49 protein-coding genes, 2 tRNA genes, 3 rRNA genes, 4 pseudogenes and 1 riboswitch (1 of these 59 only partly in view) are annotated in these 56,313 nt (G+C 60.6%); of the genes and pseudogenes, 27 read left to right on the forward strand and 31 right to left on the reverse strand.

The window, feature by feature from the left end:
* The 3 genes and pseudogenes from ACQ4MM_RS07010 to ACQ4MM_RS07020 all read right to left on the reverse strand — a co-directional run.
* On the reverse strand, positions 1-595 hold a 595-nt coding region (locus ACQ4MM_RS07010; protein ID WP_431476718.1), incomplete at its 3' end, for a LytR/AlgR family response regulator transcription factor.
* Positions 592-966, reverse strand: a complete 375-nt coding sequence (locus ACQ4MM_RS07015; RefSeq protein ID WP_431476719.1) for a sensor histidine kinase — start codon at positions 964-966, stop codon at positions 592-594. The genes ACQ4MM_RS07010 and ACQ4MM_RS07015, both read right to left, overlap by 4 nt.
* Positions 929-1,286: pseudogene (locus ACQ4MM_RS07020) on the reverse strand (histidine kinase). Before ACQ4MM_RS07020 ends, ACQ4MM_RS07015 begins: the two are co-directional and overlap by 38 nt.
* Here ACQ4MM_RS07020 and ACQ4MM_RS07025 point away from each other — a divergent pair.
* On the forward strand, positions 1,258-1,449 hold the full coding sequence (locus ACQ4MM_RS07025; protein ID WP_431476781.1) for a hypothetical protein: 192 nt from the start codon (positions 1,258-1,260) through the stop codon (positions 1,447-1,449). The pseudogene ACQ4MM_RS07020 and the gene ACQ4MM_RS07025 sit on opposite strands and share 29 nt — an antisense overlap.
* A 41-nt stretch (positions 1,450-1,490) precedes the next feature.
* Here the strand turns inward: ACQ4MM_RS07025 and ACQ4MM_RS07030 are convergent, their stop codons facing one another.
* From ACQ4MM_RS07030 to prpR, 7 genes are all read right to left on the reverse strand, one after another.
* Positions 1,491-1,898 (reverse strand): hypothetical protein, encoded by a 408-nt coding sequence (locus tag ACQ4MM_RS07030; RefSeq protein WP_431476720.1) that lies wholly within the window; start codon positions 1,896-1,898, stop codon positions 1,491-1,493.
* Positions 1,870-2,022, reverse strand: a complete 153-nt coding sequence (locus ACQ4MM_RS07035) for a hypothetical protein (protein WP_431476721.1) — start codon at positions 2,020-2,022, stop codon at positions 1,870-1,872. The genes ACQ4MM_RS07030 and ACQ4MM_RS07035 overlap by 29 nt, the downstream gene beginning before the upstream one ends.
* Positions 1,961-2,683, reverse strand: a complete 723-nt coding sequence (locus tag ACQ4MM_RS07040) for a histidine kinase (RefSeq protein WP_431476722.1) — start codon at positions 2,681-2,683, stop codon at positions 1,961-1,963. Before ACQ4MM_RS07040 ends, ACQ4MM_RS07035 begins: the two co-directional genes overlap by 62 nt.
* A gap of 13 nt (positions 2,684-2,696) precedes the next feature.
* Entirely contained in the window at positions 2,697-3,728 is a 1,032-nt protein-coding gene (locus ACQ4MM_RS07045) for a sensor histidine kinase (protein ID WP_431476723.1), read from the reverse strand.
* Between the two features lie 79 nt (positions 3,729-3,807).
* On the reverse strand, positions 3,808-4,266 hold the full coding sequence (locus ACQ4MM_RS07050) for a DUF6328 family protein (RefSeq protein ID WP_431476724.1): 459 nt from the start codon (positions 4,264-4,266) through the stop codon (positions 3,808-3,810).
* Complete coding sequence (locus ACQ4MM_RS07055) at positions 4,236-6,215, reverse strand: acyltransferase family protein (protein WP_431476725.1); 1,980 nt, start codon at positions 6,213-6,215, stop codon at positions 4,236-4,238. Before ACQ4MM_RS07055 ends, ACQ4MM_RS07050 begins: the two co-directional genes overlap by 31 nt.
* Positions 6,216-6,298: 83 nt before the next feature.
* Positions 6,299-7,936, reverse strand: coding sequence for a propionate catabolism operon regulatory protein PrpR (gene prpR, locus ACQ4MM_RS07060; RefSeq protein WP_431476726.1), 1,638 nt, complete (start codon positions 7,934-7,936; stop codon positions 6,299-6,301).
* Between the two features lie 147 nt (positions 7,937-8,083).
* On the opposite strand from prpR, the gene prpB reads away from it, so the two are divergent.
* The 4 genes from prpB to prpF are packed head-to-tail and all read left to right on the forward strand — an operon-like array spanning position 8,084 to position 13,932.
* Entirely contained in the window at positions 8,084-8,971 is an 888-nt protein-coding gene (prpB, locus tag ACQ4MM_RS07065) for a methylisocitrate lyase (RefSeq protein ID WP_431476727.1), read from the forward strand.
* A gap of 25 nt (positions 8,972-8,996) precedes the next feature.
* On the forward strand, positions 8,997-10,148 hold the full coding sequence (gene prpC, locus ACQ4MM_RS07070) for a bifunctional 2-methylcitrate synthase/citrate synthase (protein ID WP_431476728.1): 1,152 nt from the start codon (positions 8,997-8,999) through the stop codon (positions 10,146-10,148).
* Positions 10,149-10,150: 2 nt separating this feature from the next.
* Positions 10,151-12,748 carry a Fe/S-dependent 2-methylisocitrate dehydratase AcnD gene (gene acnD / locus ACQ4MM_RS07075; RefSeq protein WP_431476729.1) on the forward strand — a complete coding sequence of 866 codons (2,598 nt, stop codon included), beginning with the start codon at positions 10,151-10,153 and terminating at the stop codon, positions 12,746-12,748.
* Entirely contained in the window at positions 12,748-13,932 is a 1,185-nt protein-coding gene (gene prpF / locus ACQ4MM_RS07080; protein WP_431476778.1) for a 2-methylaconitate cis-trans isomerase PrpF, read from the forward strand. Before acnD ends, prpF begins: the two co-directional genes overlap by 1 nt.
* A gap of 450 nt (positions 13,933-14,382) precedes the next feature.
* Here prpF and ACQ4MM_RS07085 read toward each other — a convergent pair whose 3' ends face one another.
* The 7 genes from ACQ4MM_RS07085 to tssI (ACQ4MM_RS07115) are packed head-to-tail and all read right to left on the reverse strand — an operon-like array spanning position 14,383 to position 19,570.
* Positions 14,383-14,817, reverse strand: a complete 435-nt coding sequence (locus ACQ4MM_RS07085) for a hypothetical protein (protein WP_431476730.1) — start codon at positions 14,815-14,817, stop codon at positions 14,383-14,385.
* Positions 14,814-16,064: a PAAR domain-containing protein gene (locus tag ACQ4MM_RS07090; protein ID WP_431476731.1), complete on the reverse strand. Its 1,251-nt coding sequence runs from the start codon at positions 16,062-16,064 to the stop codon at positions 14,814-14,816. The genes ACQ4MM_RS07085 and ACQ4MM_RS07090 overlap by 4 nt, the downstream gene beginning before the upstream one ends.
* 2 nt (positions 16,065-16,066) lie before the next feature.
* Positions 16,067-16,612, reverse strand: coding sequence for a hypothetical protein (locus ACQ4MM_RS07095; RefSeq protein ID WP_431476732.1), 546 nt, complete (start codon positions 16,610-16,612; stop codon positions 16,067-16,069).
* 22 nt (positions 16,613-16,634) lie between these two features.
* Positions 16,635-16,898, reverse strand: a complete 264-nt coding sequence (locus ACQ4MM_RS07100; RefSeq protein ID WP_431476733.1) for a DcrB-related protein — start codon at positions 16,896-16,898, stop codon at positions 16,635-16,637.
* Positions 16,899-16,910: 12 nt separating this feature from the next.
* Positions 16,911-17,303: a DUF2345 domain-containing protein gene (locus ACQ4MM_RS07105; RefSeq protein WP_431476779.1), complete on the reverse strand. Its 393-nt coding sequence runs from the start codon at positions 17,301-17,303 to the stop codon at positions 16,911-16,913.
* The gene (tssI, locus tag ACQ4MM_RS07110) at positions 17,206-18,201 is read right to left on the reverse strand and encodes a type VI secretion system tip protein TssI/VgrG (protein ID WP_431476734.1); all 996 of its coding nucleotides are present in this window, start codon (positions 18,199-18,201) and stop codon (positions 17,206-17,208) included. The genes ACQ4MM_RS07105 and tssI (ACQ4MM_RS07110) overlap by 98 nt, the downstream gene beginning before the upstream one ends.
* A complete protein-coding gene (gene tssI, locus ACQ4MM_RS07115; RefSeq protein WP_431476735.1) occupies positions 18,170-19,570 on the reverse strand; it encodes a type VI secretion system tip protein TssI/VgrG in 1,401 nt (466 codons plus the stop codon). The genes tssI (ACQ4MM_RS07110) and tssI (ACQ4MM_RS07115) overlap by 32 nt, the downstream gene beginning before the upstream one ends.
* A 247-nt stretch (positions 19,571-19,817) precedes the next feature.
* Between tssI (ACQ4MM_RS07115) and ACQ4MM_RS07120 the strand changes: the two genes are divergently transcribed.
* The gene (locus ACQ4MM_RS07120) at positions 19,818-23,114 is read left to right on the forward strand and encodes a sensor domain-containing protein (protein WP_431476736.1); all 3,297 of its coding nucleotides are present in this window, start codon (positions 19,818-19,820) and stop codon (positions 23,112-23,114) included.
* Here the strand turns inward: ACQ4MM_RS07120 and xth are convergent.
* Positions 23,111-23,875, reverse strand: a complete 765-nt coding sequence (gene xth, locus ACQ4MM_RS07125; RefSeq protein ID WP_431476737.1) for an exodeoxyribonuclease III — start codon at positions 23,873-23,875, stop codon at positions 23,111-23,113. The two genes, ACQ4MM_RS07120 and xth, sit on opposite strands and share 4 nt — an antisense overlap.
* A gap of 364 nt (positions 23,876-24,239) precedes the next feature.
* Between xth and ACQ4MM_RS07130 the strand changes: the two genes are divergently transcribed.
* Entirely contained in the window at positions 24,240-24,587 is a 348-nt protein-coding gene (locus ACQ4MM_RS07130) for a hypothetical protein (protein WP_431476738.1), read from the forward strand.
* Between the two features lie 10 nt (positions 24,588-24,597).
* Positions 24,598-25,056 (forward strand): hypothetical protein, encoded by a 459-nt coding sequence (locus ACQ4MM_RS07135; protein ID WP_431476739.1) that lies wholly within the window; start codon positions 24,598-24,600, stop codon positions 25,054-25,056.
* Positions 25,057-25,102: 46 nt separating this feature from the next.
* Here ACQ4MM_RS07135 and ACQ4MM_RS07140 read toward each other — a convergent pair whose 3' ends face one another.
* Positions 25,103-26,599 (reverse strand): leucyl aminopeptidase, encoded by a 1,497-nt coding sequence (locus tag ACQ4MM_RS07140; RefSeq protein WP_431476740.1) that lies wholly within the window; start codon positions 26,597-26,599, stop codon positions 25,103-25,105.
* Positions 26,600-26,641: 42 nt separating this feature from the next.
* On the opposite strand from ACQ4MM_RS07140, the gene lptF reads away from it, so the two are divergent.
* From lptF to ACQ4MM_RS07155, 3 genes are read left to right on the forward strand one after another with little or no spacing between them, the layout of a single operon-like run.
* The gene (gene lptF, locus ACQ4MM_RS07145; protein ID WP_431476741.1) at positions 26,642-27,757 is read left to right on the forward strand and encodes an LPS export ABC transporter permease LptF; all 1,116 of its coding nucleotides are present in this window, start codon (positions 26,642-26,644) and stop codon (positions 27,755-27,757) included.
* Positions 27,754-28,923, forward strand: a complete 1,170-nt coding sequence (lptG, locus tag ACQ4MM_RS07150) for an LPS export ABC transporter permease LptG (RefSeq protein WP_431476742.1) — start codon at positions 27,754-27,756, stop codon at positions 28,921-28,923. Before lptF ends, lptG begins: the two co-directional genes overlap by 4 nt.
* A 1-nt stretch (position 28,924) precedes the next feature.
* Positions 28,925-29,314 carry a sirohydrochlorin chelatase gene (locus tag ACQ4MM_RS07155; RefSeq protein ID WP_431476743.1) on the forward strand — a complete coding sequence of 130 codons (390 nt, stop codon included), beginning with the start codon at positions 28,925-28,927 and terminating at the stop codon, positions 29,312-29,314.
* Here the strand turns inward: ACQ4MM_RS07155 and ACQ4MM_RS07160 are convergent.
* From ACQ4MM_RS07160 to ACQ4MM_RS07190, 7 genes are read right to left on the reverse strand one after another with little or no spacing between them, the layout of a single operon-like run.
* Positions 29,284-30,030 carry a hypothetical protein gene (locus ACQ4MM_RS07160; RefSeq protein WP_431476744.1) on the reverse strand — a complete coding sequence of 249 codons (747 nt, stop codon included), beginning with the start codon at positions 30,028-30,030 and terminating at the stop codon, positions 29,284-29,286. The genes ACQ4MM_RS07155 and ACQ4MM_RS07160 overlap by 31 nt on opposite strands.
* A gap of 31 nt (positions 30,031-30,061) precedes the next feature.
* Entirely contained in the window at positions 30,062-30,778 is a 717-nt protein-coding gene (gene cobA, locus ACQ4MM_RS07165; RefSeq protein ID WP_431476745.1) for a uroporphyrinogen-III C-methyltransferase, read from the reverse strand.
* A 23-nt stretch (positions 30,779-30,801) separates the two neighbouring features.
* On the reverse strand, positions 30,802-32,109 hold the full coding sequence (locus tag ACQ4MM_RS07170; protein ID WP_431476746.1) for a sulfate adenylyltransferase subunit 1: 1,308 nt from the start codon (positions 32,107-32,109) through the stop codon (positions 30,802-30,804).
* Positions 32,109-33,032, reverse strand: a complete 924-nt coding sequence (cysD, locus tag ACQ4MM_RS07175; protein WP_431476747.1) for a sulfate adenylyltransferase subunit CysD — start codon at positions 33,030-33,032, stop codon at positions 32,109-32,111. Before cysD ends, ACQ4MM_RS07170 begins: the two co-directional genes overlap by 1 nt.
* Positions 33,033-33,746 carry a phosphoadenylyl-sulfate reductase gene (locus tag ACQ4MM_RS07180; protein ID WP_431476748.1) on the reverse strand — a complete coding sequence of 238 codons (714 nt, stop codon included), beginning with the start codon at positions 33,744-33,746 and terminating at the stop codon, positions 33,033-33,035.
* A 2-nt stretch (positions 33,747-33,748) separates the two neighbouring features.
* Positions 33,749-34,306, reverse strand: coding sequence for a DUF934 domain-containing protein (locus ACQ4MM_RS07185; protein ID WP_431476749.1), 558 nt, complete (start codon positions 34,304-34,306; stop codon positions 33,749-33,751).
* The gene (locus tag ACQ4MM_RS07190) at positions 34,299-35,990 is read right to left on the reverse strand and encodes a nitrite/sulfite reductase (protein WP_431476750.1); all 1,692 of its coding nucleotides are present in this window, start codon (positions 35,988-35,990) and stop codon (positions 34,299-34,301) included. Before ACQ4MM_RS07190 ends, ACQ4MM_RS07185 begins: the two co-directional genes overlap by 8 nt.
* A 148-nt stretch (positions 35,991-36,138) precedes the next feature.
* On the opposite strand from ACQ4MM_RS07190, the gene ACQ4MM_RS07195 reads away from it, so the two are divergent.
* The 3 genes from ACQ4MM_RS07195 (at position 36,139) to ACQ4MM_RS07205 (ending at position 38,701) form a co-directional block, all read left to right on the forward strand.
* Positions 36,139-37,080, forward strand: a complete 942-nt coding sequence (locus ACQ4MM_RS07195) for a CysB family HTH-type transcriptional regulator (protein ID WP_431476751.1) — start codon at positions 36,139-36,141, stop codon at positions 37,078-37,080.
* Positions 37,077-37,529, forward strand: a complete 453-nt coding sequence (locus tag ACQ4MM_RS07200; protein WP_431476752.1) for a hypothetical protein — start codon at positions 37,077-37,079, stop codon at positions 37,527-37,529. Before ACQ4MM_RS07195 ends, ACQ4MM_RS07200 begins: the two co-directional genes overlap by 4 nt.
* A gap of 89 nt (positions 37,530-37,618) precedes the next feature.
* Positions 37,619-38,701: a porin gene (locus tag ACQ4MM_RS07205; protein WP_431476753.1), complete on the forward strand. Its 1,083-nt coding sequence runs from the start codon at positions 37,619-37,621 to the stop codon at positions 38,699-38,701.
* Between the two features lie 77 nt (positions 38,702-38,778).
* On the opposite strand, the gene ACQ4MM_RS07210 is transcribed toward ACQ4MM_RS07205, so the two are convergent.
* The 3 genes from ACQ4MM_RS07210 to ACQ4MM_RS07220 form a co-directional block, all read right to left on the reverse strand.
* Positions 38,779-39,450 (reverse strand): sensor histidine kinase, encoded by a 672-nt coding sequence (locus ACQ4MM_RS07210; RefSeq protein WP_431476754.1) that lies wholly within the window; start codon positions 39,448-39,450, stop codon positions 38,779-38,781.
* A gap of 71 nt (positions 39,451-39,521) precedes the next feature.
* Complete coding sequence (locus tag ACQ4MM_RS07215; protein WP_431476755.1) at positions 39,522-40,289, reverse strand: LytR/AlgR family response regulator transcription factor; 768 nt, start codon at positions 40,287-40,289, stop codon at positions 39,522-39,524.
* 64 nt (positions 40,290-40,353) lie between these two features.
* Entirely contained in the window at positions 40,354-41,727 is a 1,374-nt protein-coding gene (locus tag ACQ4MM_RS07220; RefSeq protein ID WP_431476756.1) for a sensor histidine kinase, read from the reverse strand.
* Between the two features lie 451 nt (positions 41,728-42,178).
* Between ACQ4MM_RS07220 and ACQ4MM_RS07225 the strand changes: the two genes are divergently transcribed.
* The 6 genes from ACQ4MM_RS07225 (at position 42,179) to ACQ4MM_RS07250 (ending at position 48,503) form a co-directional block, all read left to right on the forward strand.
* Positions 42,179-43,709: ribosomal RNA gene (locus ACQ4MM_RS07225) — 16S ribosomal RNA — on the forward strand.
* A gap of 65 nt (positions 43,710-43,774) precedes the next feature.
* Positions 43,775-43,851, forward strand: a tRNA-Ile gene (locus ACQ4MM_RS07230).
* 19 nt (positions 43,852-43,870) lie between these two features.
* Positions 43,871-43,946 (forward strand) — tRNA-Ala (locus ACQ4MM_RS07235).
* A 178-nt stretch (positions 43,947-44,124) separates the two neighbouring features.
* A 23S ribosomal RNA gene (locus ACQ4MM_RS07240) occupies positions 44,125-46,996 on the forward strand.
* A 104-nt stretch (positions 46,997-47,100) separates the two neighbouring features.
* Positions 47,101-47,213 (forward strand): 5S ribosomal RNA (gene rrf / locus ACQ4MM_RS07245).
* Together the 16S, 23S and 5S rRNA genes with 2 tRNA genes alongside form the textbook arrangement of a ribosomal RNA operon.
* Before the next feature lie 207 nt (positions 47,214-47,420).
* On the forward strand, positions 47,421-48,503 hold the full coding sequence (locus ACQ4MM_RS07250) for a tetratricopeptide repeat protein (RefSeq protein WP_431476757.1): 1,083 nt from the start codon (positions 47,421-47,423) through the stop codon (positions 48,501-48,503).
* A 43-nt stretch (positions 48,504-48,546) separates the two neighbouring features.
* Here ACQ4MM_RS07250 and ACQ4MM_RS07255 read toward each other — a convergent pair whose 3' ends face one another.
* Positions 48,547-49,128, reverse strand: coding sequence for a C39 family peptidase (locus ACQ4MM_RS07255; protein ID WP_431476758.1), 582 nt, complete (start codon positions 49,126-49,128; stop codon positions 48,547-48,549).
* A gap of 13 nt (positions 49,129-49,141) precedes the next feature.
* Positions 49,142-49,786 carry a hypothetical protein gene (locus ACQ4MM_RS07260; protein ID WP_431476759.1) on the reverse strand — a complete coding sequence of 215 codons (645 nt, stop codon included), beginning with the start codon at positions 49,784-49,786 and terminating at the stop codon, positions 49,142-49,144.
* A 153-nt stretch (positions 49,787-49,939) separates the two neighbouring features.
* Positions 49,940-50,034: riboswitch (glycine riboswitch) on the reverse strand.
* Between the two features lie 170 nt (positions 50,035-50,204).
* Here ACQ4MM_RS07260 and ACQ4MM_RS07265 point away from each other — a divergent pair.
* From ACQ4MM_RS07265 to ACQ4MM_RS07295, 7 genes and pseudogenes are all read left to right on the forward strand, one after another.
* Complete coding sequence (locus ACQ4MM_RS07265) at positions 50,205-51,428, forward strand: ABC transporter substrate-binding protein (protein WP_431476760.1); 1,224 nt, start codon at positions 50,205-50,207, stop codon at positions 51,426-51,428.
* A 15-nt stretch (positions 51,429-51,443) separates the two neighbouring features.
* Positions 51,444-52,262, forward strand: a complete 819-nt coding sequence (locus ACQ4MM_RS07270) for a carbohydrate ABC transporter permease (RefSeq protein ID WP_431476780.1) — start codon at positions 51,444-51,446, stop codon at positions 52,260-52,262.
* Positions 52,226-53,124: pseudogene (locus ACQ4MM_RS07275) on the forward strand (carbohydrate ABC transporter permease). The gene ACQ4MM_RS07270 and the pseudogene ACQ4MM_RS07275 overlap by 37 nt, the downstream one beginning before the upstream one ends.
* A pseudogene (locus ACQ4MM_RS07280) lies at positions 53,112-54,234 on the forward strand (ABC transporter ATP-binding protein). Before ACQ4MM_RS07275 ends, ACQ4MM_RS07280 begins: the two co-directional pseudogenes overlap by 13 nt.
* A gap of 16 nt (positions 54,235-54,250) precedes the next feature.
* Positions 54,251-55,283: pseudogene (locus ACQ4MM_RS07285) on the forward strand (LacI family DNA-binding transcriptional regulator).
* Positions 55,284-55,363: 80 nt separating this feature from the next.
* A complete protein-coding gene (locus ACQ4MM_RS07290; RefSeq protein ID WP_431476761.1) occupies positions 55,364-55,804 on the forward strand; it encodes a family 1 glycosylhydrolase in 441 nt (146 codons plus the stop codon).
* Positions 55,719-56,313: the 5' portion of a family 1 glycosylhydrolase gene (locus tag ACQ4MM_RS07295; protein WP_431476762.1), read on the forward strand. It continues 419 nt past the right edge of the window; 595 of the gene's 1,014 nt are visible here — the first part of the coding sequence; its start codon is at positions 55,719-55,721; the stop codon falls past the right edge of the window. Before ACQ4MM_RS07290 ends, ACQ4MM_RS07295 begins: the two co-directional genes overlap by 86 nt.

Below are 56,313 nucleotides of genomic sequence, written 5' to 3' on the forward strand. Positions count from 1 at the left end.
TGCGAGCGAGCCGCCGGCTGTTTGTACGATGCGGTCGACGTCGGCCAGGTTGACCAGATGGCGGCTGCTGGCGCGGAAGAATTGCTGCGGATCGAGCAATTTCCTCCAGCAGCGACAGTGGGCGGGCAATCAAAGGCGAACCGCCGTCGAAATAGATTCGCGTGTGCCGGCCATCCGCTTCGAACAGGCGGATATCGGTCAGGCGCACGAACCAGCAGCGTTCACCATCGCGGATGAACAGCCTGCGCGGCTTCTTGCCCATGCCGGTACGGACAGCGGCACGTTCCAGGGCGGCAGCGAGGCGTTGCGGATGGATCGGCTTGAGCAGGTAGTCGGCCTGGCAAGGGCCATGGCCTGTGGTGAGAATGACTTCCGGCACGTCGTCCAGCGCATCGAGCAGGTCGAAGCCGCTGCCGTCCGGCATTTGCACATTGAGCAGGATCAGGTCCGGCGCCAAAGCGGCGGCTTTCGCAATGCCGTCGGCAACGCCGGCCGCTTCCCCGACGATTTCCAGGTGCAGGTGGCCGGCCAGCAGGCGGCGCAGTTCCTTGCGGGCCAGCCGTTCATCGTCGACGACCAGCACGCGCATCATCATGACAAGGGGAAGGTCAGGCTAGCGCGCACCCAGCCATCGCGTTCGACCAGGTCCAGGCTGGCGCTACCGCCCTTGGCATGCAGCAGTCTTTTGCGGGCGTTGGCCAGGCCGACCCGCGTTGAATTGCCAAGCTTGGCCAGTGCGCCGCGGTTGGCTACCTCAATCAAGGCACGGCCATTGGCATGGCTGGCGCTGATGCGGATCTCCGTTCCGACACTGCTTTGCTCGACACCGTATTTGACCGCGTTCTCGACCAGCGTCTGCACCGCCATCGGCGGGATTGCGACGCTATCCATGCCGCCGGCGATGTCAATCGCTACGCACAGGCGTTCCTCAAAGCGTATCTTTTCTATGGCGAGGTAGGACTGCACCGGCCTCCATCTCCTCTTTCAGCGGCACGGTGTCGGCGTAGCTGGAAGCCAGCGTGTAGCGCATCAGTGTCGCCAACTGGTCGATCATTTGCGCGGCCGATTGCTGGTTCTCGAAAAATCAGCGCGCGCACACTGTTCAGGCTATTGAAGAAGAAATGGGGATTGACCTGCGCTTGCAGGGCTTTCAATTCGGCTTCCTTGGCCAGCACATCCAGGCGCAACGCTTCCGCTTCGAAGCGGTTGGCGCGGCGCAAGGCCGTGGCAGCCATATACGATACTTGCCATGCAAGCATGATGCCGGACCAGAACAGGAACAGCATCGGCAACCAGCTGCCGCCGTCGGCGGCGCCGACCAGCGTGCGCGCGATGACCGTGACACTCGCCAGTTTGCAATGGGCCGAGAATGAAAATGGCCACGGCGAGCTGGCGCCAGTCCGCCCGGCGCGAGTTCCAGTCGCGCAGCTTCATGTAGCGGTGCCATAAGTCCGTCAGCAGCATTCCGCTGACTCCGTCCAGGATGCAGGTCAGGACTGCGCCTGGTTTTTCCAGGAACGGTCCGTTGACCAGCAGGACGAAGGCGGTGACAGCACCCCAGCCGAGTCCTTGCAGCATCCAGTACCAGTTGATCCTGGGCCCAGCAGCGGTTTTTGCGATGGTTCCATGTTTGTGTATGTCAGGCGGTGAGCGGAAAGCGCAAGGTTGCCCTGTATCCAGCCATCATCTTCGCTGAGGTCCAGGCTGGACTGCTCGCCTTTGGCGAGTTGCAGCCGTTTGCGCGCATTGCCCATGCCAACACGGGTCGAGCCGGTATTGGCGAGCAGCGTGCCCTGGTTCGTGACTTGGATCACCGCATGCTGGCCAGACTGGCGCGCAATGATGCGGATCTCGCTGCCATCGGTACTACTAGCGCTCGACGCCGTACTTGACCGCATTTTCAACCAGGGTCTGCAAAGTCATCGGCGGGATCGTGACGTGCGCCATGCCGGCGTCGATTTCAAAGTGTGCGCGCAGGCGTTCCTCGAAGCGCAGCTTCTCGATGTCCAGGTAGGCGCGCACGGCATCCCAGTTCCTGCTGCAGCGGCACGCAATCGCTAAAGGTCGACATGAGCGTGTAGCGCATCAGGGTCGCAAGCTGGTCGACCATGTGGGCGGCATTGTCGATGTTTTCGTACATCAGGGCACGGACGCTGTTCAGGCTATTGAAGAAAAAGTGTGGGTTGACCTGGGATTGCAGGGCGCGCAGTTCTGCGTCCTTTGCCAGCACTTCCAGCCGCAGCGCTTCCGCTTCGAGCCGCGAGGCGCGACGCAGGGCGACAGCCGCCATGTAGCAGATGGTCCAGCCCAGCATGACCGCACACCAGAAGGCCAGGTCCATTGGAATGCGTTCCGAACGGCCTGCTGCGGCCATCTCCGGTGAGTAGATGTAGGTGGCCAGCTCAGAGATAGCTGTCTGCAACGGCGCCAAGACCAGCGCAGCCACCACTGGCAGGCGCCAGTCGTTGCCATGGCGGTTCCAGCGCCACGACTTGAAGAGACGGTGCCACGCGTTGGTCAACATCCAGCCGCAGCCAAACACCAGGATGAATGCGGTCAGCAATTTGGCGTCCGTATAGCGGCCATTGCCAAGGATGAGCAGCAGGAACAGTGTTCCCCAGCCTACGGTTTGCAGTGTAGCGAACCAGCCAAGGCGGGAGATCAGGGAGCGTTGACGGTCCATGTCGTCGTTTCCTTTATGCTGCGATAGGGAAGCGCAGGGTGGCTCGCACCCAGCCATCGTTTTCAGCCAGGTCCAGGGTGGCATGTTCGCCTTTGGACAGCACCAGGCGCTTGCGGGCATTGCTGACCCCAACGCCGGTCGAATGACGGTTTGGCTGGAGGCTGCCCCGGTTGGCGACCTCGATGATGGCGGCGCCTCCGGCGCGCTGCGCACGAATCTTGATTGCGCTGCCGCTGGAGGATTGTTCAACGCCATATTTCACCGCGTTCTCCACCAGCGTTTGCAGCGCCATCGGCGGTACTGTGATGGTTTCCATGTCCGCTTCCACGTCGATGCCGAACTGCAGCCGTTCTTCGAAGCGGATTTTTTCGATCGCCAGGTAGGCTCTGACTGCGCCCAGTTCTTCTTGCAGGGGAACGCAATCGTTGTAGCTGGAGACCAGGGTGTAGCGCATTAGGGTGGCCAACTGATCGATCATATTGGCTGCGGAGCCGATATCCTGGTAGAGCAGTGCGCGTACGCTGTTCAGGCTATTGAAGAAGAAGTGCGGGTTGACCTGGGCCTGAAGTGCGCGCAATTCCGCATCCTTGGCCAGGACTTCGAGGCGCAAGGTTTCTGACTCCAGCAGTAGCGCTTCCGCCTCCAGGCGTTGGTTGCGGCGAAGGGACAAGGCTGCCATGTAGCAGACATTCCAGGCCAGCATGACGCCAATCCAGAACGACAGCAGCATCATGAACCACACGGGGCTGCCGACGTACCAGTTTGCACCGGAAACGTGATAATCGATGGCGGTGTTACTGACAGTTTGCAGCAGGCCCATGGCGGCTGCAGAAAGGCCTGCGGCTTGCCAGCTAAGCTGCTTGCCGCGCTTAAGCCGGAAGTTGCAGAGGTGCCGCCACAGCGCGGTCAAGGCCAGGCCGCCCAGCCCGCACCAGGCGGCAAGCGGAAAGTAAGTGACGTGCAGCTTATTGACGACGGCTACGAACAGGGCGACACCGCTCCACCCGAGCGCCTGCAGCAGCCAATAATAATGTTCTCTTTTCATGGGTTGGGAGCATACCGTATCCAGTCCGCCGCAGTTGCAGCGACATGACGAGTGGTCGAAATGGATGACGGGCGGTTGCTCAGCGACGGTGCCGGCGCGCATGCAGGGGAAAGACGAACCAGGTGCAGATCAACAGCAGGAAGGCGGCCAGGCCCCCGGCGGCGCTGCCCACATCGCTGCCGGTCACCATGTAGAGCACCACCGCAATGTCCAGCGCCAAGCCGGCGGCGAGTGGCGCCAGGGCGTAGCAGATGGCGCGCGAGGAGATCTTGATCGCGTGCATGGAAACCTGGCCCGGTTCCGCCAGGCGGTGGTAGGCGGCAGGCAGCATGACCAGCGCAATGGCTACCACCACCAGTGCCAGGGCGGCGGCGTGACAGTCCTGGGCGTAGACCGGCAGCTTTTCGAAGCGCTCGTTGAAGACGGCAATGGCCTGGAAACCGAACAGGGTCTGGATACCAGGCAATATCATGCGCGCCTCTTCAATGATGCGCCCCATCTGTTCTTTCAGTGACTCTCTTTCGGTGTGCTGGTCCATGCCGCCGATTCTAGTGGGCAGCCGGTTTCGCAGGCGCGCGGCTGCCCCGCCACGACGCTGTGTGCCACCAGTCCCGCACCGTAGGTGGACATGTGGTCGTCGTCGAAATACAGGGCCTTGGCGTCCTTGACGGCGTAGCAGCGCGCGGCATCGCAGAACAGCGATTCGGGCCGCAGGATGCGCACGCCGGCAGGCAGTTCACCCAAGCGCTGCTCGACATAGGCGCTTCGGCGATGCCACCAGTCCATGCTGACGCCGTCCACGGTGCGCGGGTCGTCGGCCTGGCGTATCAGCTTATCCACCTGGCGCGGCAGTTCAGGCGCTTGCAGTACCACGGTCACGTGTTTGCCTGCGCTGATAAAGCGGTTCAATATCGTCTTGTAGGAAGCCCAGATGGCGGCCCGTTTGGTATCGGTGAATTCACCCGGCAGGCGCGGGTAAATGCCTTCGTGGTCGCCGAACAGGGCGCTATGAATGCGGTAGCTGACCACCACTTCCTTGATGTGCGGGTCCGCGGCGATGAAGTCGACTGCTTCGCGCGTCCAGTCGCTGCAACCGGGATTGACATCGGCACGCTGGTAGGAGGGTGTGCAACCACTGAAAGTGAATTGGCGCACGCCCTGCCGGCTGCCCTTTAACTCCACTCCCAGCGCGTACGCCAGTTCGATCGCATGGCTGTCGCCGAACACCGCCCATTCGCCATCGGGGCCATTGAAGGCGCAGGCGTCTTGCGGCTTGCGATAATCGAGGCCTTTGGTATGGCAGGCCGTACGCTTGGGGCTTGCCGTGACAGTACGCAGGACTTCCTGCTGTTGCGGCGTGGTCTTCACGCTTCGCATGCCGTCGGTCTTGTGGCCGACGACGCCGATGCCCAAGAACAGCAGCGAGCCGGCAATGGCGAAGCCGAACACCTGGGGACGCCCGAACTTGCTGCGGTTGCGGAAAGGCTTCTCGACAAATTGCCAGCTAAGGTAGGCCAGCACCATGGTCAGCACGACCAGACTCGCCATCAACGCTGGACTCGGGCCTTCCATGCTGCGGTGGCGTGCGAACGCCAGGATAGGCTGGTGCCACAGGTAGGCGCTGTAGCTGACAAGGCCCACGCCGACCATCGCCCGGCTGCCCAGTATCTTGCCGGCTATGGTCGCCGGCGCGGCGAACAGGATGATCATCGCCGCACCGACCGTAGGCAGCAGTGCATAAACGCTGGGGAACGGCGTGTATTTGCTGAAGGCGAAAATACTGATGCCGATCATGCCCAGGCCAGCCAGGCTCGCGAGTTCGCGCACGCGCGGCGAATGCTGGCCTGCGCCGGGGCGGGACATGTAGTAGGCGCACAATGAACCGATGGCCAATTCCCAGCCGCGCGTGGGCAAAAGGAAAAAGGTCGCGGTTGGGTCCTTGGCGACGCCCCATTGCGCCGCGCCGAGGCTGGCGAGCGCCGACCCCACCAGTACCGCCAGCAACAGCCGCTGGTCGCGGCGCCAGAACAGCATCAGGAACAAGGGGAACAGCAGGTAGAACTGCTCTTCGACCGCCAGGCTCCAGGTGTGGAGCAGCGGCTTGAATTCGGCGGAGGAATCGAAATAATCGCTCTGCTGCCAGAACAGGATATTGGACGCGAAGCTTATCACCGCCACCAGGCTTTGCGAGAAGCTTTTCAGGTCGTCGGGAACCAGCCAGAACCAGGCGAACGGCAGGCAGGCAAGCAGCAGCAGGAATAGCGCGGGCAGGATGCGGCGCGCCCGTCTTTCGTAGAAATTGAGGATGGAGAACTGGCCAGCTTCCAGCTCGTGGATCAGGATAGTCGTGATCAGGTAGCCGCTGATGACGAAGAAGATATCGACGCCAACGAAGCCGCCCCCAAAGAACTGGAACCCTGCGTGAAACAGGATTACCGGCAGGACGGCAACCGCCCGTAGACCATCGATTTCCCTGCGATATTCCATGTAATGCCCCTGAACTCAACGCAAGAAGATACTACGGGATTGTCATTGATGCAATATGGTGTGGCGTTGATGCCTCGGGCGCTTCAGAATTCCTGCTCTTCCCGCAGGCGGCGCCAGAGGGTGGTGCGGCTGATGCCAAGGTAGTCGGCGGCGGCGTCGCGGCGGCCGCCGAAGCGGGCCAGCACTTCGGTGGCGCTCTCCGGCGCGCCGGGACGCCAGTTGGACGCTGGCGCCCCGGCCAGTTGCGGCACCGGGTGCGCAAGCGGGTGCAGTTCGGGCGCGACGCCTGCGACCAAGCTGGGCGTCAGGGCTTGCAGCGGTTCGGCAGCCAGGAACAGGGCGACTCGTTCGGTCAGGTTGCGCAGCTCGCGCACGTTGCCGGGCCAATCGTAGCGCAGCAGCAGGGGCGCACAGGCAGCGAGTTCGGCCGGCAGGTTAGGGTGGGCACGCGCACCCAGGCTGGCCAGCGCCGTGCGCAGCGACCACTCGGCCAGCGGCAGGATGTCGGTCGGGCGTTCGCGCAGCGATGGCAGCGGCAGGCGCAGCACCGCCAGGCGGTAAAACAGGTCGGCGCGGAAGCGGCCTTCGCGCACACGCGCTTCAAGGTCGCAGTGGGTGGCGCTGATGATGCGCACATTGACCGGAATCGGGCGCGTGCCGCCGACCCGTACCACCTCGCGTTCCTCCAGCACGCGCAGCAGGCGGGTTTGCAGTGCAAGCGGCATTTCGCCGATTTCATCGAGGAATAGCGTACCGCGGTTGGCCGCTTCGAACAGGCCGGCGTGGCCGCCGCGCCGGGCGCCGGTGAAGGCACCTTCTTCATGGCCGAACAATTCCGATTCCAGCAGCGACTCGGCGATGGCGCCGCAATTGACCGCGACAAATGGCCGGTTGGCGCCCCCTAGCGTGCGCGGCGACTCGCGGTGGATGGCCTGCGCCACCAGCTCCTTGCCGCACCCGGTTTCACCCTGGATCAGCACCGTGGCGGGCGATTTCGCGTACAGCACGACGGCCTGGCGCACGCGCTCCATCGCCTCGGACTCGCCGCGCAGGTCGGCCAGCCCGTGTTTGGCGCGCAGCGTATCGGCCACCACGTGGCGCCGGTTGCGGTTGGTTTCGAGCTGCGCCAGGCGCGCCAGTTCCAGCGCGTCGTCAAAGGCCTGGCGGATTGATGCGGCGGAGTAGACGAAGACGCCGGTCAGGCCGGCTTCTTCGGCCAGGTCGGTAATCAGGCCGGCGCCGACGATGGCCTTGATGCCCGATGCCTTCAGGTCATTGATCTGCGCGCGCGCATCTTCTTCGGTGGCGTAGGTGCGCTGTTCGATCGGCACACCGAACGTGGCGGCGAATTCCGCCAGCGCCGGCATGTCGTCCTGGTAGGTGATCACGCCGATGCGGTCGGAGACCTTGCGGGCGCGGGCCAGGGCCTGCATGAAATCGAAGCCGCTGGCCTTGGCGATCACCACCGGTATCGACAGGCGGCCTTTCAGGTAAGCCGCGTTGGAGCCGGCAGCTATCACCGCATCGCAACGCTCGGTCGCCAGCCGTTCGCGGATATGGCGCGCCGCCTCGTCGAAACCGAGATTGACCGGTTCGATATCGGCCAGTGCGTCATATTCCAGCGTAATGTCGCGGAACAGTTCCGACAGGCGCGAGACGGAAACCGTCCAGATCACAGGCTTGTCGGCGGGGTCGAAGGGCAGGGGAGTGGAATGTCGCATGTTTCACCTGAAACGTTTCACGTGTTTCAATTTGAAACATTATACTCTGGCGATGGGGTTGCAAGTGCTTGATTTTGCAGGGCAGCGGCCGCTGGCACGCCACTTGCAGAATGGACGGCAAACTTCTCAATAACGTTCAAGGACATCATGAGCCAATTTTCCGCAGGTGCCGCCTTCCGCAAAGCCGTGCAAGAAGAATCCCCGCTGCAGGTGGTGGGTGCGATCAACGCCAACCATGCCCTGCTGGCCAAGCGCGCCGGCTTCAAGGCGATCTACCTGTCGGGCGGCGGTGTGGCAGCCGGCTCACTGGGCTTGCCGGACCTGGGCATCTCCAACCTGGATGACGTACTGACCGACGTGCGCCGCATCACCGACGTGTGCGACCTGCCGCTGCTGGTGGACGTGGATACCGGCTTCGGCTCCTCCGCCTTCAACGTGGCGCGCACCGTGAAGTCGATGATCAAGTTCGGCGCAGCTGCCATGCACATCGAAGACCAGGTGGGCGCCAAGCGTTGCGGCCACCGTCCGGGCAAGGAAATCGTCTCCAAGGGCGAGATGGTCGACCGTATCAAGGCAGCCGTTGACGCCCGTACCGACGAGAACTTCGTGATCATGGCCCGCACCGATGCGCTGGCAGTGGAAGGCCTGGAGGCGGCAATCGAGCGCGCGGTGGCTTGCGTGGAAGCCGGCGCCGACATGATTTTCCCGGAAGCGATGATCTCGCTGGAGATGTACAAGCAGTTCGCGGCCGCCGTGAAAGTGCCTGTTCTGGCCAACATCACCGAGTTCGGTTCGACCCCGCTGTTCACCGTGGAAGAGCTGAAGTCGGCCGACGTGGGCCTGGTGCTTTACCCGCTGTCGGCCTTCCGCGCCATGAACAAGGCTGCCGAGAATGTGTACACGGCGATCCGCCGCGATGGCACCCAGCAGAATGTGGTCGACAGCATGCAGACCCGCGCCGAACTGTACGAGCGCATCAACTATCACGACTTCGAGCAGAAGCTGGACGCACTGTTCGCAGCCGCAAAAAAATAATTCGACGATCCGAGGAGAGACCAAAATGACCGAGCAAGCCCCAGCCTTCAAGCCTAAGAAATCCGTTGCCCTGTCCGGCGTTGCAGCCGGCAATACCGCCCTGTGCTCCGTCGGCAAGACCGGCAACGACCTGCACTACCGCGGCTACGACATCCTGGACGTCGCCACCACCTGCGAATTTGAGGAAATCGCCTACCTGCTGGTGCATGGCAAGCTGCCGAACGTCGCTGAACTGAAAGGCTACAAGAAGAAGCTGAAGTCCCTGCGCGGCCTGCCGCAAGGCGTGAAATCCGCACTGGAGGCGCTGCCGGCCTCCGCCCACCCGATGGACGTGATGCGCACCGGAGTATCCGTGCTGGGCTGCTGCCTGCCAGAAAAGGATGACCACAACATTGCCGGCGCGCGCGACATCGCCGACCGCCTGATGGCTTCCTTCGGCTCCATGCTGCTGTACTGGTACCACTTCAGCACCAACGGCAAGCGCATCGACGTGGAAACCGACGACGAAACCATCGGCGGCCATTTCCTGCACCTGCTGCACGGCGAGAAACCGTCCGAAGCGTGGGTACGCGCGATGCATACCTCGCTGATCCTGTACGCTGAGCACGAGTTCAACGCTTCCACCTTCACCAGCCGCGTGATCTCCGGCACCGGTTCCGACATCCACTCCGCCATCACCGGCGCGATCGGCGCACTGCGCGGTCCCAAGCACGGCGGCGCCAACGAAGTCGCGCTGGACATCCAGCAGCGCTACGAAAACGCCGACGAAGCGGAAGCCGACATCCGCAACCGCGTCGCCAACAAGGAAGTGGTGATCGGCTTCGGCCACCCGGTGTACACCATCTCCGACCCGCGCAACGTGGTGATCAAGGAAGTGGCGCGTTCCCTGTCGCAGGAAGCCGGCTCGATGAAGATGTTCGAGATCGCCGAACGCCTGGAATCGGTGATGTGGGAAATCAAGAAGATGTTCCCGAACCTGGACTGGTTCTCCGCAGTTTCGTACCACATGATGGGCGTGCCGACCGCCATGTTCACCCCGTTGTTCGTGATCTCCCGTACTTCGGGCTGGGCGGCCCACGTGATCGAACAGCGCATCGACAACAAGATCATTCGTCCAAGCGCCAACTACGTCGGCCCTGAAGACCTGGCCTTCGTACCACTGAAGGACCGTAAGTAATCATGAACAGCCAATACCGCAAACAACTCCCAGGCACCAAGCTGGATTACTTCGACGCGCGCGAGGCCGTCGATGCGATCAAGCCGGGCGCCTACGCCACGCTGCCGTACACCTCGCGTGTGCTGGCGGAAAACCTGGTGCGCCGCTGCGATCCAGCCACGCTGACGGCGTCGCTGTCGCAGCTGATCGAGCGCAAACGCGACCTGGACTTCCCATGGTTCCCGGCGCGCGTGGTGTGCCATGACATCCTCGGCCAGACCGCACTGGTCGACCTGGCCGGCCTGCGCGACGCGATCGCGGAGCAGGGCGGCGATCCGGCCCTGGTCAATCCCGTGGTGCCGACCCAGCTGGTGGTCGACCACTCGCTGGCCGTTGAATGCGGCGGCTTCGACCCGGACGCATTCAACAAGAACCGCGCCATCGAAGACCGCCGTAACGAAGACCGCTTCGACTTCATCAACTGGACCAAGAAGTCGTTCCAGAACGTTGACGTGATCCCGCCGGGCAACGGCATCCTGCACCAGATCAACCTGGAGCGCATGTCGCCGGTGATTCAAGTGAGCGATGGCGTGGCCTACCCGGACACCCTGGTCGGCACCGACTCCCACACCCCGATGGTGGATGCGCTGGGCGTGATCGCTATCGGCGTGGGCGGCCTGGAAGCGGAAACCGTGATGCTGGGCCGCGCGTCCTGGATGCGCCTGCCGGACATCATCGGCGTCGAGCTGACCGGCAAGCCGCAGCCAGGCATCACCGCCACCGACACCGTGCTGGCGTTGACCGAATTCCTGCGCAAGGAAAAAGTGGTGTCGGCCTACCTGGAGTTCTACGGCGAGGGTTCGACCGCGCTGACCCTGGGCGACCGCGCCACCATCTCCAATATGGCGCCGGAATTCGGCGCCACTGCAGCGATGTTCTCGATCGACGCGCAGACCATCAAGTACCTGAAGCTGACCGGCCGCGACGACGACCTGGTCGAACTGGTGGAAGCCTACGCCAAGCACACCGGCTTATGGTCGGACGACCTGGCCACGGCGGAATACGAGCGCGTGCTGAAGTTCGACCTGTCGACCGTGGTGCGTAATATCGCGGGTCCATCCAACCCGCACAAGCGTGTACCGACCAGCGAACTGGCTGCGCGCGGCATCTCCGGCGTGGTCGAAAACGAACCAGGCAAGATGCCGGACGGCGCCGTGATCATCGCCGCCATCACCAGCTGCACCAACACCAATAACCCGCGCAATATGATTGCCGCAGGCCTGCTGGCGCGCAACGCGAACCGGGCCGGTCTGCTGCGCAAACCATGGGTCAAGTCGTCCCTGGCTCCAGGCTCCAAGGCGGTTACGCTGTACCTGCAAGAAGCGGGCCTGATGCCAGAGCTGGAAAAGCTGGGCTTCGGTGTCGTGGCTTACGCCTGCACCTCCTGCAACGGCATGTCCGGTGCGCTGGATCCGGTGATCCAGAAGGAAGTGGTTGAGCGCGACCTGTACGCCACTGCCGTCCTGTCGGGTAACCGCAACTTCGACGGCCGTATCCATCCATACGCAAAGCAAGCCTTCCTGGCATCTCCGCCGCTGGTGGTCGCCTACGCCATCGCCGGCACCATCCGTTTCGACATCGAGAAGGACGTGCTGGGCCACGATGCCGCCGGCAAGCCGATCACCTTGAAGGACCTGTGGCCGACCGACGAAGAGATCGACGCCATCGTCGAATCCAGCGTCAAGCCGGATCACTTCCGCAAGGTCTATATCCCGATGTTTGCGCGCAGCGAAGAAGCTGCCGAACGCGCCGAGCCGCTGTACGACTGGCGTCCGCAATCGACCTACATCCGCCGTCCGCCGTACTGGGAGGGTGCGCTGGCAGGCGAGCGTACCCTGAGCGGCATGCGCGCGCTGGCCGTGCTGGGCGATAACATCACCACCGACCACCTGTCGCCATCGAACGCGATCATGATGGATTCCGCTGCAGGCGAATACCTGCACAAAATGGGTTTACCGGAAGAGGACTTCAACTCTTACGCCACCCACCGCGGCGACCACCTGACCGCGCAACGCGCCACCTTTGCCAATCCAACGTTGAAAAACGAAATGGTGCGTAGTGCCGACGGCAGCATCAAGGCCGGCTCGTTGGCCCGCGTGGAGCCGGAAGGCAAAGTGACCCGCATGTGGGAAGCTATCGAGACCTATATGGACCGCAAGCAGCCGCTGATCGTGATCGCCGGCGCCGACTACGGCCAGGGTTCTTCGCGTGACTGGGCGGCGAAAGGCGTGCGCCTGGCTGGTGTTGAGGCCATCGTGGCCGAAGGCTTCGAGCGCATCCACCGCACCAACCTGGTGGGCATGGGCGTGCTGCCACTGGAGTTCAAGCCCGGCGTGAACCGCCTGACCCTGGGCATCGACGGCACGGAGACCTTCGACGTCATCGGCGAACGCGCACCGCGCGCCACGCTGACCCTGGTGATCAATCGCAGGAACGGCGAACGCGTGGAAGTGCCGGTCACCTGCCGTCTCGACTCGTCGGAAGACGTATCGATCTATGAAGCCGGCGGCGTGTTGCAGCGCTTTGCCCAGGACTTCCTTGAATCGGCAAAGGCGGCATGATGGCACACGCACCGCAAATCAAAGTAGCCGCCACCTATATGCGTGGCGGCACCAGCAAGGGCGTGTTCTTCCGTCTGCAGGACTTGCCGGAAGCAGCCCAGGTGCCGGGCAAGGCGCGCGACGCCTTGCTGTTGCGCGTGATCGGCAGCCCCGACCCGTATGGCAAGCAGATTGACGGCATGGGTGGCGCAACGTCGAGCACCAGCAAGACGGTGATCCTGTCCGCCTCCACCCGCTCGGACCACGATGTGGACTACCTGTTCGGCCAGGTCAGCATCGACAAGGCCTTCGTTGACTGGAGCGGCAACTGCGGCAACCTGTCGGCTGCCGTGGGCGCGTTCGCCATTAGCGGCGGCCTGGTCGCCCCGGCCCGCGTGCCGCGCGATGGCATGGCTGTGGTGCGCATCTGGCAGGTCAATATCGGCAAGACCATCATCGCCCACATCCCGATGACCAACGGAGAAGTGCAGGAAACCGGCGACTTCGAGCTCGATGGCGTGACCTTCCCGGCCGCAGAAGTGCAGCTTGAATTCATGGACCCAGCGGCGGAAGAAGAGGGCGCGGGCGGTTCGATGTTCCCAACCGGGAACCTGGTGGACGACCTGGAAGTGCCAGGCGTCGGCACGCTGAAGGCCACCATGATCAATGCCGGCATTCCGACCATCTTCATCAACGCGGATGCCGTCGGCTACACCGGCACCGAGCTGCAGGAAGCGATCAACGGCGACGCAGCCGCGCTGGCGAAGTTCGAGACCATTCGCGCCTTCGGCGCATTGCGTATGGGGCTGATCAAGGATGTGTCCGAAGCGGCCACCCGCCAACACACGCCGAAGGTCGCCTTCGTCGCGCCGCCGGCGGGTTACGTTGCATCCAGCGGCAAACAGGTGCAAGCAGGCGATATCGATCTGCTGGTGCGTGCGCTCTCGATGGGCAAGCTGCATCACGCCATGATGGGCACTGCCGCCGTGGCAATCGGCACGGCAGCCGCGATTCCAGGCACGCTGGTCAACCTGGCGGCCGGCGGTGGCGAGCGTGAAGCTGTGCGCTTCGGCCATCCATCCGGCACGCTGCGCGTCGGCGCCCAAGCCACGCAGGAAAACGGCGAGTGGACCGTGAAGAAAGCCATCATGAGCCGCAGCGCACGGGTCTTGATGGAAGGTTGGGTAAGGGTGCCAGCCGAGTGAGTTCACAGCGCCCGGCCGCAGGTCGGGCGCTAATCACGCGTGTTTGCGCTGCAACGCTCCTCGTCGCGAGAGTCCGAATCTCCTCAATATCGGACGACGAAAAGTCAGCAAATGACTCGACATTGCTCGATTCTGACGGGGCGATAGCCCTGCCAAGCGCCGTGCTTATTTTCTCATTGAGATATGGGTTAAGCGATTTTGGATTCATTTGAATCTCTGGTAAGTCGATATGCAGGCACAAACTCATGATCTTGGCACATCAAGAAGGCGGCAGTTTTTCTTCCAGTGCATTCTGATGGAGTCGAGCGCAGCGATCGTCACCTCATCGTCTCCCACTTGCATAAGCTGCAGCAGTAAGTCAAACGTCGCTTCGTATCCGTGACTTCGCTCAGCGTTTCCGCGCACGCAACCTGCCAGCCCTTCCACCGCTTTGCAGGGCATCACATCTACTCAGCATAAGTGCAAGATTAACCTCTGGACATCTTCCGCACGCGTGCTGTGGCGATCCTTCAACTGATCCAGCAATTGCTGCAGTCTTCCCAGCAGGGCAACTGGCAGCTTAATCTCCATGTCGTCAAGCTGGCTGGCAGCGATTGCCGCGACATCGAGGTAGGGCGAGGATGCGAGAAGCGTCGTCAAAACGCCGATAGCGTCGTTACTTCCTGAGTCGCCAACTGCTTCGGCACAGCGCTCTTGGACGCATGCGGAAAATGATAAGGCCTTGGACTGCAGGTCGTGCCAATTCTTGGAGGAAAATGCATTCAAGGATTCGCTCGCCATCTCCAGATTGTATTCAAACCATGGAGAGGTCTCATTTCCAAGCAGTCTTTCGAATTCGCACAGGGCGCTCGCACTCATATTCAATCTTTCGTCGTTTTGAGTCATAGTCCATTGCCGCCGGTAGGGAACGAGGATGTGATGACACCGTTTTCAGTGATTACCTGCCATTCAACGCCATTGATCATGTCGGTATGTAATACCCTGGTCACACCGTTGGACTCGCCGAGCACCCTGCCAGGCGCCTTGGCAGTGATCTGACCTGCCCGCAAAATGTCCGCGTTACTCCAGTTTTTCGGCGCAATGGTGTGGGTGTTCGGAGATTTACCTTTGGACCATCCCCATGATCCGTCTTTTCGCACGATCATCATTTTAAAGTCTTTGACCGAAATGGTACCGTCCGCGTTGACGACGGTTTGGTCATGACTCAATGTGTGGTTCGGCGAATTCAGGACATCCGGGGAATGGCCTCCGATAATATTGTTGGTTCCGGGCTTCGACGCCCCAAACAGAATCTTCGAGTCGATTTTTGACAGCGGCCCGATGAAGTCTGGATCGCCAGGCACTGGCGGCGGTTTCGGTGCTTCAACCCCTTCTGCCGCCATGACGCTCGTCGGTTGATTGCCAGCCGCTTTCCAATTGGCGGCATATTTGCCGCCGAGAATTCCCCCCAAGAAGCTACCTGCAAGCATTGACCATTTCTGACCATCTGAGCCTTCGCCGAATAGCGTCCCGCCGAGCATACTTCCGCCAAAGCCGCCGACGAGACCGCCAGCCAGGCCGGCTGCAGCAATGACCGGGCCGGCAAGCACCACCGCCGCACCCGCGCCAACTACAAACAAGGCCACGTGCACCCAGGTCGGCACCAGGTCTTCCGCATGGATTTCGTCGGTCTGCACGGTCTCGCCGCCGATGTTTACGTTGGGGGAACCTTTGGTGATGGTGGCGCTGCAAGTAGTCTTGTCGTCAACCCTTGCAGCCGGCATGCTGTTGATGAACACCTTCCCGCTGCCGGTCGCCACCTTTTCAGTATCCGTATGCTTGTCGCATTTGGCCATGTCGAGGTGGGCGCGGATGGCACGCAGGCTGTTGGTGAAGACATTCGGCGAGCCGGTGGCGGTGATATTGCCCACTTCCTCCTTGGGGGCCCAGCTCATGGTGCTCAGTACTTCACCGATGCCGCCGCCCGCTGCTGCTGCACCGCCAATGATAGCGGCTGCGGCCAGGCCGCCGGTGCCGACGACAGCGACCGCCGTCACGGCAATGGCCGCGGCTGCGATGACGCCGGCCAGCAGCCAGCTCATGGTCGGGCTATGACCGATAGGGTCGTTCAGCCTTGCTGCCGCTTGCGCCATGACTAGCCTGCCTGCTGTTCGAGGAAACTGCGCACGGCATCCAGGTGGGGCAGGGCAGGAATATCCATCGGCGGATCGTAGATGGCCGCCAGGTGCAGGTTGTCGAGCAGGTTTGTGGCCTCGGGGTCGGAATGGGCTGCGAGCTGGTACATGCCGGTGTTGCGCAGGCCAGGATCATAGGAATTGGGCACCGTGAAGTGAGGTTGCAGGCGGTTCCCCGCGGCGTCGAAGAAGGCCCAGGTTTCCAGCTCCACTTCGCGTGGGTCGGTCTTGCGGCAGGCTTCGTCCTGGTTTGCATAGACGTGCAGGCTGCGCCGGCGTGCGGAAAGTGCGAAGGTGTACGGCTGCGTAGCGGCCACCACCTTGCGTTTTGGTGCGGCCGCAGCGACGCTCAGTGGCTTGCGCAGCGTCATGCTGGAGAGAAGGCCGTCAAATGCGGCATTCCATTCCTCGCTGAAGGCGTCCAGGCAGGTGGCTGCAATCAACATGGCCTGGCGGGTGCCGGGTACTGGCCCCTCGATAAAAACAATGGCCTGGCGCTGGTGCATGAAGTTGCCTTCCTTGCGCCAGCTATAGGCCAGTTCGATCGCTGGCGAGCCGCCGACCAGGCAGTCTTTCAGGCCACGCAGTTGGAAGCCGAGGCAAGGCGCGCCCCAGTTCCTTGTGCAAGCGGTCGCCGAAGTCGGCCAGGCTTTCCTCCGCCGGTACATCGGCATGGGTGATGACCACGCTGAATTCGCTGGGACCATCGTCCCGCATCACGAACATGTGCATGCTTTTGTCTTTGAGTTGGGCCGGCAGCTCGAAGGTGGCGCTGTTGGTGTGGTATTGCATCGTTGTATGCTCCTACTTATTCAGGTCGATCCGGTCGCTGCCGATTATGTCGATGTGTTTGCCCGAGATGGTGATGGTGCCGTCAGCACGCAGTTCGATCTTGCTGGCGCCTACCTGCAGCGTGATGTCTGTAGTGGCAGTCAGGTGGATGTGCTGCGTGTCGGATTTGATGTCGACGAACTTGCTGGCGCCGATTTCAACGTGCTCGGTTTCGGCTTTGAGCTGAATGTGCTTTTTCGCCGTCGCGGCGAGATGCTCGGTTTCGGCCTTCAGATCAATGTGCTTTTTTGCGGTAGCGGAGATGTGCTCAGTCTCCGCCAACACCTCGACGTGTTTTTTCGCGGTCAGCGCGACATGTTCGGTTTCCGCTGTCAGCGCGATATGCTGCTTGGCCAGCAGGTCGATATAGGACGGTCTCCGACACTATTTCGATCTGCTGTTTGACCGTGTTGCGCTGGTACCCCTGGCTCACCGTATTGGTCTGGTGCGGGCCATTCACCGTTGTTGCGTGCGCGTTCTGCACGGTGGTAACCATGTCCTTTTGCGCATGGATGTTGATCAGCTCCGAGCCCTTGGAGTCGTGGATCACCATCTCGCTGAAGCCACCGCCGCCTGGCGTGGAACGGCTCTTGAAGCCCATCATGTGGGCGCCAGCGGGCAGAGCGTAAGGCGCCGGCTGGTCGGCGTTGAACAGGCGGCCGGTACACACCGGACGATCAGGATCGCCTTCCAGGTAGTCGATCAGAACTTCCTGCCCGATGCGGGGGATGGACACCGTGCCCCAGCCCTTGCCGGCCCACGGTTGCGAGACGCGGATCCAGCAGGAGCTGGCTGCGTCGCGGCGGCCATAGCGGTCCCAGTGGAATTGCACCTTGATACGGCCATATTGGTCGGTGTGGATTTCCTGACCCTTTGGTCCGACCACGGTGGCAGTCTGCGGGCCGGGCATGCGCGGTGAACGGTGTTCTCGCACGGGGCGATAGGGGATCTTGCGGCGGATCGCCGTGAAGCTGTTGCGATAGACGTCGTCCTGGTCGCTGGCGAAAAAGTTGTTGCGGCAATCGAGCTGCACACCAATGACCAGGAAGTCGTTGTCCTTTTCATCGGTCACGTCGAACCAGTGATGGCCGTTCAGCTTGAAGCTGTGGCCCGGAGCCATGCCGCGGCAGTCGGATTCGCCTGAAAATAGTTTCGCTTGCCATTCCATTGCCTCCATGCGCAACTGGGCCTCGCGCTCGCCGCCGTCGCGGTCTTTGTAGGAAAACGCAGGATTACCGTCGTAGACTTCGAGCGGTCGGCACATCGCCCTGGCGCGATGCGGTCGGCAGCTCCACGTATTGCACCGTGTTTGGCGATTTGAAGTCGAAGGTGTTGAGGGCGACCTTGGTCGGCTGCAGCACGCGCCGCGCGGTGAAGGCGGAAACTGCATCGCGGTCGTGCCAGCGGTTGCCGCCATTGAATTCGATCTCGGCGTGTGCCGACTGCGGCGGGCAGAATGTGCTGTCGCGCGAGTCGTCGCTGATCACCATGACGTGGCCTTCTTCGCTGTGCTCGAAGTAGTAAAACAGGCCGTACTTCTCCATCAGGCGGCTGACGAAGTGTTCGTCAGTCTCGTCGTACTGAACGATGTAGTTTTCAGGCAGGTAGGTCCTGGAGGTCCTGAATTCGTACGCCGCGAGACTGCCGTAATCGGAAGTAAAGATCTGCGTCAGCACATCGACCACGCTCAAGTCCTGGAAGATCCTGGAGTTGGTGCGGCGTTGCAGGAAGGCCAGCCATGGAACGATTTCGGCGTGGTAGAACGCGAACCCTCCGTCCGAGCGGGCGAAGCCGAACACATTGACGTAGCCGTTGATGAAATGTTCGCTGCCATCGGCCAGGCGCACGCCTACGCTGACGTTCTTGCCCAGCAGGTCTTGCAGGTCGATGCTGGAGCTCTTGGAGAGCAAACTCAGTGTGAAGCGGTAAGGCGACGACAACCGGGCCTCGCCCTTGATCGTCTCGACCAAAAGTGCATTGCTGCCTTCCAGCGGCGAATAGAAGCGCAACAGGCGGCTACCCTCGTGGAAGGCTGCAAACGGGCCGCTGCCGACGGATTGCTGCAGCGCCGCCAAGTGCGGTTTCATGACGGCCGGCGCGTATTCCGATGCGGGCGACATGAAGTCCGTGATAGCCAGGCCAGCCAGCGGGTGTTCTTCGATCTGCAACGCCTTGGCGGCGGTTTGCACGGCGGCGGGCGGAACCTCCTGGACAGCCATGGTCTCGCCGGCCAGGCCAGCTGACGCCAGCGTGGTGGTGTTTTGTGCAAGCGCGGCGGACGGTGCTTCGCTGCCCACCGCTGCGCCAACGCCGGCGGCGCCGATCGCGGTTTGTGCCAGTTGCGTAAGCGCGGCCGGCATTTCCTGGCCCATGCTTTCCACTGCCAGCGAGGACGCACTCCGGGTAAGCGCTGCGGCAGGTGCTTCGCCCTCCGATAACGCGCCAAGTCCGGTGCTGAACGTAGTGTGTGCCAGTTGCGCCGCTACCGGCGGCAGCTTGTCCTGGGCTGCCAGTTCAACTGCGGCAGGTACTGCGGTTTCGGCTAGTTTGCCGACCAGCGCGGACCTGCCAGGGGTCTCGCTTAACGGCGGCGACGAGAGCGCGGTCTTGCCATCCAATGGACCAAACGACATGCGGGGCAACTCCTATCAATTTTCCGGTTGTGAAAAAGTGCGATGCATGCACTTGTCAAATTTACAAAGTTGCAAAGAGTATCAAATTACGCCGAGTACAAACGCACGGTTGAAATGGGAGATTGATGCTGCGTGGCGGCAAAATCACATGTTCTTGTTGTAACAATGTCAGCAAACCCGGCCATTCCTTTGACTCGCCAGTTTTGTACGCTATGATCGGCTGGATACCCCCGGAGTCCAGGCGTACATGAATTCTGTTTCGAGCAATGTTGAAGTTGTGGCCAATGCCTTGCAGTTGGTCGGAATGCCAGCCTGCGCATGCGATGCCGACGGCTTGGTGTTCGCTTCCAACTCTGAATTCGACGCCTTGCTGCAGTCCGACCCGCGCGGGCGCAACGTGGTGGAAATGTGTGCCCGCCATGTTCGCGCCGAGGCGAATGCGCAGTTGAATGCCGCGCTGGTGGTCTCGGCAGCCTTGCCGAATATGGCGCCGCGCACCGCGCCCAGATGGGATAGTGTGCTGGTCAACGCCAGCGGCCATTACATCGCTGTGCAACTGACCGTCAAGGCGCTGCCGGGGGGGCTCGATGGCGGCGCCACTATCATCTTCAATGACATCAGCAGCGCTCAGCGCGACCAGCGTGCCCTGCGCAAGGCCATGCTGGAACAACAGGCCATTCTTGAAAATGCGGCCGTCGGCATCATCCTCGCCAAGAACGGCTACGTCGTCGAATGCAATATGCGCGCGGCTGAAATGTTCGGCTATTCACGCCAGGAGCTGGAAGGCGCGCCGAGCGACATCCTGTACCCGACGCCGGAGGAGGCGCTGCGCATCCGTGCCGAATACTTCCCGATGCTGGCGAAAGGCACGCCGCTGACGCTGGAACTGCAATTGCGCCGCCGCGACGGGAGCCTGTTCTGGTGCCGCTCCAATGGCCGCGCGCTTGACCCGGGCGACGCGCGGGAAGGCACCGTCTTCATCCTGGAAGACATCAACGAACAGCGCATGGCGAACGAGGCGATGGGGCGCCTGCTGCTGGAGCAGAAGGCGATCCTGGATAACGCGTCGGTCGGCATCCTGTTTACCAAGAACCAGGAAATTTTGACGGTCAATCCGCGCATGGCTGAAATGTTCGGCTATACGCTGGAAGAGCTGCGTGGCCGTCACGCGTCGCAGCTGTTTGAAAACGTGGACCAGCATTCGGCTTTCGGCTTGCAGGCGGCGCCCCTGCTGGCCGCCGGCCAGTTATTCGAATTGCGTGAGTGCGAGCTGGTGCGCAAGGACGGCACGATCATCTGGTGCCGCGTGCGCGCGCAGGCGGTGGACCAGGAGCATAACGCGGGCGGCACCATCTGGATCCTGGAAGACGTGACCTTGTCGCGCCAGACCCAGATGGAAGTCGAGGCCATCATGACCAATGCCTCGATCAGTATCCTGTTCACCAAGAATCGCCTGATCACGCGCTATAACCGCGGCTTTGCCGACATGTTCGGCTACCAGGGCGACGAGGCGCTCGGCATGCCGGGCCGCGCCATCTATCCGGACGATGAAACTTATCACCGTGTCGGCTCGATTGCCGGTCCGCTGCTTGGCCAGGGCAAGCACTTTCACTCTGAAACGCCGATGCGCCGCAAGGACGGCAGCGACTTCTGGGCCCAGTTGATCGGTTATGTGGTCAACCCAGAAGACCCGACCCAGGGCACGATCTGGATCATCGAAGACCGCACGGCGCAAAAGCATGATGAAGAATCGCTGCGCAACGCGCTACTGGAAAACCAGGCGATCCTGGACAGCGCCGTGATGGGCATTTCGGTTTGCGAGAAAGGCCGCAACCTGCGCTGCAACGCCAAGATGGAAGAGCTGTTCGGCTACGGTCCGGGCGAGATGGCCGGCGTCAGCGTGCAAACCTTCTACCCAGACCTAGCGGGATGGGACTTGGCGCGCAAGGCGACCGAAAAGGACTTCCTGGCCGGTCACGCCAGCTCTTACGAGTACCAACTTGTGCGCAAGGACGGCAGCAGCTTCTGGGCCCGCCTGTCGGGACGTCCATTCGACATGGCCGATCCGAAAGGCCGCTCGGTCTGGCTGATCGACGACGTTACCTCGCGCCGCGAAGCCACTGAAGCGGTGCGCCGCGCGCGCGACGAGCTGGAAGTACGGGTGCTGGAACGCACGGCGGAACTGGCCGGCGCCAATGCGCAGCTGCAGGCTGAAATCGTCGAGCGCCGCCAGGCCGAAGCGCGCGTACACCACATGGCCTACCACGACAGCCTGACCGGCCTGCCCAACCGCGCACTGTTGGCCGATCGCCTGGATCGCGCCATGCTGGCGGCCCAGCGGTCGGAGCGCCGGCTGGCCGTGATGTTCATCGACCTTGACCGCTTCAAGACCATCAACGATTCGCTGGGCCACATGACCGGCGACGCTTTATTGAAGGAAGTGGCGGAGCGCCTGGTGGGCGCGGTGCGCGCCAGCGATACCGTGGCGCGCCTGGGCGGCGACGAATTCGTGGTGCTGCTGCCCGGCATCCACTCCACGGACGAATCGAGCCACGTCGCGCAAAAGATCATCGACTTGCTGTCCGAGCCGATTCCGTTGGAAGGCCGCCTGCTGCATATCACGCCATCGATTGGCATTTGCACTTATCCCGACGACGGCAGCGACGTCGCCACATTGATGCGCAATGCCGATGCGGCCATGTACCACGCCAAAGCTTCCGGCCGAAACAACTACCAGTACTTCAACGAAGAGATGAACATGGCGGCTGCCATGCATTTCGAGATGGAGAGCGCCCTGCGTTCGGCACTGCAGCTTGGCCAGTTCGAATTGCACTATCAGCCGATCATGGATATCGCCACGCGCCGCCTGGCCACGCTGGAAGTTCTGCTGCGCTGGCGCCGCCCGGCTACCGGCCTGGTGATGCCGGACCAGTTCATTCCGCTGGTTGAAGAGAATGGCCTGATCGTGCCGATCGGCGAATGGGTGCTGCGCCGCGCCTGCGAACAAAGCATGGAGTGGCAGCGCCAGGGCATGGCTCCGGTGCCGATGGCGATCAACCTGTCGGCGCGCCAGTTCATGCATCGCGGCCTGGTCGATTCGATCCGCCGCACGCTGGACGAGACGGGCGTTGATCCGGCGCTGATTGAATTCGAGATCACGGAAACGGCGCTGATGCAGCATGGCGAACAGACGCTTGAGATCCTTGGGCAGATCAATGCGATGGGCATCCGCCTGTCGATCGACGACTTCGGTACCGGATATTCCTCGCTGGCTTATCTGAAACGCTTCCCGGTTCGCAAGATCAAGATCGATCGGGCCTTCATCAAGGACCTGGAGGAAAGCGCGGAAGACCGCGCCATTGTGGCGGCGATCATCGCGCTTTCTGACAGCCTTCAGCTATCGGTGGTGGCGGAAGGCGTGGAGACGGAAGCGCAGTTCCAGCTGCTGCGCGAACAGGGATGTACGTTCGCGCAGGGCTACCTGTTCTCGAAACCCGTGCTGGGGGTGCGCGCCCAGCTCATGATGGAACGACAGGCGGCTTAAGCGCCCAGGGTCGCAATGACCGGCGCGTGATCGGAAGGCTGCTGCCATTTGCGCGGCGCGCGGTCGATGACGCAGGAAAGGCAGCGCTCTTTCAATGGTGCGGACAGCAGCACGTGGTCGATGCGCAGGCCCTTGTTCTTCTGGAAGCCCAGCATGCGGTAGTCCCACCACGAGAAAGCCTTCTCCGCCTGTTCGAACAGGCGGAACGAGTCGTGCAGGCCGAGGTCGTATAGGGCTTGCAGGGCGGCGCGCTCCTTGTCCGAGCAGAAGATGTCGCCTTCCATCGCCGGATCGTGGGTGTCGCGTACATCCGGCACGATGTTGTAGTCGCCCAGCACGGCCAGGTGCGGATTGCCTGCCAGTTCTTCGCCCAGCCAGTCGCGGAAGCTGGCCATCCATCCCAGCTTATAGGTGTATTTGTCCGAATCGAGCGCCTGGCCGTTCGGCACGTAGGCATTCACCACGCGGATGCCGTTGATGGTGGCGGCCAGGATGCGCTGCTGCTCGTCGGGGTATTTCGGATTGTTCTTGACCACGTCCTGCATCGGATGGCGCGACAGGATGGCAACGCCGTTGTAGGTCTTCTGGCCGTTGAACACAACCTGGTAACCCATCTCCTCGATTTCCTTGACCGGGAACTTGTCGTCCGTGAGCTTGGTTTCCTGGATGCAGAGCACATCGACCGGGTTTTCACCCAGCCATTTCGTAACGTGCGGCAAGCGAACGTTCAATGAGTTAACATTCCAAGTGGCTAATTTCATGTCGGGCTTTCAAGATGCGTGGGGGCAGATCTTATCAATACTCACTATGCTATGGGAAGCTGTCGTATTTGAGCCAAACAATGATTCTACGGTGACATCAAAATTGTGCTTTCCTGTCGCAAAAAAGGTGTCCGCGTAAAAATAATTTCCAATAGTGCTTCAAAGTTATCAGATTGGTACTAAAATTACGCTATCAACAACCGTAAATGTCAATATACTTACAAGGTTGGTATCGAAGTTGTTTCCACGAAGCTGGGTGATTTTGCTTATTCACAACGGATTTTAATGTTGTCCTACGTTAATAAGTGGTAATATAGGGAAACTAATTCCGATTTAACGGGCACTGCAAACTAAAGGAATACACATGCGATCTGCATTCGAAGCATGGGCGCAGAAGGACGGTCAAATCGTCCGTCGGCGCGAAGATAAGCCAGAAGAGTATCTGGTTTATGAGACACAACGTCGTTGGCTGATCTGGCAAGCGGCACTGGAACACGGCAAATCGCCTAGCGGCCGCAAGTCTGCCCGCGAGGCAACTGCACGCGCAGCGTCCCAGCGTCCACAAGCCATTGGCGTAGCTGACGCCGAAGTGCGTAACGAAGTCCTGAACGAAGTCCTCGACGCGTTCCAGGGTATCGGCGCGAACAGCATGGACGACATCATGCACGTCATCCAGGGGCTGCGCCAGAAACGAGGCCAGTCGGCCGACTGAGCCCGACTGCATGCCATCCAGGCTAAGCCGACTTGCGATCGCTGCGCTGTGCGCAGCGGCGTTGGTCGGCTGCGCCACTTTGTTCGATTCGACCGAGCAGTCGGTGTTGGTGCAGACCGTGCTGGATCACCAGCAAGTGTCTGCCATCGGCTGTGTGCTCTCCAATGACAGGGGGCGCTGGTTCGTTACATCCCCCGGGCGCGTGACGGTGCACAAGAGCACCCAGCCGCTGGTGGTGGATTGCCGCCGCGAAGATGTCTGGGCTTATGACCAGATCGAGGCGCGCCAGAATGCCTCCAAGTGGGGCAACATCATCTTTACCCTCGGGGCCGGCCAGATTGTCGACAAACAGACTGGCGCCGGCTTTGACTTGCCCTCCACACTGACGGTAGTCCTGCAGCGCGGGGAGGGTGCCGCTGCGCGCGGCGCGCCGCCGCAGCAGCCGATTCCGGCATCGTCGATCTACTAAAGAAAAAGCCGGGTTGCCCCGGCTTTTTTGTTGCTCAACCCATCGATCAGCCGGCGCGGCCAATCAGGAAGTTGGCCAGCATCGGCACTGGGCGGCCGGTGGCGCCTTTGGCGGCGCTCGACTTCCAGGCGGTACCGGCGATATCGACGTGGGCCCATGGGTACTTGCGGGTGAAGTTTTCCAGGAAGGCCGCAGCGGTGCAGGATGCGCCGCCTGGCGAGCCGATATTGGCCAGGTCCGCGAAGTTGGACTTCAGCTGCTCGTTGTACTGCTCGCCGATCGGCAGGCGCCATGCGGTGTCGCCGGTGGCTTTGCCCGATGCCATCAGGGCGTCGACCAATGCATTGCCGGCGTCGTCGTCACGTGCGAACACGCCGCTGTTATGGTGGCCCAGGGCGACGATGCAGGCGCCGGTCAGGGTCGCCACGTCGATCACGGCAGCCGGGTTGAAGCGCTCGGCGTAGGTCAGGGCATCGCACAGGATCAGGCGGCCTTCGGCGTCGGTGTTCAGGATTTCGATGGTCAGGCCGTTCATCGAGGTAACGATGTCGCCCGGTTTGGTGGCGCGGCCGGATGGCATGTTCTCGCATGCAGCCACGATGCCGACCACGTTGGACTTCAGGCCCATTTCGCCGATTGCGCGGAAGGTGCCCAGCACGGAGCCGGCGCCGCACATATCGTATTTCATTTCGTCCATGCCTGGGCCGGCCTTGATCGAAATGCCGCCGGTGTCGAAGGTGATGCCTTTGCCCACCAGGACGGTCGGCGCATCCTTGGCCTTGCCGCCTTTGTGTTTCAGGACGATGAATTTGGGCGCCTGCTCGGAACCGTTGGTCACGGACAGGAAGGAACCCATCTTCAGGGCTTCCATCTGCTTGCGGTCCAGGATCTCGACTTCGAAACCGAAGTCCTTGCCCAGTTTCTTGGCGACGTTGGCCAGGTAGGTCGGGGTGCAGACGTTGGCGGACAAGTTGCCCAGGTCCTTGGTCAGTTCCATGCCGTTGGCGATGGCCACTGCCTGCGACAGCGCCAGCTTGTTGCCGGCATTGTTTGCAACGGCCAGTGCCAGCTTTTTAGGGCCGGCCCATGCCGGGTCTTTCTTGGACTTCTGCGCGTCGGTGCGGTACACGGCGTCGCGGCCTGCCAGCACCACGCAGCGGATCGCCCAGTTGGCGTCGCGGCCTTTCACTTCTTCCAGAGGCAGTGCGATAATAGCGTCGGTCGAAGCGACGGTGCCCAGCGCCTTGATGGCGGCGTTGATGGCGGATCCGATGGCTTTTTCGGCGACTGCTTCGTCGGCACCCAGGCCCACCAGCAGCACGCGGTCGGCGGCAGCGCCTTTCAGGCCGCGCAGCAGCAGGGTGGTGCCGGCTTTGCCGGTAATGTCGCCGGATTTCAATGCTGCGGTGATCTCGCCTGCGCCGTCGAGGGCTTTAGCCGCTTTGGAGAGCTTCTTGTTTTCGAAGACGCCGACCACGATGCAGCCGCTTTTGGCGCTGGCGATGGTGTTCTTGGCGTCGAGTGCTTTTATGCTAAAGTCCATTTGGTTTCTCCTAAATTTTGTAGAACGAATTATAAACGTCGAATGATTTTCCATCGCGCCCTCCGCCGTGAGCTGGTCAGCTCTGCCGGGGCTTCCTTTACGGTACTGTTCTCGATCCTCCTGACGTGGACCCTGATTTCGATCCTCGGCAAAGCCGCAGGCGGCAAGGTCGCATCCAGCGATGTCATCGCGCTTATCGCGTTCGCAGCCCTGAATTATCTGCCAATTGTCCTGATTTTCACCAGTTTTATTTCGGTGCTAATGGTGGTGACCCGCATCTACAAGGATTCGGAGATGGTGGTCTGGTTTGCCGCGGGCGTCAGCCTGACGCGTTTCATCAAGCCGGTCTTCCTGTTTGTCTTGCCGCTGGTCCTGCTGACCGGCGCGCTCAGTTTTTATGCGACGCCATGGGCGCGCTCGAAGAGCGCCGAGTACATTGAGCGTTTCACCAAGCGCGAAGACCTGCAGAAGGTTTCTCCCGGCCAGTTCAAGGAATCCTCATCGGCCAACCGAATCTTCTTCGTGGAAGGCGTCTCCGGAAGCAGCGCGGTGGTGCGCAATGTGTTCGTCAACCAGGTTGATGCCAAGGGCACTTCCGTGGTGGTGGCGAGCGAGGGCGTGATCGAGACGCTGCCTTCCGGCGACCGCCACCTGGTTCTGAAAAACGGCCGCCGCTACCAGGGTAAGCCGGGCGACGCCGATTTCCAGAGCATGGAGTTCGAGCGCTACAGCATGCGCGTTTCGCAGCAGTCGTCCGAGTCCGACGGCCAGAAGGAAACCAAAACCTTGCCGACGTCGGAATTGATCGCCGCCGGCACCAATCCGGCCAAGGGGGAGCTGATGTGGCGCATGTCGCTGCCGCTGGCCTGCCTGGCGCTGTCGATGCTGGCGATCCCGCTGGGCTTTGTCAACCCGCGCGCGGGCAGCTCGGTCAACCTGATTCTCGCTGTGCTGATTTTCTTCACATATAACAACCTGATCAACGTGTTCGAGTCGGGCATCCGTCGCGGCAACTTCACGTTTGGCATGAGCTGGTGGCCGCTGCACCTGGCGATGGCGCTGGCAGTGCTGGCATTTTTTGCCTGGCGCCTGAACGTGAATCACCGCTATCATCCGCGCGCGATGTGGGCGGCATTCAAGCGGGGGGTACGCAAATGAGCACCCTGCAACGCTACTTCTTCGTTTCGATCCTGCAGGCGGTGGCTTTTGCACTGGCGGCCTTGCTTGGATTGCAGGCATTCTTTGACTTGACCGGCGAGCTGCCTGTCGTGGGCAAGAACGGTTATGGCATGCAGCATGCCGTTCTGTTCACGTTGACGATGCTGCCCCAGCACGTGAACGAGGTGCTGCCGGTGGCGGCCCTGATCGGCACCATCTACACTATGGCGCAATTCGCCTCGACCTCCGAATTCACGATCATGCGCGCCTCGTCGATGTCTACGCGCATGGCCGCGGTCATGGTCGGCAAGGTTGGACTGGTCCTGGTGCTCATTGCCTTCATCTTTGGCGAACTGATTACACCGCGCCTGGCGCCAGTGGCGGAAAAGGTTCGCCTGATGGGCCGCGGCGCCACGGTGTCGTCGGAGTTCCGCTCCGGCATGTGGACCAAGGACATTATCAAGAGCGAAGGCATGACCGGCGAGGTGCAGGGTACCCGCTTCTTCAACGTGCGCGAAGTGCGCTCTGATGGCCAGCTGGTGGACGTCAAGCTGTACGACTTTGATAACCGTTTCCGCGTGCGTACGCTGACCTATGCCAAGACGGCTTCTTTCAAGGGCAACAATACCTGGCTCCTGAATGAAGTGACGGAGAATATCTTCAGCAACCCGGCGTTGGCAGTGGATGGCGCGCAAGCGAACCTGGCCAACAATTACGCGCAGGCGACCAGTGCGGTGGAGATCAAGCGGCATGCCAGCAAAGAACTGATTTCCGAGATTACGCCGAAAATCCTGTCGGTATCGGCCTCGGATCCGGAGCACATGTCGGTCAATGAGCTGGCCGTGTATACCCGCCACCTGCAGGAAAACAGGCAGGGCACGGAACGTTTCAAGATCGCCTTCTGGAAAAAACTGTTCGACCCGCTGGCAATCTTTGTGCTGATGGCGCTGGCGCTGCCTTTCGCCTACCTGCACACCCGTGCCGGCGGCGTGAGCCTGAAAATCTTCATCGGCATCATGATCGGCGTCAGCTTCCTGCTGGTGAATACGCTGTTCTCGCATATCGGCCTGTTGTCGGCGCTGCCGGCATTCCTGACGGCGCTGATGCCAAGCCTGCTGTACCTGCTGCTGGCGCTGGGAGCCCTGTACTGGGTGGAGCGGCACTAGCATGGGCGGCCGTGCCCTGGTCCTGTTCGCGCATGGCGCCCGTTCCGCCAGCTGGGCGGCGCCATTCGAACAATTGCGCGAGATGATCAAACTGCGGGTTGCGGCGAGCGAGCCCGATCTCGATGTCTCGCTGGCCTTCCTGGAATTGATGTCGCCCCGCCTGCCGGAGCAGGTGGCAGCGCTTGCCGCGCAGGGCGTTGACGATGTGACGGTGGTGCCGGTGTTCCTGGGGCAGGGGGGTCATGTGCTGCGCGACCTGCCGCTGATCCTCGATGAAATGCGCCTGGCGCATCCAGGCGTGACCATCCGCACCGTTGGCGCGGTAGGGGAAGACCCCACCGTGCTGCGGGCGATGACGGATTATTGCTTGTCGTCGCTGCCTTTGGCGTGAGCCACCATGGCGGCAATGGTGCTGCCAGGGTTGTCGAATTCGCGCTGCACGGCATCGCGCAGGGCTTCCGACTTCAGGGAGTCGAGCGCGGCTGCGCTGGCATTGGCCACCTCCTCATCTTCGCCCAGGCGGCGGAATACTTCCACCACCAGGCGTACTTCCTTGGTGTAGTTCAGCACGAACGCCAGCAACTGCGGGGCGGACGAAGTGTTGCCGCGCTTGGCCAGGTCTTCGGCGAAGTCGTTGACGCGCTTGGCCTGGGCGGTGATGCGGGCCACCGGATCGGGCAGGTAGCGCCGCGCCAACTGGAAATCTTCGACCGCCACCAGGGCCGGCAGGGCCAGTTCGGCGCAGTCCTTGGCCAGTTCCGGCAGCTGGGCATCGATCTGGGTGAACAGGTCGTGGGTGGCGCGCTCCTCGCCCAGCGCGCTGTTGATGGCACTGATGTCATGGAAGCGGCCCAGCGTGGCGCTGCCGCTCAGGATGCGCTGGGTGTCGCGGTCGCGGATCGCCTGCAGCGCGCGGCGCGCCAGCGGGAATTGTTCGGCGAGGTAGATCCAGTCGCGCAGGGCGAAGGACAGGCGAACCCCAGCCAGGGTTGGGTCGTCTTCGAGCGCATGCTCGTGGAACCACAGGTGGTCGCGCAGGGCGTCTTCGTACTTGCCTGCCAGGCGCGCATTGCGGGCGCGCTCCAGGACTTCATGGGCTTGGCTCATCTTGTTCCTCTCATTGCAAGAGGACGCTATTTTACCGTTTTTGCTGCGGCCGCGGCGCCATTGCCTTGCCCAGCATGACCAGTACCGGGCCGTGCGCCGCCGGCAGGCCATGCGCCAGCTCAGCCAGGGTGATGCGTTCCACGCGCTGATCAGCACGGCTGACATTCTCGACCACGACCACAGGAGTGTCCGGTGAGCGGCCCTGCGACAGCAGGTTGCTGGCGGTGGCGATCGCTTCACGACCGCCCATGTACTGCACCAGCGTGTCGGTAGACGGAATGGTGAGCTGATCCGGATGGCCCGGCGCGGTGGAGGAGGTAAAGAAGGCCACGCTGCGCGCCACGCCGCGTTTGGTCAGCGGCTGCTGGGTCGCCGCGGCGGCGGCCACTGCGGTGGTGATGCCGGGAACCACTTCGACTTCGATGCCGTGCTGTTCGAGCGCCGTCAATTCCTCATCGGCGCGGCCGAACAGCATCGGGTCGCCGCCTTTGAGACGCACCACCATGCCGTAGCGCGCGGCGCAGTCGACCAGCTGCTGGTTGATCAGGCCTTGCGCGGTGGAGCGCTGGCCGGCGCGCTTGCCGACCGAGATTTTCTCAGCCTGCGGGCAAAGTTCCAGCATATCTTCGGTCACCAGCGCGTCGTACAGCACTACTTCGGCTTGCGCCAGCAGGCGTGCGCCGCGCATGGTGATCAGGTCCTGCGCCCCCGGTCCAGCTCCAATCAAATACACTTTCCCGTATGGCATGCGCAGGCTCCTGTCTGGCGTTGTTATTCGCCGAGGCGGATCATGCCGGCGGCTACTGTCTGGTGCGTGACTTCATCGATCAGGATGAAGGCGCCGGTGGCGCGGATATCCGAATAGGCATCGGCCGCCAGCGCTTGCTGCACGTTCAGCGCAATGCGCGCCACGTCGTTCAGCTTCAAAGCATCCGCATCGTGCCGCTGCTGGGTGTTGATGTCAAGGATGGAGTCGATTTTGGTCACTTTGGCGGCGGTCTGCCTGGTGCCGTGCTTGAGCCAGTACTTGCGGCGCAGGTCCAGCGGCTCCTCGGACAGCCAGCATACGTCGGCGCTCACTTGCTTGAGCAGGGAAGCGGGCTGCGTGCTGGAGGCCAGCAGGTCGCCGCGCGACACGTCCACATATTCTTCCAGCACGATGGTGACCGACTGGCCGGCGCTGGCGGTTTGCAGGGAACCGTCGAAAGTGACGATTTCCTTGACCGTGGCGCTCTGGCCCGAAGGCTGCACCACCAGCTTGTCGCCCACCGAGACGTTACCGGCCTCGATACGGCCCATGTAGCCGCGGAAGTCATTGGCTTCGTGGCCGTTGTGGCGCGCTACCAGCTGCACCGGGAAGCGGAATGCCGCGCCGTGCGATTCGTCGTACACCGACAGGTCTTCCAGCAGTTCGATCAGGGTAGGGCCCTGGTACCAAGGCATGCGCTCGCTGGCGTCGACCACGTTGTCGCCGGCCAGTGCGGACAGCGGGATGGTCTTGACGTGCTTGACGCCCAGCGTTTCCGCGAATTCGCGGTAAGCCTTGACGATACGCTCGTACACTTGCTGGTCGTAGTTCACCAGGTCCATCTTGTTCACGGCCACCACCACGTGCTCGATCTGCAGCAGGTGGGCGATGGTGGAGTGGCGCTTGGTCTGGATCAGCAGGTCCACGCCGCCGTCTTCGCGCAGCTTCACTTTCGACACGTCGACCAGGATGATCACGGCGTCGGCGGTGGAGGCGCCGGTCACCATATTGCGGGTGTACTGCTCGTGGCCCGGGGTGTCGGCGATGATGAACTTGCGCTTGGGCGTGGCGAAGTAGCGGTAAGCCACGTCGATGGTGATGCCTTGCTCGCGCTCGGCTTCCAGGCCGTCGGTCAGCAGCGACAGGTCGATGGTGTCGCCCACGGTGCGCTTATGCTTGGCGCGCGAGACGGCTGCCAGCTGGTCGGCGAAGATGCCTTTGCTGTCGAACAGCAGGCGGCCGATCAGGGTGCTCTTGCCGTCGTCGACGGAGCCGGCGGTGATGAAGCGCAGCAGATTGCGTTGGTTCAGGTTGTCGTTCAGTGCGTTCATCAGAAGTATCCTTGCTTCTTGCGTTTTTCCATGGAGGCTTCGGAGGTCTGGTCGTCCATCCGGGTGGCGCCGCGCTCGGTGATCTGGGTCACTGCCGTTTCGGCGATGATCGCGTCCACGTCGGCAGCGTCGGAAGATACCGGGCAGGTGCAGGAGATGTCGCCCACGGTGCGGAAGCGCACTACCTGCGTCTCGACGCTTTCGCCTTCACGGGCCGGGGTCAGGTCGGTCAGCGGCACCAGCAGGCCGTTGCGCGGAATCACCTGGCGCTGGTGCGCGAAATAGATCGATGGCAGCGCCAGTTTTTCGCGGGCGATGTACTGCCACACATCCAGCTCGGTCCAGTTCGAGATCGGGAACACGCGCATGTTTTCGCCGGGGTGGACGCGGGTGTTATACAGGTCCCACAGCTCCGGGCGCTGGGCCTTCGGGTCCCATTGGCCGAATTCGTCGCGGAAGGAGAAGATGCGCTCCTTGGCGCGGGCCTTCTCTTCGTCGCGGCGGGCGCCGCCGATGCAGGCGTCGAAGTTGTGCTCGGCGATGGTTTCGAGCAGCGTCACAGCCTGCGCGGCGTTGCGCGAATCGGTGGCAGGGTTACGCAGGCGCACGGTGCCCTTCTTGATCGAGTCTTCCACCGAGCCGACGATCAGGCGTTCGCCCAGTTCGGCCACGCGGCGGTCGCGGAATTCGATCACTTCGGCGAAATTATGGCCGGTGTCGATGTGCACCAGCGGGAACGGGAACTTCCCTGGACGGAACGCCTTCTCTGCAAGGCGCAGCAGCACCACGGAGTCCTTGCCGCCGCTGAACAGCAGGGCAGGGTTCGAGCATTCGGCGGCAACCTCGCGCAGGATGTGGATGGCTTCCGACTCCAGCGCGTCGAGGTGGCGCGAATTGACGTGTTGTTCTACCAGTGCGTTCATTTAGCCTACTTTCTTAATTCGAATCAGTTTGCCGTCTACCAGGTGCAAGCCGCATTCCTTCGAGTCCGGGTTTTCCCACCACCAGCGGCCGGCGCGAACATCTTCGCCAGGCTGGATGGCGCGGGTGCAGGGTTCGCAGCCAATCGACGGATAGCCCTGGTCGTGCAGCGGGTTATAGGGCACGTCGTTGGCGCGCAGGTAATCCCACACTTCCTGTTCCGACCAGTCGGCCAGGGGGTTGAACTTTTCCATGCTGTGCGAGCCATCATACTCCTGCACCGGCAGGTCGGAGCGGGTGGCTGATTGGGCGCGGCGCTGGCCGGTAATCCACGATTTTTTGCCGTTCAGGGCGCGCCCCAGCGGCTCCACCTTGCGGATGTTGCAGCATTCCTTGCGCAACTCAACGCTGTCGTAAAAGGCGTTCAGGCCCTTCTTTTCCACGTAGGCGTCGATGGCGGCCGGCAACGGGCGATACAGCGCGATCTCGTAGCCGTAACGCTCCTGCACACGCTCCACCATGTTGGTGGTTTCCTTGTGCAGGCGGCCGGTCTCGAGCGAGAAGATACCGATCGGCAGGCCGGCTTTCAGGATCAGGTCCGTCAGGACCATGTCCTCGGCGGCCAGGCTGGAGGCGAAAACGGCAGGTGAAAACTCTTCCGCAACGCGTTCGAGCGTGGCTAGCGTATCCCGCACGCGGGTGGCGAGCTCGCTCATGGTCAAGCCTCGGACGTTGCGGCGGCGGGCGCCGGACGTGCGTGGCGGCGGAACAGCGGTACCCGCTGGTCAACCGATGCCTGGTAAGTCTCGCTGAACACGGTCAGGCCTTTCAACGCATCGTCAATGCTGCGGTCCGAGCGCGTGTCGTAGGCGTCGAAGCCTACGCGCTGCATCGAGAACAGCTGGTCGCGCAGTACATCGCCGATCGCGCGCAGTTCCCCGGTCCAGCCGAGGCGGGAGCGCAGGTTCCAGGCGTGGGAATAGCCGCGGCCATCGGTGAATTTCGGGAAATCGACCGCCACCAGGGCCAGGCGTGGCAGGTCTTCGCGCAGTGCGGCAGGGTCTTCGTCAGGCGCCAGCCAGACGGCGATTTCGCCGGCGGCGGCACGGGCGGCAAGCGCATCGCGCTGTGCCAGCCAGGTTGCCAGCGGAAGGATCACGCGGCCGGCCGGCACGGCCAGCGCGGCCACGGTGGCGGATTCGGCGCCTTCTTCGGCGCGCACCAGGTTCCAGTCGTCGGCCACGATTGCGCGGCCCTTGATGATTTGCTTAGGCATATTCGTCTTCTCCTACCAGGCGGCCAGCGGTTTCAATCGGCGTGGCGTATACAAATTCCTTGAACGGGGCAATGCCCAGGCGCTGCGCGGTATCGACGAAACGCTCCTCGGCAGTGCGTTCGCGTACGTACACTTGCAGCAGGCGGTCGATCACTTCCGGCATCTGCTGCGCGGAGAACGACGGGCCAATGATCTTGCCGATGGCGGAGTTGTTGCCTTGCGCGCCGCCAATTGACACTTGATACCATTCGCTGCCGTCTTTGTCGACGCCCAGCACGCCGATGTTGCCGACGTGATGGTGGCCGCAGGCGTTGATGCAGCCCGAGATATTCAGCTCGAAGTCGCCGATATCGTGCAGGAAGTCGATATGGTCGAAGCGCTCTGCGATTGCCTGCGCGATCGGGATCGACTTGGCATTCGCCAGCGAGCAGAAGTCGCCGCCAGGGCAGCAGATAATGTCGGTCAGCAGGCCGATATTCGGCGTCGCCAGGCCGTGCGACTTGATTTCCTGCCACAGGGCGAACAAGCGGGATTGTTCGACGTCGGCCAGCACGATGTTCTGCTCGTGCGTCACGCGCAGCTCTGCAAAGCTGTAACGGTCGGCCAGGTCGGCCATGTAATCCATCTGCTCGGCGGTCGCATCGCCCGGCGGCACGCCGGTCTTCTTCAGCGACAGCACCACGGCAGCATAGCCCGGCACCTTGTGCGCTTTCACATTGCGCTTCAGCCAGTTGCTGAAGGCCTTGTTGTCGGCGTGCTCGGCTGCAGGATCGATGGCTGGCAGCGACTTGTAGGCGTGCGGCTGGAAATAGGCGATGATGCGCTCCATTTCCGCCAGCGTCAGGGTCTGTTCGGTGCCTTTCAGGTCTTCCCACTCGGCTTCCACCTGGCGCGCGAATTCTTCCACGCCCAGGGCTTTCAGCAGGATCTTGATGCGGGCCTTGTACTTGTTGTCGCGGCGACCGTGCAGGTTATACACGCGCATGATCGCTTCGGTATAGGTCAGCAGGTGTTCGCGCGGCAGGAACTCGCGGATCACGCTGCCCAGGATCGGGGTGCGGCCCATGCCGCCGCCGACCATGACCTTGAAGCCGATTTCGCCGGCTTCGTTGTGCACCACGGTCAGGCCGATGTCGTGCACGGCGATGGCGGCGCGGTCTTCCACCGCGCCGTTGATCGCCACCTTGAACTTGCGGGGCAGGGCGATGAACTCAGGGTGGAAGGTCGACCACTGGCGCAGCACTTCGGCGTATGGACGTGGATCGATGATCTCGTCGGCGGCGACGCCGGCGAATTCGTCGGAAGTGACGTTGCGGATGCAGTTGCCCGACGTCTGGATGGCGTGCATCTCCACCGAGGCCAGGTCGCTCAGGATTTCCGGCGTTTCTTCCAGCTTGATCCAGTTGAACTGGATGTTCTGGCGGGTGGTGAAGTGGCCATAGCCGCGGTCATATTTGCGGGCGATATGCGCGAACATGCGCATTTGCGCGGAGCTAAGCAGGCCGTAAGGGACGGCGATACGCAGCATGTAAGCGTGACGCTGCATGTACAGGCCGTTCTGCAAGCGAAGCGGCAGGAATTCGGCCTCGGTCAACTCATCGTTCAGGCGGCGTTGAACCTGGTCGCGATACTGCTCGATGCGTTCGCGGATGATGAGGTGGTCGTATTGATCGTATTGATACATAGCTTTCCCAGTAAGGCATGCCCAAAGTGGATTCAATGGTAATAAACTAGGGCCTTATTCCAAACAACATAGTCTTTATTTGCTTATATGCTGTTAAGGCATAAGCATCAGCGTAAAATATGCGCTGGGGAGTCCAACGAGAGCGAGAATGAACCTTCACCAACTGCGATTCGTGCGGGAAGCCGTGCGCCAGAACTACAACCTGACCGACGCCGCCAAGGCCTTGTTTACGTCCCAGCCTGGCGTCTCCAAGGCAATCATCGAGCTGGAAGAGGAGTTGGGTGTTGATATTTTTACAAGGCACGGCAAGCGGATTCGCGGCCTGACCGAGCCTGGCCGGCTGGTTTTGTCCTCGGTTGAACTGATCATGCAGGAGATCGACAGCCTGAAACGGATCGGCAAAGAGTACGCGGCGCAGGATTCTGGCAGCTTCACTATCGCCACCACCCATACCCAGGCGCGCTACACCCTGCCTAAAGTCGTGCAGGCCTTCATGCAGAAGTACCCGAAGGTGCGCTTGTCTTTATTGCAAGGCAACCCGAAGCAGATCGCGGAGATGGTGCAGCGCGACCAGGCCGACCTGGCCATCGCCACCGAATCCATTGCCGCCATCGACGGCCTGATTACGCTGCCTTGCTACCAGTGGGAGCACGTGGTGGTGGTGCCGCCGGACCATCCGCTGTTAAGGATCAAGTCCGTCACGCTGGAAGAGGTGGCCGAGCATCACATCATCACGTATGATGCCGCCTTCGCCGGCCGCTCGCGCATCGACCAGGCCTTTGAAAAACGGGGTTTGAAGCCGGATGTGCTGCTGGAAGCGATCGATGCGGACGTGATCAAGACCTATGTGGAACTGGGCATGGGGGTCGGGATCATCGCCGGCATGGCCTTCGACCCCGAGCGCGACCGCAACCTGCGGGCCATCCCTGTGGGCCACCTGTTCGGCATGAATGTGTCGCGCGTGGCCGTCAAGCAGGGTGCCTACCTGCGGTCCTATATATATACCTTCATCGAGCTGCTGGCGCCGACGTTGAACCGCAAGCTGATCGAACAGGCGATGAAGGGCGAACATGAGAACTACGAACTGTGATTAACGAAGAAGAACTGTACGAAGTGCGCGAGCACATCGAAGAACTGCTGGATGGCCATGAGGTCCTGCAGCTGGAAAGCCTGGACCTCGATAGCCTGGAGGCCGCGCCCGGCCAGTACACGGCCGTCTACGCCGAATTCCTGTGGGCCCAGCTGGGGCGTGAGAAACAGGACAAGTTCCTGAAACAGCTGCGTGACAAGGTCGGCAAGGATGTGCTGCTGGTCTTGATGGGCGAAGACTATGTCGATGGCGAGAGCTTCCCGGTTGCCCGCACCGACCAGCATGGAAATACCTACGAGTTCCAGAAAGATGACGACGGAAACCGCGTCGAAGTGATGAAGAACTACCCGTCCGACAGCTGGCTGCGCAAGCGTTTGGGCATCGCTGCACGTGAAATCAAGGTCTTGCGATCTGATTATTACTGGGTTGTTACATCACGCCTGAAGTAAATTTTTCCTGTCACATTGTTGAAGTAATTGAGGGGCAATATAGCTGCGTTTGAAACATTTCCCTCAACTTCAACAACGTAGGACAACAAGTGAAAAAACTTACTCTGGCAGCACTGATCATCAGCGGTTTCGCAGCACAAGCTCAAGCCCAGTCCAATGTGACCATCTACGGTATCGCTGACGCGGGCTTCGTCGCAGAGCGCGGTGGCGTGAACGGCAGCGTCAACAAGGTGACCAGTGGTGTGGGTTCGGCTTCCCGTCTGGGCTTCAAAGGGGTTGAAGACCTGGGTGGCGGCACTTCCGCTATCTTCGCGATTGAATCCGGCGTCAAGATCGACACCGGCGACCAGGACACTGCGGGTGTGTTCGCACAGCGCCAGGCTTTCGTCGGCCTGAAGAGCACCGAAGCCGGCCAGATCACCCTGGGCCGCCAGTACACCATGCTGTACAACGCCCTGTCGCAAGTTGCCGACCCGTTCGGCGCCGGCTATGCTGGCAGCGCCAAGAACCTGTTCCCTACTGGTGGCGTCAACACCCGCCTGTCGAACTCTATCGTGTATAACTCGCCAGTGTTCTCCGGCTTCAGCGTTGATGCCCTGTACGGCATGGGCGAGCAAGCTGGCGACAACACTGCCGGCCGTCAGTTCGGCTTCGGCGTGAACTACACCAGCAAGGAACTGAACGTTCGCCTGGTTCACAACAACAAGAACAACGACACCGCCGCAGTGGGCGCCACCCCGGCCGTGCGCAAGGACAAAGCCAAGAACACCCTGTTGGCTGCCAATTACGACTTCGGCGTCGCTAAAGTCTACTTCGGCTACGAGAAAGACAAAGGCGCCGGCTCGGCACCGCTGCCAGTGGCTAATGCCTACGGCTTGAAAGTCGCTCCCAAGTCCTCGGCCGACAGTGCCGAATGGCTGCTGGGCGTAGGCGTGCCAATGGGCGGCGGCACCCTGGTTGCATCCTATATCCACAAGGACGACAAGCAAAACGCGCAGGATGCCAACCAGTTCGGCATCGGCTACCTGTACGCCCTGTCCAAGCGCACCACCGCTTACACCGCGATCGCCAAGATCAAGAACAAGAACGGCGCGGGCTACACCGTTGGTAACAACACCGAAGCCGGTACGGGCGACAAGGCTTTCAACCTGGGCGTGCGCCACGCCTTCTAAGCAGTTTTGTAGCAAGTTGTAGCACTCTCTCTCGAGGTGATTCATGATCTTTGGCGGGTCTTCTGACCCGCCTTTTTTTATTGGCCGCCGGGGAGGGGAATCCGGATCGCGATGCGCGTGCCACTGGCGCCGTCGACACCCATGCTGCCACGCAGTGCGGCGACGCGTTCACGCATGCCAAGCAGCCCAAGCGCGTCTGTCTTGGCCATGTCGCCGACGGCAATGCCGCGTCCATCATCCGAAATGTCTATGAGCAGTTCGCCCGCTTTGCGTTGCATGCGGACCTCCGCAGTGTTGGCACCGGCGTGGCGCGCGATATTGGTTAGCGACTCCTGCACCAGGCGGTAGATGGCGGTGCTGTAACGCTCGTCGAGCACCAGGGCATCCGGCAGTGCAGCGAGCAGGCAGCTGATGCCGTGCCGTTTCTCGAACTCCCGCCGCAGCGATTCCAGCGCAAAGTACAAGCCGCCTTCGTCAAGGGCGCGTGGGCGCAGGTTGCCTGCAATGCGGCGCAGGGAGCCGATGGCATTCAGCAGCAGGTTGTCCATGCTGGCCAGGCGGGCTTCGGCATCCGTAGAACCGGGAGGCAGTTGCTTCAAGAGCGTGAGTTCGACCCGCAGCGTCGCCAGCAATTGCCCCAGGTCGTCATGCAGTTCACGCGAAATGTGGACGCGTTCATCCTCCCGGATTTCCGCCACGGCGGAATCGGTGGAGCGGCGTCCCTGGACGCGGGTGCGGGGATTCTTCAAAGTTGGCCTCCTGGTGGCAGCAAGCACCAGGACACCGTATTACAGCAAGCCGCCGGGCGGCTTGATCTGGATCACATCTGCTTGAACAGATGGAGGAAGGAGCGGCTGACTTCCAGCTTGTCTGGGCGGCCTTTGATCATGACCAGGTGCCGGCCACGGATGTCGCGCGTCACGCCTTCGATGGCATTCACGTTGACCAGGGTCGCGCGGTGGATCTGCCAGAACAGGGCAGGGTCCAATTCATCGGCCAGGTCGCGCACCGGCTTGCGGATCAGCGCCTCGAATTTATCGGTCTGCACGCAGGTGTATTTTTCGTCCGAACGGAAAAACAGGATTTCCTCGACCGGGATCATGCGCAGGTCGGAACCGATGCTGGCCTGGATCCATTGCAGGTACTTGGGCTTGGGTGAAGCGATCTTCTCCGCCAGCTGGTTCAGGATAGCTGCCATGTCGGCGCCTTGCGCTGCGCTGGCGGCTGGCGAGGACAGGCGGCTTTTCAGGCGCTCGACGGTGATCTTCAGGCGTTCAGGCTCGGGCGGTTTCAGCACGTAGTCGACAGCGCCGCGCTCGAATGCCTCCACCGCATAGGCGTCATACGCGGTGACGAAAACCACATTGCTCTTGTTGCCGATTTCTGCGGCTGCTTCCATGCCGGTTTTGCCAGGCATGCGGATATCGAGGAAGGTGAAATCCGGTTTCAGTTCGTCGACCAGTTCAACTGCTTCGTCGCCGTTCTTTGCTTCACCGAGAATTTCCAGTTCCGGCCAAACTTGTTCCAGCCGCATGCGCAGCTGGTCGCGCATCAGTCGCTCGTCGTCGGCAATAATTGCTGTGGGCATAGTGCTCAATATTAGGAAATAAGAAGTATCAATTATTCAATGGATTGCAGCGTATGGCAATCGCTTATTCCGAGCGCGCCAACTGGTATGGCACCTCGATTATCGCGATGACGCCGCTTGGCTGGTTGGGCTCGATTTTCAGCGAGGCCTGGTCCCCGTGCAGCAGCTTCAGGCGCTCACGGATATTGGTCAGGCCGAGGCCGGTGCCGGTGCTTGGCTTGGCGCCAAAGCCCAGGCCATCGTCGGACACGGTCACGCGCAGCTTGCTGTGCGCCACGTCGGCGCGGACTTTCAGGTAGCCGCCTTCCGGCTTGCCTTCCAGGCCGTGCTTGATGGCGTTCTCAACCATCGACTGCAGCATCATGGGTGGGAAGGCTGCCGAGCGCAGGCCTTCCGGCACGTCGAAATCGACGGTCAGGCGCTCCTCCATGCGCATCTTCAGCAGGGCCAGGTAAGCCACCACCATGTCGGACTCGCTGCCGAGCGTACTGGTCAGCTTGTTTTCACGCATTTGCGGCAGCACGGCGCGCAGGTATTTGATCAGGCTGCGCTGCATTGCTGATGCGCGCGGGGGATCGGTTTCGATCAGGTGCTCGACCGACGCCAGCGTATTGAACAGGAAGTGTGGCTCGACCTGGGCCTGCATCATTTGCATCCTGGCTTCGCTTAACTGGCGCTGCATGGATTCGCGCTCGGCCGCGGCATTGGCCACTTGGGCTTCCGCTTCCGCTTTCTTCTTGCCGCCAACTAGCGCCTTCATCGCGAAAAGTGCCAGCAAAAGCAGGGTGATGAAACTGGTGAACCAGGTCGAGGCCTGCTTGTGATAGCGCGAGACTTTTTCTTCGGCCGCGCTGTCTACCGCCTGCTCCAGCGCGTTGGACAGTTCTTCGCCGATCTGCGGTGGCAGCTCGATGTGCACTTCTTCGCCCGGCATTGGCGCCGCCGGTGCGGTCGGTGCGACAGGAGGTTTTGACCTGGTGGCCGGTGGTGCTGGCGGGGCAGGGGGCGCCGGGAGCGCCGGATCTGCTGGCTCGGCAGGCATGGCTGGTGCGGCGGCTTCTGCAGCTGCCGCTTCTTCAGCATCCGTGTCGTCGCGGTGAGTGCTGGCAGCTTCGTCGCTGCTCGCCTCGGCGCTGGCTTGTTTCTTGATTTTGCCGGCGCGTGGATTGAAGTGGATGCCGCTGTCGTCAATCGTGATATTTGGATCTGCATTGCCCGACTTTGTGCGCTTATGCGAGCGGATCACCATCTCTTCTTCGCGCGAGGGCGAAAACAGCTCATCCTGCAAGATCGACGCTGCAATCATCGACAGCGCGGCAAACAGGAAGAACTTCCACCAAGACAGGTGCGTCACCCAGCTGGTCGTCGCATCAAAGCCGCGGTGGAGCCAGGCCAGGATGGTTTTTGCTGTGTCTTGGGCTTTCGGGGTTGGAAACATGCGCAACTTTCTATTGAATATGGGGCAAGTGTAGATAAGCTTGCGCAAAGCTGCCACCGGTGTGCGACAGAATGCAGAAATACGGGAATAGAAGAATGCCCTTGCGGACAGCCGGATGGTTTGCTATAGTTCTGTCCCTCGCAACGCAGCGCCGATCAAACGGCAGAGCGAAGCGGGAAAAAAGAGGGGTTGACGAGCTGCACGATGTACCGCATAATCTCGCTTCTCTGCTGCAACGAACACAACGCTTCGTACGATAAAAGCAGCGATCTTTAAAAATCAACAGTCGATAAGTGTGGGCGTTTGACGAATATGCCCGAGCCTTTATGGCTCGATGCTCAAAATATTAGTTGTAACGCTCGCACAAAATATATTAAACGTAATCTCGCAAGAGATTCGTCAGTATTTTGAGTGAGTGACCTCCGATAGCAGTATCGGAAAAACAGAGATTAAACTGAAGAGTTTGATCCTGGCTCAGATTGAACGCTGGCGGCATGCTTTACACATGCAAGTCGAACGGCAGCGCGGACTTCGGTCTGGCGGCGAGTGGCGAACGGGTGAGTAATATATCGGAACGTACCCAAGAGTGGGGGATAACGTAGCGAAAGTTACGCTAATACCGCATACGATCTAAGGATGAAAGCAGGGGATCGCAAGACCTTGTGCTCCTGGAGCGGCCGATATCTGATTAGCTAGTTGGTGGGGTAAAGGCCCACCAAGGCAACGATCAGTAGCTGGTCTGAGAGGACGACCAGCCACACTGGAACTGAGACACGGTCCAGACTCCTACGGGAGGCAGCAGTGGGGAATTTTGGACAATGGGGGCAACCCTGATCCAGCAATGCCGCGTGAGTGAAGAAGGCCTTCGGGTTGTAAAGCTCTTTTGTCAGGGAAGAAAAGGCTGCGGCTAATATCCGCAGCTGCTGACGGTACCTGAAGAATAAGCACCGGCTAACTACGTGCCAGCAGCCGCGGTAATACGTAGGGTGCAAGCGTTAATCGGAATTACTGGGCGTAAAGCGTGCGCAGGCGGTTTCGTAAGTCTGTCGTGAAATCCCCGGGCTTAACCTGGGAATGGCGATGGAGACTGCGAGGCTAGAGTTTGGCAGAGGGGGGTAGAATTCCACGTGTAGCAGTGAAATGCGTAGAGATGTGGAGGAACACCGATGGCGAAGGCAGCCCCCTGGGTCAAAACTGACGCTCATGCACGAAAGCGTGGGGAGCAAACAGGATTAGATACCCTGGTAGTCCACGCCCTAAACGATGTCTACTAGTTGTTGGGTCTTAATTGACTTAGTAACGCAGCTAACGCGTGAAGTAGACCGCCTGGGGAGTACGGTCGCAAGATTAAAACTCAAAGGAATTGACGGGGACCCGCACAAGCGGTGGATGATGTGGATTAATTCGATGCAACGCGAAAAACCTTACCTACCCTTGACATGGATGGAATCCCGGAGAGATCTGGGAGTGCTCGAAAGAGAACCATCACACAGGTGCTGCATGGCTGTCGTCAGCTCGTGTCGTGAGATGTTGGGTTAAGTCCCGCAACGAGCGCAACCCTTGTCATTAGTTGCTACGCAAGAGCACTCTAATGAGACTGCCGGTGACAAACCGGAGGAAGGTGGGGATGACGTCAAGTCCTCATGGCCCTTATGGGTAGGGCTTCACACGTCATACAATGGTACATACAGAGGGCCGCCAACCCGCGAGGGGGAGCTAATCCCAGAAAGTGTATCGTAGTCCGGATTGTAGTCTGCAACTCGACTACATGAAGTTGGAATCGCTAGTAATCGCGGATCAGCATGTCGCGGTGAATACGTTCCCGGGTCTTGTACACACCGCCCGTCACACCATGGGAGCGGGTTTTACCAGAAGTAGGTAGCTTAACCGCAAGGAGGGCGCTTACCACGGTAGGATTCGTGACTGGGGTGAAGTCGTAACAAGGTAGCCGTATCGGAAGGTGCGGCTGGATCACCTCCTTTCTAGAGTCGGCATCAGACTCAAACGTTCACACTTATCGACTGTTGTAATACGAAGAACAGCAAATGGGGCTGTAGCTCAGCTGGTTAGAGCACCGTGTTGATAACGCGGGGGTCGTTGGTTCGAGCCCAACCAGCCCTACCAGTCCCAACGTAATACCTACGGGGGATTAGCTCAGCTGGGAGAGCACCTGCTTTGCAAGCAGGGGGTCGTCGGTTCGATCCCGTCATCCTCCACCAAAGATTTCAAATGTAAGCGCAGACGCTTAGATTTGAACTTTTAATGTTCATCGTTCTTTAACAATCTGGAAGAAGTAAAAGTTTTATTAAGCGATATCGAAAGATATCACTTAGGGTAGTAGTAAAACTCATCAAACACAGTAGTAAGTGCTTGAACTTATAGCCGTCAAGGTTATAGGGACAAGTGAATAAGTGCACATGGTGGATGCCTTGGCGATTACAGGCGATGAAGGACGTAGTAGTCTGCGATAAGCTTCGGGGAGCTGACAAACAAGCATTGATCCGAAGATTTCCGAATGGGGAAACCCGGCCTTTTAGGTCATTGCATACTGAATACATAGGTATGCAAAGCGAACGCGGCGAACTGAAACATCTAAGTAGCTGCAGGAAAAGAAATCAACCGAGATTCCCAAAGTAGTGGCGAGCGAAATGGGAAGAGCCTGTATGTGATAGTCGTTCTGATAGTGGAAGCCTCTGGAAATAGGCGCCATAGCGGGTGATAGCCCCGTACGCGAAATCAGAGCGGTGGTACTAAGCATACGACAAGTAGGGCGGGACACGAGAAATCCTGTCTGAACATGGGGGGACCATCCTCCAAGGCTAAATACTCGTAATCGACCGATAGTGAACCAGTACCGTGAGGGAAAGGCGAAAAGAACCCCGGGAGGGGAGTGAAATAGATCCTGAAACCGTGTGCATACAAACAGTAGGAGCCTCGCAAGGGGTGACTGCGTACCTTTTGTATAATGGGTCAGCGACTTACATTCAGTGGCGAGGTTAACCAATTAGGGGAGCCGTAGAGAAATCGAGTCCGAATAGGGCGCTAGTCGCTGGGTGTAGACCCGAAACCAAGTGATCTATCCATGGCCAGGTTGAAGGTGCGGTAACACGCACTGGAGGACCGAACCCACTAATGTTGAAAAATTAGGGGATGAGCTGTGGATAGGGGTGAAAGGCTAAACAAACTTGGAAATAGCTGGTTCTCTCCGAAAACTATTTAGGTAGTGCCTCAAGTATCACCGACGGGGGTAGAGCACTGTTATGGCTAGGGGGTCATCGCGACTTACCAAACCATTGCAAACTCCGAATACCGTTGAGTGCGAGCTTGGGAGACAGACATCGGGTGCTAACGTCCGGTGTCAAGAGGGAAACAACCCAGACCGCCAGCTAAGGTCCCAAAGATTGGCTAAGTGGAAAACGAAGTGGGAAGGCTAAAACAGTCAGGATGTTGGCTTAGAAGCAGCCATCATTTAAAGAAAGCGTAATAGCTCACTGATCGAGTCGTCCTGCGCGGAAGATGTAACGGGGCTAAGCCAGTCACCGAAGCTGCGGATATCCGCAAGGATATGGTAGGAGAGCGTTCTGTAAGCCTGCGAAGGTGTCTTGTGAAGGATGCTGGAGGTATCAGAAGTGCGAATGCTGACATGAGTAGCGATAATGCGGGTGAAAAGCCCGCACGCCGTAAGCCCAAGGTTTCCTGTTCAACGTTCATCGGAGCAGGGTGAGTCGGCCCCTAAGGCGAGGCAGAGATGCGTAGCTGATGGGAAGCAGGTTAATATTCCTGCACCGTCGTATGATGCGATGGGGGGACGGATCGCGGAAGGTTGTCTGACTGTTGGAATAGTCAGTTTCTGGTTCATAGAAGGCGCTTAGGCAAATCCGGGCGCGTAATTCAAGGGACTGGGACGAGTGCACTAGTGCATGAAGCAATCGGAAGTGGTTCCAAGAAAAGCCTCTAAGCTTCAGTCATACGAGACCGTACCGCAAACCGACACAGGTGGGCGAGATGAGTATTCTAAGGCGCTTGAGAGAACTCGGGAGAAGGAACTCGGCAAATTGGTACCGTAACTTCGGGATAAGGTACGCCTCGGTAGTTTGACCACTTTACTGTGGAAGGACGAAAAGGTTGCAATAAACTGGTGGCTGCGACTGTTTAATAAAAACACAGCACTCTGCAAACACGAAAGTGGACGTATAGGGTGTGACGCCTGCCCGGTGCTGGAAGATTAAATGATGGGGTGCAAGCTCTTGATTGAAGTCCCAGTAAACGGCGGCCGTAACTATAACGGTCCTAAGGTAGCGAAATTCCTTGTCGGGTAAGTTCCGACCTGCACGAATGGCGTAACGATGGCCACACTGTCTCCTCCCGAGACTCAGCGAAGTTGAAGTGTTTGTGATGATGCAATCTACCCGCGGCTAGACGGAAAGACCCCATGAACCTTTACTGTAGCTTTGCATTGGACTTTGAACCAATCTGTGTAGGATAGGTGGGAGGCTTTGAAGTAGGGACGCCAGTTCCTATGGAGCCAACCTTGAAATACCACCCTGGTTTGTTTGAGGTTCTAACCTTGGTCCGTAATCCGGATCGGGGACAGTGCATGGTAGGCAGTTTGACTGGGGCGGTCTCCTCCCAAAGTGTAACGGAGGAGTTCGAAGGTACGCTAGGTACGGTCGGACATCGTGCTAATAGTGCAATGGCATAAGCGTGCTTAACTGCGAGACCGACAAGTCGAGCAGGTACGAAAGTAGGACATAGTGATCCGGTGGTTCTGTATGGAAGGGCCATCGCTCAACGGATAAAAGGTACTCTGGGGATAACAGGCTGATTCCTCCCAAGAGTTCATATCGACGGGGGAGTTTGGCACCTCGATGTCGGCTCATCACATCCTGGGGCTGTAGCCGGTCCCAAGGGTATGGCTGTTCGCCATTTAAAGTGGTACGTGAGCTGGGTTTAAAACGTCGTGAGACAGTTTGGTCCCTATCTGCCGTGGGCGTTGGAAATTTGAAGGGGGCTGCTCCTAGTACGAGAGGACCGGAGTGGACGAACCTCTGGTGTACCGGTTGTCACGCCAGTGGCATTGCCGGGTAGCTAAGTTCGGAAGAGATAACCGCTGAAAGCATCTAAGCGGGAAACTTGCCTTAAGATGAGATTTCCCAGAGCCTTGAGCTCTTTGAAGGGTCGTTCGAGACCAGGACGTTGATAGGTCAGGTGTGGAAGTGCAGTAATGCATTAAGCTAACTGATACTAATTGCCCGTACGGCTTGTCCCTATAACCTTGCCGGTTATACAGCACTTGCCTGTGTTTGAGATACCCAACTTTACTTCTTCCAGATTGCGCACCTTGCTCAGCGAGCGGGGTGCATACAAGTTATGCCTGATGACCATAGCAAGTCGGTCCCACCCCTTCCCATCCCGAACAGGACCGTGAAACGACTTTGCGCCGATGATAGTGCTGCAACCAGTGTGAAAGTAGGTTATCGTCAGGCTCTTATTAGAAAAGCCCGCTAGGCATATGCCAGCGGGCTTTTCGCTTTTGCAGCGCCAACTGCTTGTTGTTAAAAAGCATCAAAGTTTTCATTTATATTATGTTGCTTAATGGAGAGTTTATATAATTTATATTTTCCACCTTGCAAGTAACTAATATGGCGTCGAAGTTTCGGTACGTAGCACTCCTGGCTTGTCTGCACTTCCCCGTGCAATTTGCACATGCACAGGCTTTTTCCCGCACCCCTAACGAAGAATACGCAAAAGGTAATTTCGCACGTGCATTCCGTGGTTTCTTCGAGCAGGCCACCCGGAGCAATGACCCCAATGTGCAATTCAACCTGGGCATGATGTATGAGCGCGGCCAGGGCACTGACCAGAATGACGTCGAAGCGGCGAAGTGGTACTCGCGCGCAGTCGACCAGGGCCACGTTCTTGCGATGCGCCAGCTTGCAGGCCTGATGGCCGCCGGCCGTGGCGTCAAGCAAGATGGCGCTGGCGCCCTGGCCCTGCTGCGCAAGGCCATCGAGCAGAACGACGTGGCAGCGATCGAGCAGGTGGCAGGCATGTACTTCGAAGGTCGTGGTGTCCCGGCCGACCAGGCGCAGGCGAAGCAGTGGTACCAGAAAGCCGCCGCCGCCGGCAGCAAGAATGCGCAGGAGGCGCTGAGCCTGATCGCCGCAATGGAACGCCAGGCTGCCGGGCCGCTCGCGCCGATCCGCAAGCGTGCGATCGCCGGTGACGCTAACGCCCAGTATGACCTGGCCGTGGCCTACCACACCGGTAACACCGTGCCCAAGGATCCGGCCCAGGCATTGGATTGGTACTTGAAAGCGGCCGAGCAAGGGCACGGGATGGCGCAGTTCTACGCAGGCCTGCTGTACTCGAATGGCGATGGCGTGGCACAGGACCTGGTCCAGGCCCGTGCATGGTTCACCAAAGCAGCGGCGCAGGACAACAAGGATGCTGCCACCAACCTTGCTGTGATGCTCGACTTGGGCAAGGGCGGTCCGGTTGATTTGCCGCAGGCCGCGATCGCATACCAGCAGGCGGCAAAGCTGGGTAGCGCGCAGGCGCAGGTAAGGCTGGCGGGCATGTACTGGATGGGGCAGGGCGTCAAGAAGGACTACAACCAGGCTGCAGTCTATTATCGCCAGGCGGCGGAGCAAGGTGAAGTCACTGCGATCCGCAAGCTGGTCTACCTGCTTGAAAACGGCGTGGGCACTGCCCGCAACGTCGACGAGTCGAAGAAATGGGCCGCCAAGCTGGAGCAACTGGGCGGCAGCAACTAAGCAATGAGAAAAACCCGCCAGCACCGAGCTGGCGGGTTTTTTTTCAAGGGCTGACGTTCATGCGCTGCGTGTGCGTCCAATTATGGTCGGATGCACTGACGGCGGAAGCAAAGGTGCGATAAGTCTGTCCCTCGCCCGGCCACGGGTTCATGATGTAGACATAGTTGGTCCCGTTATAGGTTTCGTAGCCGCGTCCCACCATGATATGGCCACCGCCATTGGTCCAGCCGTAACGGATCACGAAGGGACGGTTGCCATTGATTTCATTCACCACCGAATTCCACGACAGGTAGTTGTTGATCGCGGTATTCGGCACGCCCCAATTCGCCAGGATGTTTTGCACGCTGCCCGAGGTGCCGTACATATTGTTCGGGCGGTTGGCGTAGCTGTTCCAATTGAAGGTACTGTTGCCGCAGGCGTAGTTGATGCCATAAGCCCAGTTCACGATCTGGCATTGGCTGGGCGTCCGGTTGTAAACATTCAGGACTGCCTTGCTGGAGGCGGACCAGCACCACTGGCTGTGCTCCTGGGTGGTCAGGGGGACATTGAGCGTACGCCATTGGGCAAAGGCGGAGGGCAGGGCAAGCACCAGCGCGGCGCCGGCGGCGATTTTTGCGATTTTCATGTTCGGCTCCTCCTTAACGGAATGCTTCGATATTGGCTTTGACTGCGGCGCGCAGTGGCTCAAGCAAGTCCGTTCCTTCAACTAGCTGGTTGCCATTTTTCTGAAGCAGCAGCGATTCCCGGGCCGAGTGCAGCGGGGCGAACTTGGCGCGATCCACTTCCAGCAAGTCTGCGCGCGCCTGGTAGATACGGATGAAGCGCAGGTTGGAACGCACGCTGTTGCCGTGCACCGCCATAGCGGCATCCACGTCTTTCGCCAGCACTGAGGCGCCGTAGGCGACGGTTTCATAGCGGCCATTCACTTGCTGTACGGTTGCCAGCCCGATCGGCTTTCCGTGCAGGGAAATGACAAAGCGCCATTCGCCGGTCGGTTTGGCCAGCGATGCCAGGTCGCCGCGCGCCAGCAGTTCTTTCGGATCGACGGTATACACTTCGAAGCCATGGCTTACCTTGGCCTGCTTCAAATCGCCTACGTCCGTGATATCGAGCGGGAAGTCCACCGGTGCGCTGCCGGGGCGGATCGCCTGCTGGTGCTCGGCGAATTGCGCGAGACCGCGTTTGGCGGCTTGTAGTGCCGCGCCGTTGTCTGCTTTTGCCAGGAACGGGGCGGCCATCATCGCTGCGCAGGCGATGCGCAGCCAGAGTCGATGCATATGCATGTGACTACTCCTCTGAAGGTTGATCAGATATTTTTGAGGTGCGAGGTGATTGCCCCCTCTGTGCTGGACCTGAGAGTTTCACAGGCGTCGGCGGCCTGCTTGCTCCTTCGGTGCGCCAACGTTGCTTTGCAGGCGGCTCTTCAGAGTTTTGAAAACGCGCGACCGGTCCTTTGGCCTGAGAGATTCCGGGGGCGGCTTGCTCCTTCGGCGTTGTCCATGGGTGGGACAAACTCTCCCGATCACGCGACCGGTGTGCACCGGCAGCGAATTCAGGATAGCCCAGGGATTTATACGATTTCAATCGTTTTCCGATACACGTTGCGTTTTCGCCAAGCGGGGCGTTCCTGTTATTCTATTGACACACGCGAGGGAAATTGGTAACGTTTCCAAAAATAAGCAGCACACTACAGGAGACGGGATGTTTAAGCAGTTATTCGCTTGTGCCATGGCGCTCGGCGCCGCATCCGCACAGGCTGCCGGGCCGAGCGCAGAAGTGATCCACTGGTGGACTTCAGGCGGCGAATCCGCTGCCGTGAAACAGCTTGCGAATGCCTATCGTGCCGCCGGTGGCAACTGGGTCGATACGGCGATTGCCGGCGGCGAGCAGGCCCGCGCAGTTACCCTCAATCGCATGGTTGGCGGCAAGGCGCCGGCAGCCGCGCAGTTCAATATCTCCAAGCAGTTCCTCGATATCGTTGACCAGGACATGCTGGTGCAGCTGGATGATGTCGCGCGCCAGGAGCACTGGGAAAGCACGTTGCCGGAACCGATCGTGAACACCATCCGCATCGATGGCCATTACTACGCGATGCCGATGAACATTCACATGCAGACGTGGATCTGGTATTCCAAGGCCGCCTTCAAGAAGGCCGGCATCGCAAAGGAGCCCGCAACCGTCGATGAACTGTTTGCCGTGCTGGACAAGCTGAAGGCCGCCGGCCTGGTGCCGCTGGCGCACGGCGGGCAGGCATGGCAGGAGCACATCCTGTTCGCGTCGCTGCTGGCGAATATGGGCGGGCGCCAACTCTACCTGCAGGTGATGCGCGACCGCGACCAGCGTGCCATTAATTCGGAGCCCATGCGCAAGGTGCTGCTGGCATTCAAGCGCCTGCAGGCTTACGTCGATCCCGCATCGCCCGGCCGTAACTGGAATGACGCGACCGCGATGCTGGTCAGCGGCAAGGCCGGCGTTCAGGTCATGGGTGACTGGGCCAAGGGGGAATTCAACAATGCGAAGATGGCGCCTGGCGTTGATTACGGATGCATTCCGGGCCTGGGAGCGAATGCGCCCTACCTGATCCAGGGCGACGCTTTTGTCTTCCCTCGCTCGGACAGCACGGACGTGCAGCAGGCGCAGAAGCTGATGACGAAAGTGCTGCTGGCACCTGCCACCCAGGTGAATTTCAACAAGCTGAAAGGTTCGCTGCCGCCACGCGCCGATGCCGATACCAGCCAGCTCGACGCGTGCTCCCGCGCTGGCGCCGCCATCATGCGCGACCGTAATCGCCAGGTTGGTGCGCCCGAGATTTACCTGACGCCCGATCAGAACGGCGCAGTGCAGGATGCGCTGACCGCGTACTGGAACACGTCGATGCCGGTTGAAAAAGCGCAGAAGGCGCTGGCTGCGGCGTTGAGGAACTAGACGGTGCGTCGAGCCATGTCCTATGCGGCGCTGTTGCCGATGCTGCTCACGGTTTGCGTGGGTTATCTCGGCTCGTTCGCCTGGACCTTCTATGTTTCGCTCACCAGCTCGCGCAGCATCGCCACCAATAAGCTGGTTGGCATGGCGCAGTACGAGCGCTTGTTCGACAACGAGCGCTGGCTGCTGTCGCTGCATAACCTGGCGCTTTTTGGCGTGCTGTTCGTGCTGGCCTGCATGGTGATCGGCTTCCTGCTGGCGGCTGCTATCGACCGGCAGGTGGCAGGCGAGGGTGCGCTGCGCACGGTCTTCCTCTATCCTTATGCGATGTCGTTCGTGGCGACCGGCCTGGTATGGCAGTGGATCCTGACGCCTGGCGGCATACCCGGCGTGGAAATCAATTGGCTGGTCGACCAGGACATGGTGCTCTATACGGTGGTGCTGGCATCGGCCTGGCAGGCCTCGGGCTTTGTGATGGCGCTGATGCTGGCCGGCCTGCGTGGTATCGATCCTGAAATCTGGAAGGCTGCGCGCCTGGACGGCATCCCGGCCTGGCGCGTTTATTTCTCCATTGTGCTGCCGATGCTGGCGCCGACGATGGCGACTGTATTCATACTCTTGGCGACCATGGTGGTCAAGCTGTATGACGCAGTGGTGTCGATGACCCAGGGTGGCCCCGGCACAGCCAGCGAAGTGCCTGCGAAATTCATCATGGACCACCTGTTCCTGCGTGCGAATATCGGCCTGGCTTCGGCCGGTGCAGTGGTGCTGCTGCTGACGGTGCTGGCCTTGCTGGCGCCATGGGCCTATGCCCGCAGCCGGAAGAGGGCTGCATGAAGGCGGCACGTATCGGTCTGTATGTGTTCCTGGCCAGCGCGGCGCTGTTCTTCCTGCTGCCGCTGTACGTGATGCTGGCGACCTCATTGAAATCGATGGATGAAATCCGGCTGGGGAATATCTTCGCGCCGCCGCTGGCGCCCACGCTCGATGCCTGGCGGGCAGCCTGGAGCGAGGCCTGCACCGGGGCCGCCTGCGAAGGCGTGCAGGGCGGATTCTGGAATTCGGTGCGGATTGCCGTGCCAAGCACCATGCTGCCGATAGCGCTGGGCGCGCTGAATGGCTACGCCTTGTCTTTCTGGCGGCCGCGCGGTGCCAAGCTGTTGTTCGGCATCCTGCTGCTGGGAGCCTTCGTGCCGGTGCAAGTGATGATCTATCCGCTGGTACGCATGATGGCTGGCCTGGGCGTGTTTGGCTCGCTGCCGGCTATTGTGCTCGTGCACCTGGTGTTCGGCATGCCGGTATTGACGCTGCTGTTCCGTAACTATTACGCGGCGCTGCCGCAGGAGCTGTTCCACGCTGCGCGCATCGATGGCGGCGGCTTCTGGCGCATTTTCTGGCATGTGATGCTGCCGTTGTCGGTGCCGATGCTGGTGGTGGCGGCGATCATGCAGCTCACCGGGGTCTGGAACGACTACATCCTCGGCCTGGTGTTTGCGGGGCGCGACAACCTGCCGATGACGGTGCAGTTGAATAACGTGGATCAATACGACGACGGGAACCCGTCTTTACAACGTCAATATGGCCGCCACGATCCTGACGGCGCTGGTGCCTTTGGCAATCTATTTCTTGTCGGGGCCGCTGGTTCGTGCGCGGCATCGCTGCCGGCGCGGTGGAAAGGTTGAACGGATGTCGAACGTAAGTCTGAAAAAGCTGGACATTTCCCTTGGCGGCAATGCCATTCATCCCGTCGGCCCTGGACCTGGAGGTGGAGGAGGGCGAGTTCCTGGTCCTGCTCGGGCCTTCGGAGTTGCGGCAAATCGACGGCTCCTGCACAGTATTGCGGGGTTGACCGAAACCATCGGGGGCACCATCGAGATCGGCGGCAAGGATATGTCGCGCACAGATCCTAGCGAGCGCGGGATCGGCATGGTGTTCCCAAGTCCTATGCCCTGTATCCGACCATGACGGTCGAAAAGAATATGTCTTTCGGCACTGCGCATTGCCGGAGTGGCGAAGGCGGAAATCAAACGCCGCGTGGAGCGCGTGGCCGCGATGCTGCACCTGGACGATCTGCTTGGACGTAAGCCCGGCCGCGCTTTCCGGCGGGCAGAGGCAGCGGGTGGCGATTGGCCGGCGCCATTGGTGCGCGAAGCGGGCGTCTACCTGTTCGATGAACCGGCCTGTCCAACCTCGATGCGAAGCTGCGCACCCGATCTGCGGCGCGAACTCAAATTGCTGCACCAGCAACTGGGTTGCAACCATGATCTACGTCACTCACGACCAGGGTCGAGGCGATGACACTGGCCAGCCGCATTGTCGTGATGCGGGCGGGGCAGATCCAGCAGGTCGGCACGCCCGAGCGAAGTGTATGAGCGGCCTGCCAACCTGTTCGTAGCCGGTTTTCTCGGCGCGCCAGCCATGAAACCTGATTGAGGGCGAAATCGATGCCGCCGGCATGTTTGCAGGCGCCTGCCTGCGGCTGTCCGATGGGGCGAGCCTGCCGCGGGGGGACTGTGGACGCAAAGCCGTGTTGGGTGTGCGCCCTGAGCATATTTCGCTGGTTGCCGGCGGCTCGCTGCATGGGCAGGGGTGACACTGGTGGAGCCGATGGGTGTCCCACCGCGTGGTGTGGCTGGATTGCGGCGGGCAAGCAGCTGTCCTGCATCCTGCAGGGGCAGCCGTGCGCTTGCGCCGGATGACACAGGTCGCATTCGAGATTGATGCACAACGCGCTTCGTTGTTCGACCCGGACAGTGGCAAGCGCTTTGATTTGGCGGGCGCTTCAAGTATGCTCGCGATGACGTTATAAGAAGAAAAGGATTCCAGTGGCCACTATCAAAGACGTAGCCCGCCTGGCGGGCGTAGGTTTGGGCACCGCCTCCCGCGTAGTCAGCGGCAAAGGTTCGGTGTCGCCAGCCACGCTTGAAAAGGTGAAGAAGGCGATCGACGAACTGGGATTTCGCCCGTCGCATGCGGCGCGCACGCTGCTGACCGGCACCAGCCAGATGATCGGCGTCTATATACCGGTCCTGAGCGGCACCTTTTACACGCCTATCCTGCAGATCATCGACACCGAGCTGCGCACCGCAGGCCTGCACATGGTGGTGGCCTTCGGCGTGGGCCTGGGCGATGAACGCAAGCAGGCCAAGGACGGCATCCAGTTCCTGATGGAGCGAGGCTGTGATGGCTTGATCGTGATGACCAGCGCCTTGCATGACGAAGACGTCGAGGCGCTGGGCACGCAACAGGGCAGGATTGTGGTGCTGAACCACAACCTGGCCAGTATTCCGGAGCAGTGCTTCACGTTGGACCATAAGCCTGGGCGGCCGCCTTGCCGCGCGGGCGCTGCTGGACCACAAACATCGCGATATCGCGGTAGTGGCCGGCCCGGCGCGCCTCGCCGACAACGTGGCGCGCGTCGATGGCTTCATGGCGGAGCTGCAGGCCGGCGGTATCGACACCAGCCGCATGTGGGTTGCCGAGAGCGATTTCTCGCCGGCCGGTGGCTGGGCCGCTGCCAAGGAACTGGTGGAGTCGGGGCATCGCTGCACGGCCCTGTTCTGCGCCAATGATGAAATGGCGGTTGGTGCGCTGTCCTACTTCCAGGAGGCCGGTATCCGCGTTCCGAATGACCTGTCCGTCATCGCATACGACGACACGCCAAGCGCGGAGTTTTCCGCGCCGCGCCTGACGACCGTTCATATGCCGTGGCGCGAAATGACGATGAATGGCTTGAGCGCCTTGCTGAATCGCTGTTATGGCCTGCGGCGGACGGTGACCCGCAGTTTCCCCGTGACGGTAACGCTGCGTGCATCGCTGGCCAAGGCGGCCAGTGCCAAGCGCAAGGCCGCTGCTTGAACTGAACCGGCAAAGGGGCGCGTGCGCCCTTTTTTTCGACCTGATGTGGAAACCTTTCCAAATCCTGTACACTACTGAATATGACTACTCCAGACCAGATTGAACCAGGCGCCCCGGCGCGCAGCGACTTCGCCCGCGACTTCCTGTGGGGATGCGCCACCTCGTCCTACCAGATCGAAGGGGCCGGCAGGGAGGATGGGCGGGCGGAATCAATCTGGGACCGCTTTGCCGCCACGCCCGGCAAGGTGCGCGACGGCTCGAGCGGCCTGGTGGCCTGCGACCATTACCACCGGTGGCTGGAAGATATGGATATCGCCCGCGACATGGGCCTGAACGCCTACCGTTTTTCGATTGCCTGGCCGCGCATCGTGGCCGAAGTCGGCGCGGCACCCAACCAGAAGGGCCTGGGATTTCTATTCGCGCCTGGTGGACGGCATGCTCGAACGCGGTATCCAGCCCTGGGCCACTTTGTACCACTGGGATCTACCGCAATACCTGCAGGAGCGCGGCGGCTGGGCTGAACGCGACACGGTGCTGCGCTACCTGGAATTCGTGGACGCCGTAACGCGCCGTTTGGGCGATCGCGTGCAACACTGGATTACGCACAATGAGCCATGGTGCACTGCCATCCTGGGCAATTTCGAAGGCCTGCATGCACCGGGGCTGACCGATTTCGGCACGGCGCTGCAGGTCTGCCATCACGTGCTGCTTTCCCATGGAAAGGCGGTGCCGCTGATTCGCGAGAATGTGCCGCAAGCACGCGTCGGCATCTCTCTTAGCCTGCATCCACTGCGCGCTGCCAGTCCAAGCGAAGCGGACCGCGCGGCCTGCGAGCGCCATGACGGCCTGCGTTACCGCTGGTTCCTCGATCCATTGCATGGCCGCGGCTATCCGGCGGCGACGCTGGAGCAGGTGGGCGCAGCGGCTCCGGTGGTGCACGAGGGCGATATGGAGGCGATCGCGGTGGCGACCGATTTCATGGGCGTGAACTACTATTTCCCCGAAACGGTTGCAGACGCGCCCGGCCACG

It is taken from the genome of Massilia eburnea (genome assembly GCF_050709955.1).
Lineage (GTDB): Bacteria > Pseudomonadota > Gammaproteobacteria > Burkholderiales > Burkholderiaceae_D > Rugamonas > Rugamonas eburnea_A.

Bases quoted from the DNA above. Each gene is read 5' to 3' on its own strand.
- ACQ4MM_RS07025 (WP_431476781.1), top strand. From the start codon at position 1,258: ATGATGCCGGACCAGAACAGGAACAGCATCGGCAACCAGCTGCCGCCG.
- ACQ4MM_RS07030 (WP_431476720.1), bottom strand. From the start codon at position 1,898: ATGCGGTCAAGTACGGCGTCGAGCGCTAGTAGTACCGATGGCAGCGAG.
- ACQ4MM_RS07040 (WP_431476722.1), bottom strand. From the start codon at position 2,683: ATGGACCGTCAACGCTCCCTGATCTCCCGCCTTGGCTGGTTCGCTACA.
- ACQ4MM_RS07045 (WP_431476723.1), bottom strand. From the start codon at position 3,728: ATGAAAAGAGAACATTATTATTGGCTGCTGCAGGCGCTCGGGTGGAGC.
- ACQ4MM_RS07050 (WP_431476724.1), bottom strand. From the start codon at position 4,266: ATGGACCAGCACACCGAAAGAGAGTCACTGAAAGAACAGATGGGGCGC.
- ACQ4MM_RS07055 (WP_431476725.1), bottom strand. From the start codon at position 6,215: ATGGAATATCGCAGGGAAATCGATGGTCTACGGGCGGTTGCCGTCCTG.
- prpR (WP_431476726.1), bottom strand. From the start codon at position 7,936: ATGCGACATTCCACTCCCCTGCCCTTCGACCCCGCCGACAAGCCTGTG.
- prpB (WP_431476727.1), top strand. From the start codon at position 8,084: ATGAGCCAATTTTCCGCAGGTGCCGCCTTCCGCAAAGCCGTGCAAGAA.
- prpC (WP_431476728.1), top strand. From the start codon at position 8,997: ATGACCGAGCAAGCCCCAGCCTTCAAGCCTAAGAAATCCGTTGCCCTG.
- acnD (WP_431476729.1), top strand. From the start codon at position 10,151: ATGAACAGCCAATACCGCAAACAACTCCCAGGCACCAAGCTGGATTAC.
- prpF (WP_431476778.1), top strand. From the start codon at position 12,748: ATGGCACACGCACCGCAAATCAAAGTAGCCGCCACCTATATGCGTGGC.
- ACQ4MM_RS07085 (WP_431476730.1), bottom strand. From the start codon at position 14,817: ATGACTCAAAACGACGAAAGATTGAATATGAGTGCGAGCGCCCTGTGC.
- ACQ4MM_RS07090 (WP_431476731.1), bottom strand. From the start codon at position 16,064: ATGGCGCAAGCGGCAGCAAGGCTGAACGACCCTATCGGTCATAGCCCG.
- ACQ4MM_RS07095 (WP_431476732.1), bottom strand. From the start codon at position 16,612: ATGCACCAGCGCCAGGCCATTGTTTTTATCGAGGGGCCAGTACCCGGC.
- ACQ4MM_RS07100 (WP_431476733.1), bottom strand. From the start codon at position 16,898: ATGCAATACCACACCAACAGCGCCACCTTCGAGCTGCCGGCCCAACTC.
- tssI (WP_431476734.1), bottom strand. From the start codon at position 18,201: ATGTGCCGACCGCTCGAAGTCTACGACGGTAATCCTGCGTTTTCCTAC.
- tssI (WP_431476735.1), bottom strand. From the start codon at position 19,570: ATGTCGTTTGGTCCATTGGATGGCAAGACCGCGCTCTCGTCGCCGCCG.
- ACQ4MM_RS07120 (WP_431476736.1), top strand. From the start codon at position 19,818: ATGAATTCTGTTTCGAGCAATGTTGAAGTTGTGGCCAATGCCTTGCAG.
- xth (WP_431476737.1), bottom strand. From the start codon at position 23,875: ATGAAATTAGCCACTTGGAATGTTAACTCATTGAACGTTCGCTTGCCG.
- ACQ4MM_RS07130 (WP_431476738.1), top strand. From the start codon at position 24,240: ATGCGATCTGCATTCGAAGCATGGGCGCAGAAGGACGGTCAAATCGTC.
- ACQ4MM_RS07135 (WP_431476739.1), top strand. From the start codon at position 24,598: ATGCCATCCAGGCTAAGCCGACTTGCGATCGCTGCGCTGTGCGCAGCG.
- ACQ4MM_RS07140 (WP_431476740.1), bottom strand. From the start codon at position 26,599: ATGGACTTTAGCATAAAAGCACTCGACGCCAAGAACACCATCGCCAGC.
- lptF (WP_431476741.1), top strand. From the start codon at position 26,642: ATGATTTTCCATCGCGCCCTCCGCCGTGAGCTGGTCAGCTCTGCCGGG.
- lptG (WP_431476742.1), top strand. From the start codon at position 27,754: ATGAGCACCCTGCAACGCTACTTCTTCGTTTCGATCCTGCAGGCGGTG.
- ACQ4MM_RS07155 (WP_431476743.1), top strand. From the start codon at position 28,925: ATGGGCGGCCGTGCCCTGGTCCTGTTCGCGCATGGCGCCCGTTCCGCC.
- ACQ4MM_RS07160 (WP_431476744.1), bottom strand. From the start codon at position 30,030: ATGAGCCAAGCCCATGAAGTCCTGGAGCGCGCCCGCAATGCGCGCCTG.
- cobA (WP_431476745.1), bottom strand. From the start codon at position 30,778: ATGCCATACGGGAAAGTGTATTTGATTGGAGCTGGACCGGGGGCGCAG.
- ACQ4MM_RS07170 (WP_431476746.1), bottom strand. From the start codon at position 32,109: ATGAACGCACTGAACGACAACCTGAACCAACGCAATCTGCTGCGCTTC.
- cysD (WP_431476747.1), bottom strand. From the start codon at position 33,032: ATGAACGCACTGGTAGAACAACACGTCAATTCGCGCCACCTCGACGCG.
- ACQ4MM_RS07180 (WP_431476748.1), bottom strand. From the start codon at position 33,746: ATGAGCGAGCTCGCCACCCGCGTGCGGGATACGCTAGCCACGCTCGAA.
- ACQ4MM_RS07185 (WP_431476749.1), bottom strand. From the start codon at position 34,306: ATGCCTAAGCAAATCATCAAGGGCCGCGCAATCGTGGCCGACGACTGG.
- ACQ4MM_RS07190 (WP_431476750.1), bottom strand. From the start codon at position 35,990: ATGTATCAATACGATCAATACGACCACCTCATCATCCGCGAACGCATC.
- ACQ4MM_RS07195 (WP_431476751.1), top strand. From the start codon at position 36,139: ATGAACCTTCACCAACTGCGATTCGTGCGGGAAGCCGTGCGCCAGAAC.
- ACQ4MM_RS07215 (WP_431476755.1), bottom strand. From the start codon at position 40,289: ATGCCCACAGCAATTATTGCCGACGACGAGCGACTGATGCGCGACCAG.
- ACQ4MM_RS07220 (WP_431476756.1), bottom strand. From the start codon at position 41,727: ATGTTTCCAACCCCGAAAGCCCAAGACACAGCAAAAACCATCCTGGCC.
- ACQ4MM_RS07255 (WP_431476758.1), bottom strand. From the start codon at position 49,128: ATGAAAATCGCAAAAATCGCCGCCGGCGCCGCGCTGGTGCTTGCCCTG.
- ACQ4MM_RS07260 (WP_431476759.1), bottom strand. From the start codon at position 49,786: ATGCATATGCATCGACTCTGGCTGCGCATCGCCTGCGCAGCGATGATG.
- ACQ4MM_RS07265 (WP_431476760.1), top strand. From the start codon at position 50,205: ATGTTTAAGCAGTTATTCGCTTGTGCCATGGCGCTCGGCGCCGCATCC.
- ACQ4MM_RS07270 (WP_431476780.1), top strand. From the start codon at position 51,444: ATGTCCTATGCGGCGCTGTTGCCGATGCTGCTCACGGTTTGCGTGGGT.
- ACQ4MM_RS07290 (WP_431476761.1), top strand. From the start codon at position 55,364: ATGACTACTCCAGACCAGATTGAACCAGGCGCCCCGGCGCGCAGCGAC.